General features: G+C 59.7%; 62 protein-coding genes, 4 tRNA genes and 2 pseudogenes (1 of these 68 running past the window's edge). 29 read left to right on the forward strand and 39 right to left on the reverse strand.

Translation table 11 applies throughout. The features are described from left to right. From ABRA89_RS07905 to ABRA89_RS07915, 3 genes and pseudogenes are all read left to right on the forward strand, one after another. Positions 1-123: pseudogene (locus ABRA89_RS07905) on the forward strand (integrase core domain-containing protein); the annotation flags it as partial. Positions 124-192: 69 nt separating this feature from the next. Further along, positions 193-612 (forward strand): hypothetical protein, encoded by a 420-nt coding sequence (locus ABRA89_RS07910; protein WP_349940924.1) that lies wholly within the window; start codon positions 193-195, stop codon positions 610-612. A 100-nt stretch (positions 613-712) separates the two neighbouring features. After that, positions 713-1183: a Panacea domain-containing protein gene (locus tag ABRA89_RS07915; RefSeq protein WP_349940925.1), complete on the forward strand. Its 471-nt coding sequence runs from the start codon at positions 713-715 to the stop codon at positions 1181-1183. A gap of 412 nt (positions 1184-1595) precedes the next feature. On the opposite strand, the gene ABRA89_RS07920 is transcribed toward ABRA89_RS07915, so the two are convergent. Beyond that, positions 1596-2552: an IS1595 family transposase gene (locus ABRA89_RS07920; protein WP_349940926.1), complete on the reverse strand. Its 957-nt coding sequence runs from the start codon at positions 2550-2552 to the stop codon at positions 1596-1598. A 105-nt stretch (positions 2553-2657) separates the two neighbouring features. Between ABRA89_RS07920 and ABRA89_RS07925 the strand changes: the two genes are divergently transcribed. Further along, positions 2658-2882 (forward strand): DUF6471 domain-containing protein, encoded by a 225-nt coding sequence (locus ABRA89_RS07925; protein WP_349940927.1) that lies wholly within the window; start codon positions 2658-2660, stop codon positions 2880-2882. Here the strand turns inward: ABRA89_RS07925 and ABRA89_RS07930 are convergent. Beyond that, on the reverse strand, positions 2879-3712 hold the full coding sequence (locus ABRA89_RS07930) for a hypothetical protein (RefSeq protein ID WP_349940928.1): 834 nt from the start codon (positions 3710-3712) through the stop codon (positions 2879-2881). The genes ABRA89_RS07925 and ABRA89_RS07930 overlap by 4 nt on opposite strands. A gap of 94 nt (positions 3713-3806) precedes the next feature. Here ABRA89_RS07930 and ABRA89_RS07935 point away from each other — a divergent pair. Further along, positions 3807-4064 (forward strand): annotated as a pseudogene (locus ABRA89_RS07935) (integrase core domain-containing protein); the annotation flags it as partial. Between the two features lie 4 nt (positions 4065-4068). Here the strand turns inward: ABRA89_RS07935 and ABRA89_RS07940 are convergent. The 4 genes from ABRA89_RS07940 to ABRA89_RS07955 all read right to left on the reverse strand — a co-directional run bounded on the left by ABRA89_RS07940 (position 4069) and on the right by ABRA89_RS07955 (position 7303). Continuing rightward, complete coding sequence (locus ABRA89_RS07940; RefSeq protein ID WP_349940929.1) at positions 4069-4269, reverse strand: hypothetical protein; 201 nt, start codon at positions 4267-4269, stop codon at positions 4069-4071. Beyond that, positions 4266-4655, reverse strand: a complete 390-nt coding sequence (locus tag ABRA89_RS07945) for an IS5 family transposase (protein WP_349940930.1) — start codon at positions 4653-4655, stop codon at positions 4266-4268. Before ABRA89_RS07945 ends, ABRA89_RS07940 begins: the two co-directional genes overlap by 4 nt. A gap of 506 nt (positions 4656-5161) precedes the next feature. Beyond that, positions 5162-5238, reverse strand: a tRNA-Met gene (locus ABRA89_RS07950). Positions 5239-5476: 238 nt separating this feature from the next. Beyond that, positions 5477-7303 (reverse strand): extracellular solute-binding protein, encoded by a 1827-nt coding sequence (locus ABRA89_RS07955; RefSeq protein ID WP_463671266.1) that lies wholly within the window; start codon positions 7301-7303, stop codon positions 5477-5479. Between the two features lie 198 nt (positions 7304-7501). Here ABRA89_RS07955 and ABRA89_RS07960 point away from each other — a divergent pair, with 198 nt between their 5' ends. Next, complete coding sequence (locus ABRA89_RS07960; protein WP_349940931.1) at positions 7502-8164, forward strand: invasion associated locus B family protein; 663 nt, start codon at positions 7502-7504, stop codon at positions 8162-8164. Positions 8165-8272: 108 nt separating this feature from the next. On the opposite strand, the gene ABRA89_RS07965 is transcribed toward ABRA89_RS07960, so the two are convergent. Further along, positions 8273-8797, reverse strand: a complete 525-nt coding sequence (locus ABRA89_RS07965) for a hypothetical protein (protein WP_349940932.1) — start codon at positions 8795-8797, stop codon at positions 8273-8275. 248 nt (positions 8798-9045) lie between these two features. Between ABRA89_RS07965 and ABRA89_RS07970 the strand changes: the two genes are divergently transcribed. From ABRA89_RS07970 to ABRA89_RS07995, 6 genes are all read left to right on the forward strand, one after another. Next, the gene (locus ABRA89_RS07970) at positions 9046-9204 is read left to right on the forward strand and encodes a YqaE/Pmp3 family membrane protein (RefSeq protein ID WP_349940933.1); all 159 of its coding nucleotides are present in this window, start codon (positions 9046-9048) and stop codon (positions 9202-9204) included. An 89-nt stretch (positions 9205-9293) separates the two neighbouring features. Beyond that, the gene (locus ABRA89_RS07975) at positions 9294-10046 is read left to right on the forward strand and encodes an alpha/beta fold hydrolase (protein ID WP_349940934.1); all 753 of its coding nucleotides are present in this window, start codon (positions 9294-9296) and stop codon (positions 10044-10046) included. A 138-nt stretch (positions 10047-10184) separates the two neighbouring features. Further along, entirely contained in the window at positions 10185-10685 is a 501-nt protein-coding gene (locus ABRA89_RS07980) for a DUF3429 domain-containing protein (protein WP_349940935.1), read from the forward strand. Between the two features lie 507 nt (positions 10686-11192). Continuing rightward, complete coding sequence (locus tag ABRA89_RS07985; RefSeq protein ID WP_349940936.1) at positions 11193-12413, forward strand: porin; 1221 nt, start codon at positions 11193-11195, stop codon at positions 12411-12413. Positions 12414-12668: 255 nt separating this feature from the next. After that, positions 12669-13433 carry a hypothetical protein gene (locus tag ABRA89_RS07990; protein WP_349940937.1) on the forward strand — a complete coding sequence of 255 codons (765 nt, stop codon included), beginning with the start codon at positions 12669-12671 and terminating at the stop codon, positions 13431-13433. 59 nt (positions 13434-13492) lie between these two features. Further along, positions 13493-13639: a hypothetical protein gene (locus ABRA89_RS07995; RefSeq protein WP_349940938.1), complete on the forward strand. Its 147-nt coding sequence runs from the start codon at positions 13493-13495 to the stop codon at positions 13637-13639. Here ABRA89_RS07995 and ABRA89_RS08000 read toward each other — a convergent pair. Beyond that, a tRNA-Thr gene (locus ABRA89_RS08000) sits at positions 13618-13692 on the reverse strand. The two genes, ABRA89_RS07995 and ABRA89_RS08000, sit on opposite strands and share 22 nt — an antisense overlap. 409 nt (positions 13693-14101) lie before the next feature. Between ABRA89_RS08000 and infC the strand changes: the two genes are divergently transcribed. After that, positions 14102-14641: a translation initiation factor IF-3 gene (gene infC / locus ABRA89_RS08005; RefSeq protein ID WP_349941207.1), complete on the forward strand. Its 540-nt coding sequence runs from the start codon at positions 14102-14104 to the stop codon at positions 14639-14641. Between the two features lie 275 nt (positions 14642-14916). Here the strand turns inward: infC and ABRA89_RS08010 are convergent, their stop codons facing one another. After that, positions 14917-15741, reverse strand: coding sequence for a hypothetical protein (locus ABRA89_RS08010; protein ID WP_349940939.1), 825 nt, complete (start codon positions 15739-15741; stop codon positions 14917-14919). A gap of 466 nt (positions 15742-16207) precedes the next feature. Between ABRA89_RS08010 and panC the strand changes: the two genes are divergently transcribed. Together panC and panB are read left to right on the forward strand one after the other, a co-directional pair. Beyond that, positions 16208-17086 carry a pantoate--beta-alanine ligase gene (gene panC, locus ABRA89_RS08015; protein WP_349940940.1) on the forward strand — a complete coding sequence of 293 codons (879 nt, stop codon included), beginning with the start codon at positions 16208-16210 and terminating at the stop codon, positions 17084-17086. Beyond that, a complete protein-coding gene (gene panB / locus ABRA89_RS08020) occupies positions 17086-17904 on the forward strand; it encodes a 3-methyl-2-oxobutanoate hydroxymethyltransferase (protein ID WP_349940941.1) in 819 nt (272 codons plus the stop codon). Before panC ends, panB begins: the two co-directional genes overlap by 1 nt. 21 nt (positions 17905-17925) lie before the next feature. On the opposite strand, the gene ABRA89_RS08025 is transcribed toward panB, so the two are convergent. Genes ABRA89_RS08025 through ygfZ form a run of 3 tightly spaced genes read right to left on the reverse strand, consistent with a single transcriptional unit; the run spans position 17926 to position 19949 of the window. Then, positions 17926-18441: a tyrosine phosphatase family protein gene (locus tag ABRA89_RS08025; RefSeq protein WP_349940942.1), complete on the reverse strand. Its 516-nt coding sequence runs from the start codon at positions 18439-18441 to the stop codon at positions 17926-17928. Beyond that, on the reverse strand, positions 18438-19055 hold the full coding sequence (locus tag ABRA89_RS08030; protein WP_349941208.1) for an HD family hydrolase: 618 nt from the start codon (positions 19053-19055) through the stop codon (positions 18438-18440). Before ABRA89_RS08030 ends, ABRA89_RS08025 begins: the two co-directional genes overlap by 4 nt. Positions 19056-19103: 48 nt before the next feature. Beyond that, positions 19104-19949 carry a CAF17-like 4Fe-4S cluster assembly/insertion protein YgfZ gene (ygfZ, locus tag ABRA89_RS08035; protein WP_349940943.1) on the reverse strand — a complete coding sequence of 282 codons (846 nt, stop codon included), beginning with the start codon at positions 19947-19949 and terminating at the stop codon, positions 19104-19106. Between the two features lie 112 nt (positions 19950-20061). On the opposite strand from ygfZ, the gene ABRA89_RS08040 reads away from it, so the two are divergent. Both ABRA89_RS08040 and ABRA89_RS08045 read left to right on the forward strand, forming a co-directional pair. Next, positions 20062-21399, forward strand: coding sequence for a dihydroorotase (locus tag ABRA89_RS08040; RefSeq protein ID WP_349940944.1), 1338 nt, complete (start codon positions 20062-20064; stop codon positions 21397-21399). A gap of 110 nt (positions 21400-21509) precedes the next feature. After that, positions 21510-22058: a DUF421 domain-containing protein gene (locus tag ABRA89_RS08045; protein WP_349940945.1), complete on the forward strand. Its 549-nt coding sequence runs from the start codon at positions 21510-21512 to the stop codon at positions 22056-22058. Positions 22059-22080: 22 nt separating this feature from the next. On the opposite strand, the gene ABRA89_RS08050 is transcribed toward ABRA89_RS08045, so the two are convergent. The 3 genes from ABRA89_RS08050 to ABRA89_RS08060 are packed head-to-tail and all read right to left on the reverse strand — an operon-like array spanning position 22081 to position 24478. Further along, the gene (locus tag ABRA89_RS08050; RefSeq protein WP_349940946.1) at positions 22081-23223 is read right to left on the reverse strand and encodes an HWE histidine kinase domain-containing protein; all 1143 of its coding nucleotides are present in this window, start codon (positions 23221-23223) and stop codon (positions 22081-22083) included. Next, positions 23220-23435: a hypothetical protein gene (locus ABRA89_RS08055; protein WP_349940947.1), complete on the reverse strand. Its 216-nt coding sequence runs from the start codon at positions 23433-23435 to the stop codon at positions 23220-23222. The genes ABRA89_RS08050 and ABRA89_RS08055 overlap by 4 nt, the downstream gene beginning before the upstream one ends. 44 nt (positions 23436-23479) lie before the next feature. After that, positions 23480-24478, reverse strand: a complete 999-nt coding sequence (locus tag ABRA89_RS08060) for an OmpA family protein (RefSeq protein ID WP_349940948.1) — start codon at positions 24476-24478, stop codon at positions 23480-23482. A gap of 241 nt (positions 24479-24719) precedes the next feature. On the opposite strand from ABRA89_RS08060, the gene ndk reads away from it, so the two are divergent. Further along, positions 24720-25142: a nucleoside-diphosphate kinase gene (gene ndk / locus ABRA89_RS08065; RefSeq protein WP_349940949.1), complete on the forward strand. Its 423-nt coding sequence runs from the start codon at positions 24720-24722 to the stop codon at positions 25140-25142. An 83-nt stretch (positions 25143-25225) separates the two neighbouring features. On the opposite strand, the gene phbB is transcribed toward ndk, so the two are convergent. Beyond that, complete coding sequence (phbB, locus tag ABRA89_RS08070; protein WP_349940950.1) at positions 25226-25951, reverse strand: acetoacetyl-CoA reductase; 726 nt, start codon at positions 25949-25951, stop codon at positions 25226-25228. Positions 25952-26225: 274 nt separating this feature from the next. On the opposite strand from phbB, the gene ABRA89_RS08075 reads away from it, so the two are divergent. Next, a complete protein-coding gene (locus tag ABRA89_RS08075; RefSeq protein ID WP_349940951.1) occupies positions 26226-27587 on the forward strand; it encodes a DUF2252 family protein in 1362 nt (453 codons plus the stop codon). A gap of 21 nt (positions 27588-27608) precedes the next feature. Here the strand turns inward: ABRA89_RS08075 and ABRA89_RS08080 are convergent, their stop codons facing one another. The 7 genes from ABRA89_RS08080 to ABRA89_RS08110 form a co-directional block, all read right to left on the reverse strand. Next, a complete protein-coding gene (locus ABRA89_RS08080) occupies positions 27609-28565 on the reverse strand; it encodes a ring-cleaving dioxygenase (protein ID WP_349940952.1) in 957 nt (318 codons plus the stop codon). 253 nt (positions 28566-28818) lie between these two features. Continuing rightward, entirely contained in the window at positions 28819-30009 is a 1191-nt protein-coding gene (locus ABRA89_RS08085) for an NADH-quinone oxidoreductase subunit D (RefSeq protein ID WP_349940953.1), read from the reverse strand. 5 nt (positions 30010-30014) lie between these two features. Beyond that, positions 30015-30440 (reverse strand): GFA family protein, encoded by a 426-nt coding sequence (locus tag ABRA89_RS08090; RefSeq protein ID WP_349940954.1) that lies wholly within the window; start codon positions 30438-30440, stop codon positions 30015-30017. Positions 30441-30454: 14 nt separating this feature from the next. Further along, a complete protein-coding gene (locus ABRA89_RS08095) occupies positions 30455-31063 on the reverse strand; it encodes an NADH-quinone oxidoreductase subunit C (RefSeq protein ID WP_349940955.1) in 609 nt (202 codons plus the stop codon). A 10-nt stretch (positions 31064-31073) separates the two neighbouring features. After that, the gene (locus ABRA89_RS08100; RefSeq protein WP_349940956.1) at positions 31074-31661 is read right to left on the reverse strand and encodes a NuoB/complex I 20 kDa subunit family protein; all 588 of its coding nucleotides are present in this window, start codon (positions 31659-31661) and stop codon (positions 31074-31076) included. Beyond that, complete coding sequence (locus ABRA89_RS08105) at positions 31652-32017, reverse strand: NADH-quinone oxidoreductase subunit A (RefSeq protein ID WP_349940957.1); 366 nt, start codon at positions 32015-32017, stop codon at positions 31652-31654. Before ABRA89_RS08105 ends, ABRA89_RS08100 begins: the two co-directional genes overlap by 10 nt. Positions 32018-32343: 326 nt before the next feature. Next, positions 32344-32420, reverse strand: a tRNA-Asp gene (locus tag ABRA89_RS08110). Between the two features lie 333 nt (positions 32421-32753). On the opposite strand from ABRA89_RS08110, the gene ABRA89_RS08115 reads away from it, so the two are divergent. Continuing rightward, positions 32754-32829, forward strand: a tRNA-Val gene (locus ABRA89_RS08115). Between the two features lie 239 nt (positions 32830-33068). Then, on the forward strand, positions 33069-34547 hold the full coding sequence (locus tag ABRA89_RS08120; RefSeq protein ID WP_349940958.1) for a cryptochrome/photolyase family protein: 1479 nt from the start codon (positions 33069-33071) through the stop codon (positions 34545-34547). 26 nt (positions 34548-34573) lie between these two features. Here ABRA89_RS08120 and ABRA89_RS08125 read toward each other — a convergent pair whose 3' ends face one another. From ABRA89_RS08125 to ABRA89_RS08150, 6 genes are all read right to left on the reverse strand, one after another. Beyond that, entirely contained in the window at positions 34574-35149 is a 576-nt protein-coding gene (locus tag ABRA89_RS08125) for a Uma2 family endonuclease (RefSeq protein WP_349940959.1), read from the reverse strand. Positions 35150-35241: 92 nt separating this feature from the next. Then, on the reverse strand, positions 35242-35397 hold the full coding sequence (locus tag ABRA89_RS08130) for a hypothetical protein (RefSeq protein ID WP_349940960.1): 156 nt from the start codon (positions 35395-35397) through the stop codon (positions 35242-35244). Continuing rightward, complete coding sequence (locus ABRA89_RS08135; protein WP_349940961.1) at positions 35397-36662, reverse strand: amidase family protein; 1266 nt, start codon at positions 36660-36662, stop codon at positions 35397-35399. Before ABRA89_RS08135 ends, ABRA89_RS08130 begins: the two co-directional genes overlap by 1 nt. A 24-nt stretch (positions 36663-36686) precedes the next feature. Next, positions 36687-38105 carry a TRAP transporter large permease gene (locus ABRA89_RS08140; protein ID WP_349940962.1) on the reverse strand — a complete coding sequence of 473 codons (1419 nt, stop codon included), beginning with the start codon at positions 38103-38105 and terminating at the stop codon, positions 36687-36689. Further along, positions 38102-38686 (reverse strand): TRAP transporter small permease subunit, encoded by a 585-nt coding sequence (locus ABRA89_RS08145; RefSeq protein ID WP_349940963.1) that lies wholly within the window; start codon positions 38684-38686, stop codon positions 38102-38104. Before ABRA89_RS08145 ends, ABRA89_RS08140 begins: the two co-directional genes overlap by 4 nt. Positions 38687-38761: 75 nt before the next feature. Further along, positions 38762-39904, reverse strand: a complete 1143-nt coding sequence (locus ABRA89_RS08150) for a TRAP transporter substrate-binding protein (protein WP_349940964.1) — start codon at positions 39902-39904, stop codon at positions 38762-38764. A gap of 580 nt (positions 39905-40484) precedes the next feature. Between ABRA89_RS08150 and ABRA89_RS08155 the strand changes: the two genes are divergently transcribed. Together ABRA89_RS08155 and ABRA89_RS08160 are read left to right on the forward strand one after the other, a co-directional pair. Beyond that, positions 40485-41336, forward strand: coding sequence for a cytochrome b/b6 domain-containing protein (locus ABRA89_RS08155; RefSeq protein ID WP_349940965.1), 852 nt, complete (start codon positions 40485-40487; stop codon positions 41334-41336). Next, positions 41336-42151, forward strand: coding sequence for a molybdopterin-dependent oxidoreductase (locus ABRA89_RS08160; RefSeq protein WP_349940966.1), 816 nt, complete (start codon positions 41336-41338; stop codon positions 42149-42151). Before ABRA89_RS08155 ends, ABRA89_RS08160 begins: the two co-directional genes overlap by 1 nt. Positions 42152-42164: 13 nt before the next feature. On the opposite strand, the gene ABRA89_RS08165 is transcribed toward ABRA89_RS08160, so the two are convergent. The 7 genes from ABRA89_RS08165 to ABRA89_RS08195 form a co-directional block, all read right to left on the reverse strand. Then, on the reverse strand, positions 42165-42851 hold the full coding sequence (locus ABRA89_RS08165; RefSeq protein ID WP_349940967.1) for a DUF998 domain-containing protein: 687 nt from the start codon (positions 42849-42851) through the stop codon (positions 42165-42167). A gap of 155 nt (positions 42852-43006) precedes the next feature. Further along, complete coding sequence (locus ABRA89_RS08170) at positions 43007-43243, reverse strand: hypothetical protein (protein ID WP_349940968.1); 237 nt, start codon at positions 43241-43243, stop codon at positions 43007-43009. A 279-nt stretch (positions 43244-43522) separates the two neighbouring features. Further along, complete coding sequence (locus ABRA89_RS08175; RefSeq protein ID WP_349940969.1) at positions 43523-43801, reverse strand: chorismate mutase family protein; 279 nt, start codon at positions 43799-43801, stop codon at positions 43523-43525. A 52-nt stretch (positions 43802-43853) separates the two neighbouring features. Beyond that, entirely contained in the window at positions 43854-45335 is a 1482-nt protein-coding gene (gatA, locus tag ABRA89_RS08180) for an Asp-tRNA(Asn)/Glu-tRNA(Gln) amidotransferase subunit GatA (RefSeq protein ID WP_349940970.1), read from the reverse strand. Then, positions 45332-45802, reverse strand: coding sequence for a GNAT family N-acetyltransferase (locus ABRA89_RS08185; protein ID WP_349940971.1), 471 nt, complete (start codon positions 45800-45802; stop codon positions 45332-45334). Before ABRA89_RS08185 ends, gatA begins: the two co-directional genes overlap by 4 nt. A gap of 5 nt (positions 45803-45807) precedes the next feature. Further along, positions 45808-46095, reverse strand: a complete 288-nt coding sequence (gatC, locus tag ABRA89_RS08190) for an Asp-tRNA(Asn)/Glu-tRNA(Gln) amidotransferase subunit GatC (RefSeq protein WP_349940972.1) — start codon at positions 46093-46095, stop codon at positions 45808-45810. Between the two features lie 125 nt (positions 46096-46220). Beyond that, positions 46221-46922, reverse strand: coding sequence for a metal-dependent hydrolase (locus ABRA89_RS08195; protein WP_349940973.1), 702 nt, complete (start codon positions 46920-46922; stop codon positions 46221-46223). A 175-nt stretch (positions 46923-47097) separates the two neighbouring features. Here ABRA89_RS08195 and ruvX point away from each other — a divergent pair, with 175 nt between their 5' ends. Further along, complete coding sequence (gene ruvX / locus ABRA89_RS08200; RefSeq protein WP_349940974.1) at positions 47098-47580, forward strand: Holliday junction resolvase RuvX; 483 nt, start codon at positions 47098-47100, stop codon at positions 47578-47580. Here ruvX and ABRA89_RS08205 read toward each other — a convergent pair. Together ABRA89_RS08205 and ABRA89_RS08210 are read right to left on the reverse strand one after the other, a co-directional pair. After that, positions 47539-47892: a DUF6105 family protein gene (locus tag ABRA89_RS08205; protein ID WP_349940975.1), complete on the reverse strand. Its 354-nt coding sequence runs from the start codon at positions 47890-47892 to the stop codon at positions 47539-47541. The two genes, ruvX and ABRA89_RS08205, sit on opposite strands and share 42 nt — an antisense overlap. A gap of 5 nt (positions 47893-47897) precedes the next feature. Then, positions 47898-48422: a hypothetical protein gene (locus ABRA89_RS08210; RefSeq protein ID WP_349940976.1), complete on the reverse strand. Its 525-nt coding sequence runs from the start codon at positions 48420-48422 to the stop codon at positions 47898-47900. A gap of 144 nt (positions 48423-48566) precedes the next feature. On the opposite strand from ABRA89_RS08210, the gene ABRA89_RS08215 reads away from it, so the two are divergent. Genes ABRA89_RS08215 through ABRA89_RS08230 form a run of 4 tightly spaced genes read left to right on the forward strand, consistent with a single transcriptional unit; the run spans position 48567 to position 52605 of the window. Further along, positions 48567-49517 (forward strand): aspartate carbamoyltransferase catalytic subunit, encoded by a 951-nt coding sequence (locus tag ABRA89_RS08215; RefSeq protein WP_349940977.1) that lies wholly within the window; start codon positions 48567-48569, stop codon positions 49515-49517. After that, on the forward strand, positions 49514-50863 hold the full coding sequence (locus tag ABRA89_RS08220) for a dihydroorotase (protein WP_349940978.1): 1350 nt from the start codon (positions 49514-49516) through the stop codon (positions 50861-50863). Before ABRA89_RS08215 ends, ABRA89_RS08220 begins: the two co-directional genes overlap by 4 nt. Before the next feature lie 9 nt (positions 50864-50872). Beyond that, positions 50873-51475 carry a glycerol-3-phosphate 1-O-acyltransferase PlsY gene (plsY, locus tag ABRA89_RS08225; RefSeq protein ID WP_349940979.1) on the forward strand — a complete coding sequence of 201 codons (603 nt, stop codon included), beginning with the start codon at positions 50873-50875 and terminating at the stop codon, positions 51473-51475. Then, positions 51472-52605, forward strand: a complete 1134-nt coding sequence (locus ABRA89_RS08230) for a DNA-processing protein DprA (protein ID WP_349940980.1) — start codon at positions 51472-51474, stop codon at positions 52603-52605. Before plsY ends, ABRA89_RS08230 begins: the two co-directional genes overlap by 4 nt. On the opposite strand, the gene ABRA89_RS08235 is transcribed toward ABRA89_RS08230, so the two are convergent. Beyond that, the gene (locus tag ABRA89_RS08235; RefSeq protein WP_349940981.1) at positions 52597-52791 is read right to left on the reverse strand and encodes a hypothetical protein; all 195 of its coding nucleotides are present in this window, start codon (positions 52789-52791) and stop codon (positions 52597-52599) included. The two genes, ABRA89_RS08230 and ABRA89_RS08235, sit on opposite strands and share 9 nt — an antisense overlap. Before the next feature lie 254 nt (positions 52792-53045). Here ABRA89_RS08235 and topA point away from each other — a divergent pair, with 254 nt between their 5' ends. Then, positions 53046-53600, forward strand: the beginning of a protein-coding gene (gene topA, locus ABRA89_RS08240) for a type I DNA topoisomerase (protein WP_349940982.1). The gene runs 2190 nt beyond the window's last position; only the first 555 of its 2745 coding nucleotides appear in the window; it begins with the start codon at positions 53046-53048; the stop codon falls past the right edge of the window.

Genomic DNA, 53600 nt, shown 5'->3' on the forward strand with positions numbered 1-53600 from the left:
TCGAATGCGATCCTAGCCTGGTCGAAGGATCACAAGGTGGAATGGCACTACATCACTCCCGGCAAGCCGATGCAGAATGGCTTTGTGGAGAGCTTCAACGGCCGCATGCGCGACGAGCTTCTGCGCCCTTATGTAGCAGATGCACCAACCTTCCTGTAGCTAAGAAGGCGGGTGATCCACGATAATGCGGGGATGACCGATAACACCATCGTCCTCGCCGGCCTCAAGCGCAAGCAGCGTGAAATCCTCGGTGCAATCCGGGCATACGAAGCGCAGATCGTTCAGGCCAAGCACGACCTCGCCCATATCAACGCCACCATCGGCCTGATGGACAAGGCCACGGCAAAGCAACGGGCCTACATCGCCGGACGCGGGTTCTTCGACAAGGGCGAGATCGCTGGCATTGCCGCTCGCATTCTCTCTGATGGACCAATGACGACGAGAGAGATTGCTGAGAGCGTCATGATCGAAAAGGACATGGACCCGTCCGATTCTGCGCTGCGAAATTCGGTGGTCTACAAGACGGTGCAAGCGCTACGGCATGCGAAGCGGCGCAAGGCAGTCGTGATGCTAGAAAAGCGCGGTGGGCAGTGCGTGTGGGCAACGACTTAAGCGCCGGTTTCTCATCAAGGCTACGCGCGGAGGGCAATTTTGAACCGCCTGATGCATAGCGATCACTCGTCAAACACAATTCAGCATTATATGGTTGGCTATGAGCGACGGTGATCAACAGCGTTTTCCAGAAACTTTTAAACTTGCCGACGCCTTAATTTTTGAGTCGCGCGAGCGTGGTGAGCTATTGACGCCACTAAAGCTGCAGAAACTCGTTTTTTATGCAGACGCGTGGCATTTGGCGCTGTACGATTCGGAAATCACGTCAGAGGGCTTCCAAGCGTGGGTCCACGGGCCGGTGGCACTCAGCCAATACCATCGATTCAAAGACCTTAAATGGCGACCGATTGACGACGAGTCCATTGAATACCCGGAAATCTCGGAATCTCTTAAAGCGCACGTGGATGAGATTATCGATGTCTTCGGTTCAGAAACGGCGGTAGCGCTTGAAATTATGACGCATCATGAGCGCCCTTGGCTTGATGCTAGGGGTGACATTCCTGAAGATGCGCCTTGCAACAATTATATTTCAAAACAAGTTACTAAGGATTATTATCGGTCCCTTGCCTAAAGTCAAAAAGGGAACAATTCCGAAACAATCTGCTTCCGGTGTAAGACAGTCTGCGCCGGATGACGACATTCTTCGTTTTTCATTTAAACTTTTCACTACAGACGACGAGGTGAGCCCTACGGCATTTCGTGATGGGTACACCCGATCGCTTATGGAAAGGTTGAGGGATCTTTCATCATGGAAAGTTTCGGAATTTACTGGGAAAACTAAAAGCGCAATTCGAAATCACCGTATAGATTGGGCCCGTACAAGCCGGCCTGACGGATTCGAGCACTTGAATGAGCAATACCAACTATATGAGCCATGGCAGTTTTCCGTTTCGGTAAACGAACACGGAAGGGTACATGGCATTATTATTGGCAATTGCTTCTATGTTATATGGCTAGATTGCAACCATGTGGTCTATTCATAACTACCGCTGCCAATACCCGCACCACGACCGGCTAATCGGCGAAAGCACCGCATTGCCGACCAGCGCGAAAGCGTTGGCGCCATTGTCGCGACGGCGGTTATCCTCGCACCAAGCGGCGTTGGCAGCGTACTGGTGAAGGTAGCGGTGCGACACACCGTGATGCTGGTCGCGCACCATGCGGCGCAGGCGCGAGAAGTAGCTTTCCACCCAGTTCGTGTGCTTGCCGTTGAAGTCGGAATAGGCTTCCGAGTGATTGATGCGCTCGGTCGGGAAGAAGGCGTTGAGCACGTCCCAATGGGTGGCCTCGTCGGCATACATCTTGGCGCCATCGGCAACCATCTGCTTGGCCAACTCGACACCCTCATGCTCGAAGTTGCGAACGAAGGTAAGGGTGCGGCCATCGCGCTCGCGAAGGGCAATGACAACGCGGCGGGTGCCGGTCTGGTTTTCCTTGAGGCGGCGGTCCTTGCGGTCTTCCTTGCGGTTCTCAGGCTTCACGTGACCGCCGAAGTAGGCACCGTCGATTTCGACTTCGCCGTCAAGCGTGAAGCCAGCGGTTTCGTTCGCCATGGCCTCGCGCAGCTTGTGGCACATCACCCAAGCCGTTTTGTACTGGCAGTCGAGGTCGCGGCTCATCTGGAGAGCCGAAACGCCTTTGACGGCGTTCACGAACAGAGCGATTGCAGCGAGAAGGTCAACGAAACCCATCTTGCGGGAATGGAAGATCGTGCCGCTCGTCACCGAAAACTGGTGATGACAGGCCGCGCACTTGAAGCGGCGGCGGGTGGTGATCTCGTAGGTATCGACGCAGCCACAGCGCGGGCAAACAGCCTTGCCGCCAGTCTCAGCCCAACGGATCGCCTTGAACGTCTCATAAGCCTTTTCCTCGCCAGCCTTGTAGATGGCGCGGAGAGAAAGGGTGCGGGCTGCTGATGAGAGAAGGAAGTGCTGGGCCATTGTCATCGTTTCCATTACATATGTAATGTATATAGTACGTTGACGTACTGGAGACAAGGGCATACGTATCGCTAACGATACATTTATCGCTAGGTGGATACGGATATGGCAGAGCGCACGGACTATGAGGCCCGCGTGGCAAACATCCTCAAGGCTGAATTAAAGCGAAAGGGCGTGACCTACGCCCAGCTTGTCGACAAGCTGGAAGAGATCGGAGTGGAAGAGAAGGAGGTAAACGTGCGCAATAAGCTATCGCGCGGGAAGTTCACGGCGGCGTTTATGGCCGCGTGCTATGCGGCTATCGGGTCAACCGAAATTAGACTGGATTAGTCGTCATCCGGCAGGTCAATTATTTCATGAAATTCGGTGACAGCGTACAAAACGGGTTTACCATTGGCGTTGTGACGAACATTAACATCAACCACAAACGCCTTTTTATATACGTTGTCGGCAGCTTCTCTTATTTCGTGTTTAATTCTCTCTCCTGCCAAAACCGAACTGTACATAATAGCTAAATCTTTGTCAGAAATCTCTTCGATCCGAACGCGTTCTCCAGATCTTTTATCAAGTTGGGCATCGTGAATATCTGATCTCGTGAATATCATCATTACGCGATTGTGCGAGGCTCCATCTGTTTTTTCCAATTCGCGTTTTCTATCTTCAATCGTAATTAGGGCGGCATTCGCATCACTATTGGTAAATTTAAATGCCGCCCGAACCGTCCTTTCTCCGTGCTCTTCGTAAGTCGCTGCCTCTAGCGAATGTGTCGCAGCGGGGTCTGTTGCGATGGCTTTTACAGCGTTGGAGAAGTCTTTAAAGTCGGCCCTTGTTTTAGGTTCATCCTCTCGCTTGCGGCTCGCCAATCCAGTTATTCGGGAGCCCCACCGACGAACGAAGTCTTCCAGGAAGACGATCTGGTCAATGTAGTTCACAGCGTGCCCGGCCGCGAATGCGATTACGGCGCTCAAATCAGCCTCAATACAGCCAGACCTGACCTCTCGGACATAGGTAATCGCTTCTACGGTCGCGTCGGGATAGCGCTCTTTGGCGTAGCGCTCCAGTTGATTACCGATTGCCGTAAACGACCCAACGAACTCGGATAGCTCGATCGGTTGTTCAGTGTCCAATTTCAATCGAAGGTGCGCAGGGTTCTCAGCCATGCGCTCACTGTACGAATGCCACCTCATTTGTCACCACCTATCGTCGCAACACTGGCGGTTTCGCAGCCCGGCACCGTTGGTGCATCTGCTACATAAGGGCGAGCTTCTGAACGAAAGCCTCTTCCTTGGCCTCGATCATGCTCGTGAGCTGATTGCGGCCTGGGTCAGCGATTTCAATACCCAGCGACCACACTCGTCCCTCGGCTACCAGACCCCGGCGGACTTCGCCCGCACCATCACCGCAACCGGCTCCGGCGCTCCGCTATCGGATGGCTCCGCACCTACGCCGGTTGCTCAACCAGCGCCCAACGGCGTATCTGAAACGGACGAGACTCTAATCGCTGTTGGATGAAGATTCAGTGGCAGGTCAGCTGGGAGATGACGACCTTCGTGCCGCGCTCGTCCATTTCCTCCACGATCCAGTTGGCGTCGAAGGCCTTGTCGGCCAGAAGAGCTTTGAACGTCACCCCCTCGATCAAAGGGGCCACGCCGATCGTGTCGTAACGATTGCCGGGCAGGAGTTCGAAACGGACGAAATTGCCCAAAGCGTCGGTCAATGCCAGGATCTTGGTGGTCCAGCCGCCCTTCGATGCGCCGATGGCCTGATTTCGAGTCCCCCTTTTGCGCCGTGTCCGTGGCGATGGACCGGAACGATGGTGGCGTCGATCATGGCGTATTCCATATCTGGATCGTCCGACACCGCTTCGAACATTCTCTCGAACACGCCCCGTTCAGCCCAGTAATCAAAGCGCTTGTAGATCGTGTTCCATTCGCCGAATTCTTCAGGCAGGTCGCGCCACTGGCTGCCTGTCCGAGCCTTCCACAGCACGGCCTCGACGAACAGGCGATTGTTGTCGCCGCTGCGGCCGGGATCGCTCTTCTTGCCCAGACAGTGCGGCTTCATCTTCGCCCACTGATCGTCTCGAAGCATCAATCTCGCCATGGTCGTCACTCCTCGCATTCCAGATCGGGCGAGAAATGAATCAAATCTATAGCCTTGATGGAACCACCTGATTCTCAACAGGCCCTAATCCAACGTGGAGGAAAAACTCAGTGGCAGGTCACAGGCGCTCGCAAGGCGAGTCCAATTTTTATCGGAGTTCTGGTTGTTCAGAGGGTGTATACGACACTTGGCGTTACAGTCGCTGACGTTCGCGCCTACGCTCAGCCGTTAGATGAAGGCTAATCGTGCCGCCGGTCTAACGTCCACCCCAAAAAATCTGTCCGAAGTGCCACGCCGATCTGTCCGAAGTTTCGCGCCGCGCCACAACTACGAGATATCAGATTCCGTGACGGAGAGTCATATGTTCGGCCATTGTTCTTGCGAACGCCGACCTCGGCCGCACTGTGCAACAACGATGGGAACATCGATGAAGCCTCCACACCCCTTTCGAGGCTAGGATGTTGAAACCAATGGCTTTTTTATAGTTCGGGAAACGTGCCGAGAGATGGTAGCGGGAGAGGGACTTGAACCCCCGACACGCGGATTATGATTCCGCTGCTCTAACCAACTGAGCTACCCCGCCAAACCAGAAGGCCGCAGGCGTCACCTGTACGCCGCGGGTGCAGCGGTCCTATAAGCGGGGACGCGCGGGCATGTCAACGGTTTGTGTGTCAGGCGGCGTGGGGAATGTCGCGATCGTGCAAAACGGGCTCGGAGAACGGCTCCCGAGCCCGTACAGGGGGAGAGAGACGGAAGCCCCCTCCCCGCGACCAGGGAATGCCTGGCAGGCACTCAGAATCAGAAATTGTGGCGCGGCAAGTCTATTCCGCCGCGCGCCAGAAAGACGGAAGCTGGTAGCCGTAGAGCGGCGTTTCATCGGGGTGCTTGATGAAATTCCAGCGCGCAAGCCGCTGTTCGGGGAGATGGAAGAGCGGGATCACATAGTGGCCTGAGACGAGGACGCGGTCGTAGGCGCGCACCGCGGTGACGAAATCCTCGCGCGAGCGGGCGGAGACCATCGCCTTGATCAGCGCGTCGATCGCGGGATCGGCGGCCCCAGCATAGTTGTAGAAGCCTTCGATATTGCGGGAATCGGATCCCCAGCGATTCACCTGTTCGGCTCCCGGCGAGAGTGAGGCGCTGTAGGTGGTGACGATCATGTCGTAGTCATAGGCGGTCTTGCGCGCCTGATATTGCGAGTCGTCGACCGTCCGGATGGAGGCTTCGATACCGAGGCGTCCCAGGGTTCGCTTGAAGGCAAGCGCCATGCGCTCCTGCTCCGGCGATTGCGTGAGAATCTCGAAGCTCAGCGGCTGGCCATCGGTCCCCACCAGTGTCCGGCCCTGAAAATCGTAGCCCGCCTCCTTCAAGAGCTGTAGCGCATCACGCAGAACAGCGCGGTCGGCGCCCGATCCGTCGGAGACGGTCGGCTTGTAAGTGCCGTCCATCACATCGGGCGAGACAGCATCTGGATAGGGCTGGAGCAGCGCCTTTTCCGCCTCGCTTGCCGGAATGCCTGCTGAAGAAAGTTCGGAGTTCTGGAAGAAGGACGCGGTCCGCCGATAGGCGCCGTAATAGAGGTTCTGGTTCGCCCATTCGAAGTCGAACAGCATAGACAGAGCCCGGCGTACCTTCAGATCAGCGAACTTTTCGCGGCGGGTGTTGAAGACAAACCCGAGCATGTTCGAAGGCGCGCCGGTTTCGAACGTCTCCTTGAGGACACGTCCATCGCTGGCGGCTGGAAAATCGTAGGCCGTGCGCCAATGCGCCGGATCGCCCTCCAGGTAGACGAAGCTGTTGCCCTTCTTGAAGGCTTCGAATTGTGCGTTCGAGTCCCGGTAATAATCGATGACGATCGTCTCGTAATTGTCGTAGCCCTGCTTGATCGGCAGGTCGGCGCCCCAGTAATCCGGGTTCTTCTTATATGTGATCTGCTGGCCGGGTCGCACATCCTCGATCGTGTAGGGACCCGATCCTGTCACGGGCTCAAGGGTCGTGCGTTCGAACGTGTCCCGATCGAAGGCGTGTTCGGGAAGCACCGGCAGGCCCGAGATCAGAAGCGGCGTCTCGCGGTCGGCCGTCTCGTCGAAGGTGAAGCGGACGCCATGCTCGCCGACCTTCTCGATCTTGGTCGCCGGGCGCAGCCAGTTGGCATAGAACGGTCGGCCGTGTTCGCGAAGCATCTCGATAGTGAAGAGAACGTCTTCGGCGCGGACCGGCTTGCCGTCTGAAAAGCGTGCGTCGGGGTTGAGCTGAAACTCGACGAATGTTCGTTCCGCATCGGTTTCGACTGTCTCGGCCAACAGGCCGTACATGGTGAAGGGCTCGTCAGGCGAGCGCTGCATCAAGGGCTCGAAGACGAGATTTCCGAATTCCCGGTCGAACCAGATGCCGCGCGCGGTCGTTAGCGCCCCACGCACGATGACGGGATTAAGATTGTCGAAACTGCCATAGACACCGTAACGCATCGTTCCCCCCTGGGGTGCGTCCGGATTGACGAAGGGAAGATGCTCGAAATCCGCCGGCAGCGCTGGCTCGCCCTGCATGGCGATCGCGTGGGATGGCTCTGCCCGTGCTATGGACGAACCCAAACTCGAGGCTACAAAAGCAACCGCCGCGATGAGTCCGGCAGTGAGAGGCATGCGCATTCAGTCAGTCTCCATCAACTGTCGGGCGCAGGGTTCCGAAAGGTCTCGACCCTTGCACCGTCGGTTCCGACGGTGAGCTCGTAAGTCTTCAATTGGCCTTATTTGCGTCAGACGGAGCGGCCCGTTAAGGAATTCGGCGAGCGCGATCCGTTCGCAGCCCGATCTGCCCAAGCTTGAAGGAATAGAGGCCTCGTATTGATGCAACGCCATTTTAAGTCTCTCACGATTGCCGCCGCTTTCATTGGCGCCGCAACACTCGCCGGCGGAGCACAGGCACAACAGCAGCGCGCGCCCGGCGGTGGTGGCGGTCAAGGCATCCAGACGGTTCCGGGTGAGTGGTTCAAGGTCTGCTCGAAGCAGGGCGAGAACGACATCTGCAACACCCAGTTCACGCTGGTTGCCGACACCCGTCAGCTGATCACCGCGATGAATCTCATCGAGGTTTCGGGCAAGGTCAATCAGAAGGTGGTTCAGGCGGTCGTTCCGACCGGGCGTGTGATTCCAGCGGGCGTCCAGGTGAAGATCGACGATGGGAGCCCCGTGACATTGAACTATTCGGTGTGCTTCCAGGACCGCTGCATCGCTGAAGCCGAACTGACCGACCAGCTGGTCAGCCGCATGAAGCGCGGCCAGGAGATGAACGTCACCTCGATCAACTTCCAGCGCCAGCCCAACCCGGTGCCGATCACTCTCTCCGGCTTTACGGCTGCCTATGAAGGCGACCCGACCGACGCCTCAGAGATCGCTTCGCGCCAGCGCGAACTCAACGATGCGCTTCAGAAGCAGGCGGAGGATCGTCGCAAGAAGTTCGAAGATGCTCAGAACGCTGCAAAGAGTGGCGGCTCCGAGACGGCCCAGTAAGATTCTGCCCGTCGGCACAAAGACAATTTTTCAAAGGCGTTCCACCACGGTGGAGCGCCTTCTTTTTATACGCATGACGAGCAGCAGCCAGCGCCGTTGCGCCGAAGCCTACTCACGTCCCTGCTGTTCGAAGGTGAGATCCGATACAACCACGTCCTCCCCCTCGATCTGTTCGGTCACTTCCATCAGGAATGATCCGTTTCCTTCGTTCGTGATCGTCATCCGGGCGGTGTCGTCGTCATAGATGACCTTGTTCCAGGTCACTTCGAGATCGAGCCGGTCACCGTTGCGCGTGCCGACCAGTTTGGCAGGTCCGCTTTCAGAACCCGTATAGACGCCGGTATATTGTCCCGTCTGCGTGTCGAGCACCAATTCTGCACCGATATCATTGCTGAGAACCAGCATTGCGGAGCAGGTTCCCCCGAGCTTGAACTGCGTCTCGCTTTCAACGGTGCCTTCCGCCTCGCAGGAAACGTTGACCGGCTTCGGCAACTTCTCCACCTGCACACGGCCTCCGCCTTCCCAATCACCGCCATACCGTTCGAAGTAATTGTCGCCTTGCGCGAATGCTGCGACCGGGGCCGCCAGAGCGAAGAGGATCGATCCGGCAACCGCGAAATTGGTGAAGCTCATTCTCTGTTCCTGTCCATGGTGGTCGCTCGTCGATTGTCACACGATAGGAACGGAACTTAGGCAGCCGACGGGAGAAAGAAGCCTGCCTATCGGCGAAAGGCACACCTCTCCCAATCACTCGCTGCCATCCCGAGACCTGTAACCAGACACCGACTTGATGAAATACGCGGCTCTCCGACACGGAACGTCGCAGCCCAGGCCACGTTGCCTCGATCAATAGGTCAATCTTCTAAAGGAGCAGGCTCACCATGGATATTATCAGGATCATCTGCGCGATCATCCTTCCCCCGCTCGGCGTCTTTCTACAGGTCGGACTCGGCAAGCATTTCTGGATCAACATTATTCTGACATTCCTGGGCTTCATCCCCGGCATCATCCACGCGATCTGGGTCATCGGAAAATACTGAGGACAGCAGAGGTACAGTCTGCATCCGAGCGGATGAACGTGCTAAGCCCGGCGAGACGAGCCGGGCTTTTTCGATAGGGGGTTGATCGCTTGCCAACATTTCATCGCGACGGTCTCGCATTGAACTTCGTCGACGAGGGTCCTTCGGATGGGCAGGCTGTTCTGCTGATTCATGGCTTTGCCTCGTCGATCAAATTCAACTGGACCGATCCGGGTTGGATAGAAACTCTTACCAAGGCCGGATATCGGGCGATTGCCTTCGACCATCGTGGCCATGGAGGGAGCGACAAGCCGACCGATGAGGCGGCCTACACGCCTACGAAGATGGCTGAAGACGCTTTTGGCCTTCTCGACCACCTTGAGATTAGATCGGCCGTTTTCTTTGGCTATTCGATGGGCGCACGGGTCAGCGCGTTTGCTGCGCTCGGCCGACCCGGCGTCATCGAAAAATTGATTCTCGGCGGACTGGGCTACGGATTGGTTTCCGGCGTTGGAGATTGGGACCCGATCGCGAAAGCTTTGCGGGCTCCGTCGATCGACGATGTGAAAGATGCGCGCGGACAGATGTTTCGAGCATTTGCTGACCGGACGAACAGCGATAGGGAAGCGCTTGCGGCCTGCATCGCCCATTCGCGCGAGGAACTCACAGAAGAAGACGTTCGGGCAATCGACATCCCCACGCTCATCGGCGTCGGATCAAGGGACGATATCGCCGGGTCGCCGGACAAACTGGCCGAACTCATGCCCCGGGCGCGGGCGCTGAGTATTCCGAACCGCGATCACATGCTCGCCGTCGGAGACAAGGTGTTCAAATCGGCGGTTCTAGATTTTCTGGCATCCTGACGAGCCAGTGAACCACCATCCATCGAGATTGAAGCCGGTCCCTCGGCGCGGCGGGTTCACGTTTTTATCCGTCGACCGACATTTCGATCGTGAAATGAAGCCTTGAAACTGAAGGATACGGGACGAATTTATCCGACCATGTCTCGATCACCGACAACGACCGAGGACACGCAGGTCCGGACCACGGGTCAAGCACAGGCCGATCCACCCGTGCGGACGGCATGGATTCTCGGTCTGGGCGGTCTCCTCCCTTTCGTATTTCTGGCTGGCCTTCTCGCCTATGGTGGAACTTCGACGATCGCCTTCGGCACAGTTACGCTAGCGTTTACGGCCTACTCCGCAGCAATCCTCTCTTTTCTCGGAGGCATCAGATGGGGGCTGGGCATGCGGCCGGCTTCACACCATCAAAAGCGGGAGCTGATTCTCTCGGTCGTTCCCTCGCTCGCCGGTTGGGTGCTCGTCCTCATTCCCTCCCCTTATGTTTTTGCGGGCTTTGCGATCTGCTTCGCGGCGCACGGCGGCTGGGATCTCAATTCGGTTCGCCGTCGCAAGCTTCCGCAGTGGTTCGGGCGTCTGCGGCTCGTCCTGACCGTGGTGGTCGTTCTGTGCCAAGTGCTCGTTTTTTTCCGGACCTTCTGACTCTTCAGAGATGATCGGGGCAATTTCGGCCCGAAGTTGCGTGATCAACGGAGAGGATACGCACCGACAGGATGGGTCCTCCGCTTGATCGCGATTTCAGAGCAGGCGCTAAAAGCCATTCCCGGATGCAACCGCAAAAAACACGCAAATTGCTCCGCTGGACGTTCCTTCATCAATCGAAACATCCGCGTTGTCGGGCTTGTAAAAAACGTCTGCAGCCCCGATTGACCGGCTTCGATTGAAATTTCGACGTCTTTTCAGCGCTTTGTTGCCACAAGAGTTAACAAGTCGTTTCATTTTTCGTGTTTTCCCTGCAACAGGGTGTGTCCCCACAGCCGGTTTGGGCTTGGTGTGGCATTTCTGTAATTGCGCCGATGGTCTGGATGGATATTGTCGTCATCAGAAAGACCGCGGGGACAAATCGCGCCGGCTTTCGCAGGGACGGGTAGAGAGAAAACTCTCAAGGATATGCCCCAACCCATCAAAAATATGACTGGAGGTCAGGACATGAACATCAAGAGCCTTCTTCTCGGCTCCGCTGCGGCCCTCGTCGCAGTTTCCGGCGCCCGCGCTGCGGACGTTATCGTACCGATGGCTGAGCCCACCGAATACGTTCGCATCTGCGACGTCTACGGCACCGGCTTCCATTACATCCCGGGCACCGAGACGTGCCTCAAGATCGGCGGCTTCGTTCGCTTCGAGTATGGCGTCCAGGGCCCGGTTGAAAACAGCTTCGGCCAAGACTTCAACTTCAACAACGAAGGTGACGACTACACCGCTGGTTCGTACACCGAGGTAACCATCACCATCGATGCGCGTGAAGAGACCGAGCTTGGCACGCTCCGTGCAACCGCAGCGCTCGAAAACAATTCCATCGGTAACGGTGGTTACGGTGATGACGGCGCATTCGACGCTGATTACGCCTACATCCAGCTCGGCGGCCTCACCATGGGTTACCTTGACACGCTCTGGACTGAGGGCGATGCCCTTCTGACGGACACGGATCACGCGCTCGGCGATTTCGAAGTCAACCGCGTGTCCTACACCTTCGCTGCGGGCGGCCTTGCTGCTACGATCTCGCTCGAAGACGATCAGAGCGGTGACTTCGGTCCGAACGTTGTCGGTAAGTTGGGTTATTCTGGTGGCTTCGGCTCCTTCAACCTTTATGGCGTTTATGAAGAATCCGTACCGTTTGCTAACGGAACCGCTTTCCCGCTTTTCCCATTCGCCGGACCGCAGCTTAGCGAAGACGCGTTTGCTATCAAGGCGAATGCTTCCTTCAAAGACCTCATCGCTGCCGACTCTGAGTTGAAGTTCGAAGGCGGCTATGCTTTTGATCCGACGACCTATATGTCGCAGGGTCTGTTCTCCAACTCGGCGACCCAGATCAACCGTCTGAACAACGGCTTCGGTGGTATTCCGGTTGAGTGGCAGGTCGGTGCAGCATACGCACAGAGCTTCGGTAAGCTCGGCGTTGCGGTTTCGGGTTCCTTCGGTGAAACCTTCGACACGGTAGAGTCCCCGAACACTGTTTTTGCAGTCAATCGCGGAGAAGCCGACTACTACAAGCTCGTCGGTAACGTTGGCTACGAGATCACGAACAACTTCGACATGCTCGCCGAAGTGTCGTACTCGAACTACGATTTCGACGGCAACGGTCAGAATGGCTTCGTCGACGACGAAATCGACCAGACTGCCGGCTTCCTCCGCTTCCAGCGGAACTTCTAATCTCTCGATTAGAGAAGCAATCGGAAAAGGGCTCGGCTTCGGCCGGGCCCTTTTTCTTTGCGTTGGTTCATTGACGGTCGCCCGACCACTGTATGCACCTCGATACGCCGGTTCGACAGGCTGGCAGTGCGTCGTTTGCCGTCGCGCCTGACGGAAGCTATAACTGAATTCGAAGATGCTGCACCGCACGCAAATCCTCAATCAACCGAACTTGCGGCGGACACATCAGGAACCGGATCTTCAGCGAGGGCTCCCATGGCGAATTCCGACGACGGCAACACACCAAAGACGGGTCGAATCGGAGCAGCTCCCGCTTCGAATGACTGGGATCCAGGGCCGGTAGCGGATCAGAAGCTCATCAATTCCCTCAAGTCCAAGGTGACGAGCGGCGAGGTCGTCCAGGACGACCCTCTCGAAAACAAGCACAAGGCCCATGCCTACCGCCACGATTTCCGCACCTTGGACTATCGGCAACTCTCAAAATCCGAGGCCGAACGCGAGGCAGAGCGTCAGCGCATCAAGGCCATGCACTCGACCTGGACGCCGAAAATCAAGCCGGGCAAGAGCGCTCCGCCAACCGGCAAGGCGAAGTTCGCAAGTTTTGGCGGAAGCACGATCAGCGTCGATGTAATTCGCCTCGAGAAGGGCAATCGCTCCGCACCCGGCGAACTCGACCAGTCGGCGATCTCCATGCCAATGCCTGACAGCCAACGCGATACATCGGCGAAAGCCCAGTTCGACGATGCCCAGCTGAGTGGAACGGTAGCGGTGGGCGAAGAGCCGCAATTGCTGGCCAATCCACGCGAAGGCATGTCCCCCGACTCGCTGACACGAATCGACGGAATCGGTCCTTCGCTTGAGCGTCTCCTCTACGATCTCGGTGTGTTCCATCTCGAACAGATTGCTGGCTGGACAGCGCCTCAAGCCCTTTGGGTAGAGAATGCGCTGGGCTGCGAACGCGGCCGAATCGAGCAGGATGGCTGGGTTCGCCAAGCGATCGCACTTCGCACAGAACAGTAAGCCGCTAAGCTGCTGCGCCCTTGAGGCGCGGTCATGTGCGAAGGGACACTGGTTCCTGAATGTCACAGCTCAAGCCGACTGCCAGCGTTGCTCGGCTTAGCTGCGCCAATGACGAAAGCGACAATCGATACAGCGCAAAATCGCTCGAACTGGGGCCACTCGCCGAAATAAATGTTGCTGGAAATGGTGCTGCCGGAGAGATTTGAACTCTCGGCCTCTCCCTTACCAAGGGAGTGCTCTACCCCTGAGCTACGGCAGCGTCTGGTCTGGTTGACCATCGGGCCTGGAACATTTTGAAATTCCGTCACAGCTGACCATCCGCGTCGCGGAACCGTCTACGCTCAGTCACGAAATCATGCGCTCGACCGATGGCGCGTGTCTCGACATTTTAGGCTTCGCAGTCAAGAGTAAAATTGCACTGCGCAGCCGAAGAACTGCAAGTTCGTGGGCGAAGCCCATTTTCGGGACAGTTTCACGCCTTTCCGTCGTCTATCCAGCGCGAGGACAGGGTGCAAACGAACTCGTTCCATGTTAAGTTGATGGATAACCGCGCATGATCTTGGTGGGTCACGCCGGAGACATCTGCGCTTTCACGGGGAACTTTCGCGTCTTCGGACCACTTTGACCCGGTAACGCACGCTTTCGACAACGATACGGAGACAACGACCATTCGCAGACCATTCCGTGCACCGCCGGCCCAGAAGGAAGGGCCACGCTCGAACCGGGAAATCCGTGTTCCCGCGGTTCAGCTTATCGATTCCGAAGGGGAAAATCGCGGACAGACTCCGACTGAGGAGGCACTGGCGCTTGCAGAAGAAGCCGGGCTCGACCTCGTGGAGATCGTTCCGAACGCGAACCCGCCCGTTTGCAAAATTCTCGATCTCGGTAAGCTGAAATACGAAAACCAGAAGAAGGCCGCTGAGGCGCGCAAGCGCCAGAAGACCATTGAGGTCAAGGAAGTTAAGATGCGGCCGAACATCGACGACCACGATTACGAGACGAAGATGAAAGCCGTCCGGCGCTTCTTCGACGATGGCGACAAGGTCAAGGTGACGCTGCGCTTCCGGGGACGTGAGATGGCTCACCAAGAACTTGGAATGCGACTGCTCAATCGCGTTCGCGAAGAGACCAACGAGATTTCGAAAGTCGAGGCCGAGCCCAAGCTTGAGGGCCGCCAGATGATGATGGTTCTCGCACCGCGAGGTTGAGTGCGGCGAACGGGCTGATCGCGGAAATTTATATCGGCGTTTTCGCGCGAATTCTGGTGATCAAAATGATTGCCGACTGATGTCGAAAGCACGCGGCAATGCGCTTGCCGCGTGCTTTTTCATAATAACTGCAGCAAGCACGAACAGCGCGAATTCGCCTGATTTCGCCTGAGGACTTTCAAATTCGCAGCCGCCGCTGGCTCACCACAGACGCCTGATGACCGCACTCCCCGCAGCGACCGAAGTTCCAGCGGCAAAAAGCGCTGAGCCACTATCTACACCCGAAGCAGGAGCTCCGGTCGTTGTTCCTGGGCGGTCAACACGAATAGCGACGTCTGATCGTCGGTGTCACGGTCGGCACCCCCATTGACCCTTCGCAGTGCAAATCGCGTCTCGCCCACCGCGAAAGAAGCCGGCTGACGTACTTCACCCAAGCCGGTGCCGAGAGCACATTCGATCGCATCATCGAGGTGCCGGCGAGACCGCCTTCCCAAAGCGGATGCAAAATCTCCACCGCAGAGCGGCAAAAAGCTGCCTCGGTGGCAGAGCGTCTCGTCCATTTCGAGATTCATCGCCAATAGCTTTCCGCGATCAGTCATCAGGGCGACGCCGAAAGGGAGATTGCTCCACAAGCTCTCCAATCGCGCCTTGGCGCCATCCGACATGCTGAACATGTCGTCTTTTGCGCGAAGAGCGTCCTCGACCTCGCCCCGGATCCTCGTGAAGAGCGCGGTCAGCGGCGGGCGGTGGGTGTCTCTAAGTCGCGGCTGGAAGAAAAGAGAAAGCCTGTGAAGCCGTCCGTCAGCACCATCGCATTCGAGTTCGATCCTGCATTCGTGCGGATTTTCTTCGTCGAAACGAAATAGCGACAGAGATTCGCCTGCCGGTGCACAGTTCGGCCCGTGCGAAGAATTTGCCTCGGCAACCACTGAATTTAAAAGATAACCCGCCGGCAGCGGTAGGGACTCGATGACGACTTGAAGCCCCTCGAAGCGAGACTGCAGATCATCAATGAATGTCTGCCATCCCCATTGATCGAAAGAAGAATATGCTAAAAGACCCCGAAAATAATCGGGCGATCCCGGAAATGGTACTCGCATGAGAACTCACCACTTTCCGCCCCGTCACAATAGAACCACAAATCTGAGAATGGGACAAGCCGTTATTCGGTATTGCTACTCAGAAGAACCTTCAAGGCACAACCGAAAATAAGCAAGTTGCATCGCGGATGAGTCTCATAAAAATTTTCAGGGCAAGTTTTTGCCAGGGATATTGCGTTCGGTCAGCCATTGCAGACAGACCGCGCAGTGGTCGTTTCCACGTCCGGCAAGACACCAACCTGTCCGGCAAGGCACCAACCTTGGGCATATCGGCAAAACTCCCATTCTATGCCGCGCAAAACTTTCGCCCCCACCAATTTCTGAGTGCGCGGTGGAATTCCCGTGTCGATGGGTTATACGGCACTCAAAGCCGGGCAAACCGAATGAGCGATCAAGCCTCCTAGGCGCAAATCCCTCATGAGAGAGCAGAGACCTGGCGGGTGAGGAACTGCAGGCCAGGCAAGCCGTGAAGATTTGCGAGCATATAGAGGACCTACGGGCAGCTCTTAAGGGAAGCCGCGCAGGTAACGATTCCATCGGACTTGTTCCGACGATGGGGGCGCTTCACGCCGGTCATGAAGCCTTGATCCATAAAGCTCGCACATCCGACGCCACCGTCGTCGTCTCGATTTTCATCAACCCCACTCAATTCGGCGAAAGCGAGGACTTCGAACGCTATCCTCGCACGCTGGACGCAGACCTCGCACTCTGCCGTGAAGCGGGTGTCGACGTTGTCTTCCTGCCGAGCGCGGAAGAGATGTATCCCAAACCGCTTCAGACCCATGTCGCCGTAGAACCGCTGGGTAACGATCTCATAGGCGCGGTGCGGCCCGGCCATTTTCGTGGGGTCGCGACGGTCGTCTGCAAACTCTTCAACATCGTTCAGCCGGATCGCGCCTATTTCGGCCGCAAGGATTATCAGCAGCTAGCCATCATAGGCCGCATGGTCTCCGATCTCTCTTTCCCGATCGAGATCGTCGGTGTGTCGACCGTTCGGGAGGCCGATGGTCTCGCCCTCTCCTCGCGCAACAGCCGCCTCGATCCGGAGCATCGGACAGCTTCGAGCGTCCTGTCACGAGCACTGAACCATGGTGGCGAAATGATCGAAGCTGGGGAGAGCGAGCCGGAGGCGGTTCTCTCAGCCATGCGGGCGATGATCAAAGCCGAGCCGCTCGCCGAACTTCGATCTTTGGATATTCGCACCGCGCGCCTTCTGGAGCCGATCGAACGCTTCGGCGCGGAGCTGGTTGTCATTCTGGTCACCGCGCAATTCGGCCCTGTGCTCTTGATCGATCAGCACGAGGCGCTACCCCCAACGGGAAGAACGGAGCGGAAGGAGCAGTAATGAGTGCCGAAGTCAGAACCAAGAGACGGACGGCGCCAGATATCAAAGCCATGAAGGGCCTCGACCCCATCGTAAGCTTGACCGCCTACAGTGCCGTGACAGCGCGTCTCGTCGACCCTCATGCGGATTTCGTTCTCGTCGGCGATAGCCTCGGCATGGTCGAGCACGGTATGGCGTCGACGCTCTCCGTGACGCTCGACATGATGATCATGCATGGTGCATCCGTCGTGCGCAGCACGGATGAGGCTCTGGTAATCGTCGATATGCCCTTTGGCTCATACGAGGCGAGCAAGGAGAAGGCGTATGAAAGCGCCGCACGTATCATGGCAGAAACAGGCTGTGGTGCGGTGAAACTCGAAGGCGGCGTCGCCATGGGACCGACGATCCGGCATCTTACCGAGCGCGGCATTCCTGTCTGCGCGCATATCGGTCTCACGCCGCAGGCGATGAACAGCCTTGGCGGCTTTCGAAGCCAAGGCCATGACGAAGCGAGCCGGAAGAAGATCGTCGGCGATGCCAAGGCTGTCGAGGAAGCGGGCGCGTTTGCGGTCGTCGTCGAAGGTGTGGTGGAGCCGCTCGCCATCGAAATTACGCAAGCGCTTTCGATCCCGACGATCGGCATAGGCGCCTCGAGCGCCTGTGACGGACAGGTCCTCGTCCTGGAGGACATGCTCGGACTGACCCCGCGCGTGCCGCGTTTCGTCAAACGCTTCGGCGATATCGCAACGGCGATCGACGAAGCCGTCGCAAGCTACGCGCGGGATGTTCGCAGCCGCGCGTTCCCCGGACAGGACAACGTCTACAAACCACGCGACTGAGCGTGCGGGCGCCGGGCGAGATCAAAGTTTCAGCGGCAACATGAACGGGGTTCCGGCAAACGCCTCGGCACCACGCCCGATCGACTGAATCGCCTCGACCATGCGCCCGTCGCGGTTCAGGATCGCATCCGCAAAGCGTACGAGCCGCGCATTCGGTGTCGCGGTCGGCGCACGTTCGCGCAGCTCCTTCGCAAGCGCGACCTCATCGAGATCTGGGTTGATCGACATGGCGAGGATATAGGCAGCCGCTGTCGAACGGCTGATCCCGGCAAAGCAGTGGACGACCAAGGGCTTCTCGCGGCTCCACCGGCTGCCAAACGCGATGAGATCGTGCACATGGCTTTCCTGCGGCGGTGTCATGCCATCCATTGGCTCGACGATGTCGTTGAAGCCGAGAAACAGGTGACGATCAGAGGGTATATGCGCAGGCCGCGCGACCGGCGTGTCCGCGTTGATCAGCGTCACGAGATCGCTCGCGCCATGAGTATCCACGGTGTTGCCCATTTCGGCCAGCGAGGAAACGACGAGATAGCTCATGGTAGATTGGCTCCAGCCCGGCTGTGTGGATTGGCCCTAGTCTCCGCGCCCCCGGCGCGAAGCTTCTGGTCGATGGTTTCGAAGCGGGAGAGAAAAGCGAGTTCCATCTCCTTTGCGGGAGCTGGCGAAAAACGATCATCGAACGCTTCGCTCACAGTCGTGCGCCCGAAAAGCATGTCGGCCTCGCTCACGGAAAAGCCCGCAAGGCGTACTGCTTCTTCGCGGGCCGAGACTTTGTCGGCTGCCTTGATCTGCTTTTCGACGGCAGAGGGAAGTCCGGACGGCAGACCGAAGCGGATATGGATCGCCGCCTGTAGGCGCGCCTCCACCGCCTTGTAGTCGATCCCGAGAACGGCCTTGAAGGGCGAGATCATGTCGCCGATCACGTATTCCGGCGCATCGTGGAGAAGCGCCGCCAGGCGCCACCGGGGCTCCGATAGGTGCGCCGCGACGATCTCTTCGACGACGAGAGAATGCTGGGCCACGGAAAAGGCATGATCGCCAAGCGTCTGCCCATTCCAGCGAGCGACACGGGCGAGACCATGGGCGATGTCGGCGATTTCGATATCGAGCGGCGATGGATCGAGGAGATCGAGCCGGCGGCCCGACAGCATACGCTGCCAGACGCGGCTCGGCTTGCCGGAAGGCCGAGACGCCACGCCTCAAGCCTCGCCGGTTTCGGCTTCGATCGGCAGGGCATAGCCCGCCCAGGACGGGATTGTCAGCTCAACCGGCACGCCATCGATCGCGAGCGGAGCGCCACTCGTCAGGCCAGATGCCAGTTTGTCCGTCCGCACGATGGCGATGCCGAATCGCTCGCTTGCGGCGAGAAGCGTGCCGATCTTGGCCTCTCCGCTTGTCACATTCGCGCCTTCCGTGAGATGGCGCTCGCCACTTGCGAGCATCAGGCGTCGGCGGGCGGTGCCGCGATGCTGCGTGCGCGAGACAACCTCCTGCCCGACATAGCAACCTTTCTTAAAGGAGACGCCGCCGTTCTGGTCGAGCAGAACATCGTGCGGGAACATGTCGGCCTGCGGAAAGTCTGTCTCGGCTTCGGCAACGCCGGAGCGCAGGCGCAGCTCACGAAAAGCCCCTGACTCGATTGGCTCCATGCCAGCTTGCACGGCGTCATAGACGCGATAAACCTCCGCGCCCCCGAACCGCTCGTCTCTCACCGCTCCATTCGGCGTCTCGTCGGCGTTCCAGACCGCGAATACGAGCTCATCGGCAGCTTCCACGGCGACCTTCGCCCGGAGCTTGTAGAGCGTCAGGCGTTTTGTGAGCGCGTCGCGTACCGCTGCCGCGCATTCGATGCGATAGCCATCCTCTGTCTTCGAGACGAGGAAATCAAACAGGATCTTGCCCTGCGGCGTGAGCAGTGCGGAGGGCCGCGCGACGCCGTCCGGCATCGCCTCAATCTCGGCGGTAACGAGGTTCTGGAGAAACGTTCCCGCATCGCTTCCGCTCAAGCGGAGGACGGCTCTGTCTTCGAGCTGAGCAAAGGGCATTGTTCGTCCCAAATCTTTCGAGTCACGAACAGGCTTCGGTGCCGGTTCTTGTTTGCGAACTGGCACCTAGGTATCCCCGACACAGGCTGGAAACAAGCGAGGGCACTCACCGATGACTGCAATCTACGACGTGATCTTGAAGGGCGGCAGCGTCGTCAATCAGGACGGCATCGGCGCGCGCGACATCGGAGTGCTCGATGGCAGCATCGCCGCAATCGGAAGCCTGGACGAGACGACAGCGGACGAAGTGATAGACTGCACCGGCCTGACGGTGTTGCCGGGCGTAATCGACAGCCAGGTGCATTTTCGCGAGCCGGGCAACGAGCACAAGGAAGATCTGGAGAGTGGTTCCATGGCCGCCGTGCTCGGTGGCGTCACCTGCGTCTTCGAAATGCCGAACACGAACCCGCTGACGACGAGCGAAGAAGCGCTTGCCGACAAGGTACGTCGCGGGCGGCACCGGATGCATTGCGATTTCGCCTTCTGGGTTGGCGGCACGCACGAAAACGCCGCTGACGTCGCTGAACTCGAACGCCTCCCGGGCGCGGCCGGTATCAAGGTCTTCATGGGCTCGTCGACTGGCAAGCTGCTGGTGGAGGACGATGAGGGCGTACGCGCGATCCTCAAGAACACCCGCCGCCGCGCGGCCTTCCACTCGGAGGATGAATACCGCCTGCGCGAACGCATGGGCCTGCGCGTGGACAACGACCCCTCCTCCCACCCGGTCTGGCGCGACGTCCATGCGGCGATGCAATGCACGGATCGCCTGGTCGCGATCGCCGAAGAGACGGGCGCGCGGATTCATGTCCTGCACATTTCAACGGGCGAGGAGATAGCTTATCTATCAAACCGCAAGCGCAACGTGACCTGCGAAGCGACCCCGCATCATCTCACACTGACCGCCGACGACTACGCGACGCTCGGCGCGAAAATCCAGATGAACCCGCCGGTCCGCGAAACCCGTCACCGCGAAGCGATCTGGGGCGGCATCCAGTCGGGCATCGTCGACGTTCTCGGCTCGGACCACGCACCCCATACACTCGACGAGAAGGCAAAGGCCTATCCGGAATCGCCCTCGGGTATGACGGGCGTCCAAACCCTTGTGCCCATCATGCTCGATCACGTCGCGAATGGGCGTCTCTCCATCAACCGTTTTGTGGATCTAACCTCAGCCGGGCCTCAGCGCATCTTCGGCCTGGCAAAGAAGGGCCGGATTGCGCTCGGCTACGATGCCGACTTCACCGTGGTCGATCTCAACCGCCGTACCACCATCACGAATGACTGGATCGGCTCGAAGTCCCAATGGACCCCATATGATGGCAAGCGTGTCACCGGATGGCCTGTCGGCACGGTGGTCCGTGGCAAACGCGTGATGTGGGAAGGCGAGATCGTTCAAGCCTCCATCGGCGAGCCGGCGGAATTCGTGGAAACCTTGAGGCCCCTTTCCTGATTAGGCCTACGGCTTCGGACATCTTCGATCCGGGGCCACTCATCGCCGGCCGATAGAGGCAGCGATCATCTCATTCGCCTTGAAGCCCCCTCGCCCACCGGAGAATGCCCATGTTCGTCTCGCCCGATCTCCTGGACGGCATCCTCAAAGGCACCATCCTGGCCTCTCTTGGCCTCGCCCTTGTAATCATCGTCGTGCGGGTTGTGGGCCTCCGATCCTTTTCGAAGATGACGTCGTTCGACTTCGTCATCACGCTGGCGACCGGCTCGCTTCTGGCGACCGTTGCGACCGTCTCATCGTGGGGCAGCTTTCTACAGGGCTGTTTCGCGATCATCGTTCTCATGGCACTGCAGGTGCTGATCGCGGCCCCCCGCGATCGCAGCAACCGGATCAGCGGCTATCTGATGAACGAACCGGTTCTTCTGATGAAGGACGGCGAATTCTTCGACGACGTGATGAACTCGCGCCGCGTTTCCCGAGACGACGTCCTCGGCAAGCTACGTCAGGCCAATGTCGCGGACTTCGACTCGGTCAAGGCCGTGATCATGGAAACGACAGGCGATATCAGCGTGCTCCACGGCGTCGACGAATTGGATCCGCGCCTTCTCGATGACGTGAGAGGGCGCCGACACTTCGAGGCATTCGAGGAGGATCGCTGAGGACGAACGCCCCTCGCTCCGGTCAGGCCATCGAATCGGGCAGCTTTCTCTCGCTGTTCAGCCGAAAGACCAGGCCGGCGGGTTCGAAGTCGAGATAGGCCTTGCCGTTAAAGTAGGATGCGACGACCCGTTGCATCAGCTTCGAACCGAATCCCGACCGTTTTGGCGCCTCGACTTCGGGTCCACCCTTCTCCCGCCAGCTGAACTCGAAGCGCCCCTTGTTCTGTGTCCAGGCAACATCGATGCGGCCATGTGCGTTCGAAAGCGCCCCGTATTTCGCGGCATTGGTCGCCAGTTCGTGCAGCCCGAGCGAAAGGCCGAGGGTTTCCTGCGCGTCCAGCATGATCGGCGGCCCGGAAATATCGAACCGTCCCTCGCCTGGCCGATGCGGTCCAAGCGCGGTCTCGACGGCATTGCGGATATCGACGTTGTCCGATCCCTCTACGAGTAGGACTTCCTGCGCCCGGGCGAGCGCCGAAAGGCGGGTCGTGATGGCCTCCTGCAAGGTTCCGATATCGTCCGATTGGCGAAGCGTCTGGGAAACGATCGCCTGCACCATCGCGAGCGAATTCTTCATGCGATGCGACATCTCGCGGGCGATCTCGCTCTGCCGCCTGATCGCAAGCCTGTGCTTTTCCTCGAGCTTGAATGCGTCCGAAAGGGCCTGCTCGCGTTCGATCAGTGACCGTCGCAATTCAAGCTGCGTACGCGCCTGCCGCGCCAAAAGCATCAGCGTCCTGCTCTGATGCGCATCAAGGTTTCTCGGCTTGACGTCGAAAACGCAAACCGTTCCGATCGGAACACCCTCCGCCGTCTTGATCGCTGCGCCCGCGTAGAAGCGCAGCTTCGGATCTTCGACGACAAGAGGATTGTTGCAAAATCGCGGATCCTCACTCGTATCGGGTATTATGGTGAGCTTCTCCTGGAGCACCGCATGGCGACAGAACGACATTTCAGATGGGGACTCACGAAAGCCTGCGCCGACCTCAGCCTTGAAGTAATCGCGATGCTCGTCCAGAAAATTGACGAGCGCGATCGGCACCTCGCAGACCTCAGAAGCGATCTGAGCGAGGTCGTCGAACTCTTCCTCTCTGGGCGTATCCAGAATGTGATAGCGCGCAAGCGCAGCGGCTCGCGTGGTTTCGGACTGGGTTGTGTCGGTCACTTGCGGCACTCTTGGAATCCGGCAGCTGAAGCAGGCGCTGAATAGCAGGTCGCAGAGCCGTGGAACAGCGTCTGCAAAGCCAGCCGGGCTGGATTGCGCCCGGTACGGAACCCGCAAATTCCTTCCCTGACCAGCAGGAACTGAACGTTGGCGAACGAATGCACCTTTTCGAAGATGTGAGACGGCACCGGCACTTCGAAGCGTTCGACCAAGGATCGCTGAGCAGGCGAAGCCAAGCAGTCCAACCGCTCGGCATTCACTCCGGCCGATAATTCTCCACGACCTCGACGCGCCGATTGCGTGCCCGTCCCGTTTCGGTGCGATTGGTCGCGACGGGAGACACCATGCCGGCGCCGGCCGGCGTCAATCTCTCCGCCGAGACCTGGTAGCCGGAGACGACCGCATCCACCACGGCCTGCGCGCGGTTCTGCGAAAGCGTGAGATTATATTCAAATGAGCCTTCGCTGTCGGTGTGGCCGACAATGATGACGTCGAGATCGGGATTGTCTGTCAGGGCGGCACCCAGTTGCGCGATCTGTTCCTCCGACTCTGGCTTCAGATCGGCCTTTCCGGTATCGAAATAGATGCCATAGATCGCAAGCTTGCCGTCCTTCTCGAGCGCCTGCTCGATTTCACTCGCCTCGAATACCTCGATCTTGTCCGCCTCCATCGGGCGGCCCTCGACCACGCGCACCGCGAACTGCGGAACGGTCTGCCCTGTTTCGCGCTCCTCGCGTTCGATCCCGGTGATCGCCACGCTGACGAGGCCGTCTGGTCCATCCTTTTCCGCAAGAAGGTAGTGAACGGTGGTATATCGAACATCGAAAATCGGAACGTTGCCGCGACCTGCATTATAAAAGTCGAGCGCGGTGTTGCCTCCGCACTCCCCGCCGCCGCGGCAGAAGAATTCGATCTCGAAGCCATCGGCCTCAAGCTTCGACTCGTAGTTACGCATGACTTCGAGCAGAGAGCGACCGGCAGGTCCCATGTAGCCGATCCCAGTGACCTTGCCGCTTCGCTCGGCCTGCCAGAGGTCGAGATTTTCGCGGTCTGCCCACTTCACGCTAGTGGTGGGAAGGCGCACCTCGTCATATTCCCGGCTTTGATAGTGATAGATCACCGCGCCCTCATAACGGCCGACATCGGGATGGTCGCTGGCCCCCTCGATATCACTCTCTTGGGAGACGGCCATCGCTGGAACAAGACAGGTCAAGAAGACGACCGCCTTCGTAATGCGCAGAATCGAATTTCTCATGGGAACCACAAATTTCCTTGCAGCTTGAGCAGGCGCTCAAGGGCCTCTGTCCCTAGGGAAAGAATATCACGCGCTCTTCGCTTTGGAAGAGGTTGAGGCTTCGGGCCCCGTCGCAGCGCGAACGCGTCTGTCTCAAATGAAAAGGAACATCACCATCTCGGCACCGGCAAAGCCTTGCCGTGCAAGCAGTGGCCCGATATAGGACCGGCCACTTCCCTCCCTAAGCAGCAAGGAATGAACGATGGCGATCGAACGCACCTTTTCGATGATCAAGCCGGACGCAACCCGCCGCAACCTGACGGGTGCTATTACAAAAATGCTCGAAGAAGGCGGCCTCACCGTCATCGCCTCCAAGCGCGTCTGGATGAGCCGTCGCGAGGCCGAGGGATTCTATGCCGTCCACAAGGAGCGTCCGTTCTTCGGCGAGCTCGTGGACTTCATGTCCTCCGGCCCGACGGTCGTTCAGGTCCTCCAGGGCGAAAACGCGATCGCGCGCAACCGCGAGATCATGGGCGCGACCAACCCGGCGGACGCGGCCGAAGGCACGATCCGCAAGGAGCATGCACAGTCGATCGGCGAAAACTCCGTCCACGGCTCCGATTCTCCGGAGACGGCCGCCGAGGAGATCAAGTACTGGTTCTCCGAGACCGAAATCGTCGGCTGAATAAGCTGACGTTTCATTGAATTGAAAAGGGCAGCGCGACCACCGCGCTGCCCTTTTTTCATGTCCGAAGAAATCAACGGATATCAGTCGAGATACTGACCACCGTTCGCGGTGATGGTCGATCCGGTAATAAAGGCCGCGTCGTCCGAGGCGAGGAAAGCGACGCAACGCGCAATCTCCTCGGGTTCACCGAGACGGCCGACCGGGATCTGCGGCAGAATCTGCTCGTTCATCACCTTTTCCGGGATCGTCGCCATCATCTGGGTGTTGATGTAGCCCGGCGCGACGACATTGACGGTGATTCCCTTCTTCGCGCCCTCCTGAGCCAGCGCCTTGGTAAAGCCGATATCGCCGGCTTTGGCGGCTGAATAATTCGCCTGCGCGAACTGGCCCTTTTGACCGTTCACCGAAGAAATCGTGATGATGCGGCCGAAACCGCGATCACGCATGCCCGGCCAGACCGGATGGGTCATGTTGAAGACACCGCTGAGATTGGTGTCGATCACCTGCTGCCACTGCTCCGGTTTCATCTTATGAAACGGCGCATCACGCGTGATGCCGGCATTGTTGACGAGGATTTCGACCGGGCCGAGCTCGGCCTCGACCTTCTTGATCCCTTCGACGCATTCCTCGTAGGACCCGACGTTCCACTTGTAGACCTCGATACCGGTCTCATCCTTGAACGCCTTGGCCTTTTCGTCGTCACCTCCATAGGTCGCCGCGACCTTATTGCCGGCTTCCTTCAGCGCTTTTGCGATCGCGGCGCCGATGCCCCGCGTTCCGCCGGTCACGATAGCAACTCGACCCATGTCATTTCCTCCCGATAGTATTCGTTTGCAGCCGGATGCCTTCACCTCCAAGCCCCGGCTCCGTTAGCAATTTAGCGAAGCTTCATTGGCTGGCTACCCCATGATGAGCGGATCGGTATCGGGCGAGGAGGTATTTCCGGGACTCCGGGCGGTTCCAAAGCTTCAGAAAGCTGAGCCATGAAATCCATCGCGGCTAAGCACGACGGTAGTTCTCGGACGCTGACCACCTAGATGACTGCTATGAGGTTCGTCCTTGAAACGGAGCGCATGAGCCATGGATGGCGAGAGTCCTGATCGCAAGCAGCTGATCGCAGACGAGATCAAGCGGATCGACGGCGATTATCCCTCGCCCGACGATCCGTCGAACAAGCATGCGAAGATGTCAGCCAATCCCTATCGCTTTCTGCGGGGCTCGGTACAGCTCTTCTACAACGACCTCGCAAGCGGCCTCCTGACACTCCCCGCCCCCTTCACCGAGACGGTGAAGTTGACCGGCATCATGGGCGATTGCCACGCCTCCAATTTCGGCTTCGTCACTGAAAAAGGCTCCGGCGGTGGGTTGATCATCTTCGCGCCGGACGATTTCGACGACGCCTGCATGGGCCATGCGGGCTGGGATATCTGCCGCTTTCTCGTCAGCCTCTATCTCTCGGTCGAGCTCGCCCAGGGCATACTCGATCGGCGCTACGAGACCGAGGAATTCGACAATCTGGAAGGGTTGCAGGCGCCCGACGCGGAGGCGACCCATGCTGCGGTGAAGGCTTTTCTCAAAGCCTATCGCAAGACGCTGGTGAAGATCATGGACAACCCGCTCCACCGGCGGAAGGTGCTCAGCCATTTCAAGAAGGGCCACGTCCTGCGCAAGGCGCTGAAAAAGGCCGAGAAGCGCTCGATCGGCGGCAAGAAGTTCGAGACGAAGTCGAAGCTCGGCAAGGCCGTGGTGGCCGATGGCGCCGACCTGAAGTTCCGCGACAAGCCCGGCCGGCTGAAGCGGCTCAACAAAACCGAAGAGGCCGAGGTTCGCGCAAACTTCCGAAAATTCGTGGGTGACGAGATTCTAGATGTCGTCGAGCGGATCGGCCAGGGCACCGGATCGCTGAACGTCAAACGCTATTACCTTCTGATCGGGCCGCACGGTGCCTCGACCACATCGGAACTTCCGCTCTGCCATCTGGTCGAAATCAAACAGCAGCGCCAATCAGCGCCGCTGCATTTCTTTCCGAAACTCGACCCACGCAACGATCTTGACCCGGCCCATCTGACGGTGGCCGTCCAGCGCCTGATGCAGCGCGAACCCGATCTTCTGCTCGACGATGCCGAATGGTTCACCGAACACTGGCTGATCCGCTCGCGCCACCACGCGTCGGTGAGCCTTGACCCGGAGGAGATCTGTCTCGACGAAGACGATCCGGGCAAGCGCCTGAAGCAGTATGCCAAGGCGTGCGCGAAGGCCCTTGCCCACGCGCACTCGCGAACCGATCACCGGTCGATCCGGTTCGAGACGATGCTCGCTTCGGCGATCGAGGAGGCGGGTGACGCCTTGATAGAGACCGCCGAGGCCTATTCGCGCCAGGTGATCTCCGATTGGGCAATCATGAAAGAGATGACGAGGATCGATCCGACCCCCGATCACTGATCTCTCATCGCCCTCCCTCGGTCAGGAAGCGTTTTCGAGCGGCTTCAACCCTGCCTCAATCTCGTCCCGACGCGGTTCGAGGAAGGGCGGGAGGGAGAGGCTTTCGCCCATGGTTTCCATCGGCTCATCTGCATCGAAGCCGGGCCCGTCTGTCGCGATCTCGAAGAGAACGCCCGCTGGGATCCTGAAGTAGAGAGAGCGGAAATAGAAGCGCTCGACCTCTCCACTGGACGGAACCCGAAACTCGCGCAGACGCTCGGTCCAGGCCGTCAGTCCTTCGCGATCGGGCGTGCGGAAGGCGACATGGTGAACACCGCCCCTGCCCGGACGAACCGGTGGCAGATCGGGCTCGACTGCAACGTGAAGTTCCGTTTCCGAGCCACCACCGCTCATGACGAAGACATGGATCGTACGACCATCATCTTCGTAGCTGCGTGCCTTCTCCATATTCATGACGCGGGTCAGAACGACCTCGGTCGGCTCGAGTTCGGCAACTGAGAGCGAAATCGTTCCGAGCCCTTGAATCTGATGCTCGGCGGGAATGCCGCTTGCTGGACGAGGCGCGCCTTTCGGACCCTTGCTGTCGGCAATCAGCCTGAGACGCTGACCTTCGGGATCTTCGAAGTCGAGGACGGTCCGGCCATCGAGCTCACGTGGCTCGGTAAGGACGACGGCGGCGCCGGAAAGACGTTCTTGCCAGTATGTAATCGAATCTTCGCTCGGCACGCGAAATCCAGTCCGGCACACCGATCCGCTACCACGTTTTTCCGGCGCGGCCGGCCAGTCGAAGAAAGTGATGTCGGTGCCGGCCGAGCCCTCTTCATCGGCATAGAAGAGGTGATAGGCGCTGGTATCGTCCTGATTCACCGTCTTCTTGACGAGGCGCAGGCCGAGCGTATCACGATAGAAACTGAGATTCTGGGGCGCATTGGCAGTGATGGCTGTGAGGTGATGAAAGCCGGTCAGCTTGAGTGTCATGGAAAGCCCTCCTCTGGACGTTTCCCTCAAGATGGCGTGAACCGGACTTCAATGACAGTCGAGCAATCGGTGACGGCCCGTCACCGGATACGAACGGATCGGTCTGAAAACGCCACCCGCCGCCCCTGTCGGCAAGCCGTGCCGGATGACTGAGCCGGCACAGAAACGCCGATCTTTTCCGACGCTGGTGGGAAAAGATCGGCGCCTTTGATAGCCTTACGAGTTCCGCGCGAGACCGGATGCTCCCGCGGTATTATCGGTCGACTTCACCAAACACGATGTCGAGCGTGCCGAGGATGGCCGAGACGTCCGCCAGAAGGTGACCCTTGCACATCACGTCCATCGCCTGAAGATGCGCGAAGCCCGGAGCCTTGATCTTGCAACGGTGCGGCTTGTTCGTCCCGTCAGCGACCAGATAGACACCGAATTCGCCCTTCGGCGCTTCGACCGCGGCATAGACCTCGCCTTCCGGCAGGTGGAAGCCTTCGGTGTAGAGCTTGAAGTGATGGATCAGCGCTTCCATCGACCGCTTCATCTGCGGCCGCTTGGGCGGAACAACCTTACCCATCGGCGCGGAGACCGGGCCGATCTTTTCCTTGCCAGAGAGCCGCTCGACGCACTGTTTCATGATGCGAACCGATTCGCGCATCTCGACCATGCGGATCAGGTAGCGATCGTAGCAATCGCCGTTCTTGCCGATGGGAATATCGAATTCCATCTCATCGTAGCACTCGTAGGGCTGCGATTTGCGCAGGTCCCAAGCCGCGCCCGAGCCGCGCACCATGACCCCCGAAAAGCCCATCGCCCAGGCATCGTCGAGATTGACGACGCCGATATCGACATTGCGCTGCTTGAAGATGCGGTTGTCGGTGAGGAGACCTTCGAGATCGTCGCAGACCTTGAGGAAGGGATCGCACCACTCGCCGATATCGTCGATGAGCTTCTGCTCGATGTCCTGATGGACGCCACCGGGACGGAAATAGCTGGAATGGAGACGAGCGCCCGATGCGCGCTCGTAGAACACCATCAGTTTCTCGCGCTCTTCGAATCCCCAGAGCGGCGGCGTGAGCGCGCCGACGTCCATGGCCTGGGTCGTCACGTTGAGAAGATGCGACAGGATGCGGCCGATCTCGCAGTAGAGCACGCGAATCAGCTGTCCGCGTATGGGCACATCGACATCAGCCAGACGCTCGATCGCAAGGCAGAACGCGTGCTCCTGGTTCATCGGCGAAACATAATCGAGCCGGTCGAAATAGGGGATCGCCTGAAGATAGGTCTTGTGCTCGATCAGCTTCTCGGTGCCGCGATGGAGCAGGCCGATATGTGGGTCGACGCGTTCGACGATCTCGCCGTCGAGTTCCAGAACGAGTCGCAGCACGCCGTGCGCGGCAGGATGCTGCGGTCCGAAATTGATATTGAAATTACGGACGTCGATTTCAGCCATCGGGCTTATCCTTCGTCGGAAGCGAACTGCGCGAGGAATTCCACGCCGGTCAGCTTCTTCGTATCGTTTGCGAGATCGTACCAGCCGGGCTTGGAATCGACGAAGATTTCTTCGGTGAGCGTGGCATCGTCGATATCCGTGCAGGCCATCGCCGAAAGAGCATACATCGAGGCGTCCTTCGTGCGGAAGAACAGGGCCGTTCCGCATTTCTTGCAGAAACCGCGCTCACCCCATCCGGAAGATTCGTAGATCCCGAGTTGATCCGTTCCGGCGATCGTCACCTCGCTTGCGCCCTCGATCGCCATGTAAGGTCCGGCAGACCAACGGCGGCAAATATCGCAGTGGCAAACTCCCACATGGAGCGCATCGACTTCGGCGGAAATCTTCACACCGCCGCAGACACAATGGGCATCGAGTCGTCTCTTGGCCATGATCGCCGTCTCGCTCAGTTCGGCGCCTTCTCGTCTCCCGGCAGCACGTATTCAGTGCCTTCCCAGGGCGAGAGAAAGTCGAAGTTGCGGAACTCCTGGCGAAGATCGACCGGCTCGTAGATCACCTGCTTGCGCTCTTCGTCGTAGCGAACCTCGACGAAACCGGTCAGCGGGAAATCCTTGCGCAGCGGATAGCCCTCGAAGCCGTAATCGGTGAGGATGCGCCGAAGGTCCGGATGGCCGGTGAACAGGATACCGTAAAGGTCGTACGCCTCGCGCTCGAACCAGTCGGCCGCAGGGAAAACGTCTGAGATCGAAGGTACCGGATCGTCTTCGGTCGTCATCGTCTTGACGCGGATGCGGCAATTCTGACGCGGCGAGAGGAGATGATAGACGACCTCGAAGCGCTTTTCCCGCTGGGGGAAGTCGACGCCGCAAAGATCGACGAAATTGATGAACTGCATCTTCGGATCGTCGCGCAGGGTCGACATGACCTTCACGACGTTTTCCGGCGTCACGACGAGGGTCAGTTCGCCGAAACGGAAGAAGTGATCCTCGAGCCGGTCCTCGAGCGATTCGAGAACCGCATCGCGAACGTCCGAGCTGATCTGCTCGTGAGCCATTTGCGTCTCCTCAGCGCTCGATCGTTCCGGTGCGGCGGATCTTCTTTTGAAGAAGCATCACGCCGTAAAGCAGCGCTTCTGCGCTCGGCGGGCAGCCGGGTACGTAGATGTCGACGGGGATCACGCGGTCGCAGCCGCGAACCACTGAATAGGAATAGTGGTAATAGCCACCACCGTTCGCGCAGGAGCCCATGGAGATCACGTAGCGCGGCTCGGGCATCTGGTCGTAGACCTTGCGCAGGGCCGGCGCCATCTTGTTGGTCAGCGTGCCCGCGACGATCATTACGTCCGACTGGCGCGGCGAAGCACGCGGGGCAAAGCCGAAGCGCTCGGCGTCATAGCGCGGCATCGACATCTGCATCATTTCGACCGCGCAGCAGGCGAGGCCGAAGGTCATCCACATCAGCGAGCCATTGCGCGCCCACTGGATGAGATCGTCGGTCGAGGTGACGAGAAAGCCTTTATCGGCGAGTTCGTCATTGATCGCCGTGACGAACGGGTCAGGCGCAGCCGTCACCGAACCCGGCGCACCGGCGCTCGCGACATCCGTCTGCGGCGCAAAAAGCGGCTTGTCGTTCATTCCGTGGATCACTCCCATTCGAGTGCTCCCTTCTTCCATTCGTAGATGAAGCCGATGGTGAGGACGCCGAGGAAGAACATCATCGACCAAAGGCCGAACCAGCCGACTTCGCCAAAGCTCGCGGCCCAGGGAAACAGGAACGCGACTTCGAGATCGAAGATAATGAACAGGATCGACACCAGGTAGAATCGCACATCGAACTTCATGCGCGAATCGTCAAATGCGTCGAAACCGCACTCATAGGCGGACAGCTTTTCGTCGTCCGGAGATTTGTAGGCGAGTAGGAAGGGCGCAGCCAGCAAGGCGAGCCCGATCACCAGACAGATGCCGACGAAGATCACGATCGGCAGATATGAAGTCAGAAGCTCTTCCATCGAAAAGATAGGCCCTCGCTCGTCGACGGTTGGACACGTCAGAGAATTTCGGTGTCCAGAGAAATTGCCCACGTTCGGACTTCGGTGTCTTTACCTGCCGACCCATTTAGGTGCCGGCAATTCAGACCGAAGCCACGCAGGCCAGTCTCGCCACACCTAGCTCCTTGGCAGTAAAGGCGCAAGCAGTTGCGGCATTGTCAGAAGGACGCGCTGGCAGGCGAAAAGCGGAGCATCCGCCTCAGTGTGCGATGCCAAACACGACGATTTTCGAAGAGATTAATCCGAAGCGCCATTTCCAGAGATCATCGACTGATCCTCAAAGGAAATGGCGCGAGTGACGGGGCTCGAACCCGCGACCTCCGGCGTGACAGGCCGGCACTCTAACCAACTGAGCTACACCCGCGTTTTTCTCGCCGCCCGAAGCAGCGATGGCGGTCATTTACGGGCTCACCTGATTCAAGTCAAGCGGGCTTGGAGAAACAATCTTCGGAGCTGAATCGTATGCCGGACAGGCCACTGAATCCGTTGTTCGCCAGGCCATCTGACAACTCCGACGAAGAGCGCTCGGGTCATCTTCGCGAACGAATCGAACCTAGCCCTAGGGAGCATAATTCACGTCGATTGCCCCCATCCCAACCAAAGGCGTCAGCATACCCTCAAAATTGGGACGCCGAGCTGAATCATGGCCTTGAACGAACCGTGAGAAGGGAATAGAGAAGCGGCTCTGATACGATCAGGGCGGTTAGCTCAGTTGGTAGAGCGCCTCGTTTACACCGAGGATGTCGGGAGTTCGAGTCTCTCACCGCCCACCAGTCCCTTCAATCAATTCGCCAGAATACCGGAAAGCGTTTTCTCTTCGAAGATTGCGTCGGCCACCCGAATTGCGGGTTCAGTTCTCGGGCGGCGCGCTTTTATCTCCGTTTTTGCATGTCAGCAGCGTATCGATTCGCGTCGGTTCAACTTGCGGCATTCCGTCCGCATCCCGCTTCCAACTCATGCCGAGCGTTACAGATAGTGCGGCGATATTGAACCTGAGACGGACGGAAACGGAATGGCGCGCACCCGAACCCCGAACAGTGAAACAGCCGATCAGGAAAGTGGGCCGATCGTTGTCTGGTTGCGGGATGATCTGAGGCTCGACGACAATCCGGCATTGGCACTTGCGGCCGAAACCGACCGGCCGATCGTTCCTCTTGTCGTGCTCGACGAAGAATCGGACGCTATCCGCGAACTCGGTGGTGCGCACAAATGGTGGCTGCACCATTCGCTGGAGAGTTTCGCCACTTCATTGCGCGGCAAAGGCTCCAAGCTGACGCTTAGGCGCGGCAAGGCGAAGGATCACGTGCTCGACGTGATCGAAGAAACCGGCGCGACCGCCCTCTTCTTCAATCGGCGCTACGACAAGGCCTCGCGGGCTGTGGACGACGCGATTGAAGAGGCGGTCGGCGACGACGTCTCCGTCGAGCGCTTCACGGCCAACCTTCTGCACGATCCGGAAAATGTCGAGACGACCACCGGCGGCTATTACAAGGTCTATACGCCATTCTGGCGCAAGGTCTCGGAGAGCGGACCGCGCGATCCGATCGATGCACCCAAGGGCCTCAAACAGCCGGACTCCTTTCCCAAGTCGGACGACTTGAAGGACTGGGATCTCCTGCCGACCAAGCCGGACTGGTCCGGAGACATCGCCAATTTCTGGACGCCGGGCGAAAAGGCCGCGAACGAGCGATTCGAGACCTTCTGCGACGAACTTCTCCCCGACTATCATCAGGGCCGGGAACGCCCCTTCGCCGACGACACCTCACGCATGTCGCCCTATCTGAGATGGGGCGAAATCTCGCCCTACCGCCTCTGGCATACGGCGCAGGCCTATGCGAGCCGGCGCAAGACAGTGCCGGAAGAGGCAATCAAGACCTTTCTGCAGGAGCTGATCTGGCGCGATTTCAACTATCACCTCCTTTTCCATTTCGGAGCGCTCGCCACCGAAAACTTCAATGACCGCTTCGACAAATTCCCATGGCGCTCGTCGAAGAAGGATCTGAAAGCCTGGCAGAAGGGGCTGACCGGGTATCCGATCGTCGATGCCGGCATGCGCCAGCTGTGGCAGACGGGGTGGATGCACAACCGGGTGCGCATGATCGTCGGCTCCTTTCTGACGAAAGATCTCCTCATCGACTGGCGCGACGGCGAGCGCTGGTTCTGGGATACGCTGGTCGACGGCGACATCGCCTCCAACACCGCGCAGTGGCAGTGGATCGGCGGCGCCGGGGCCGACGCCCAACCCTTCTTCCGCATCTTCAATCCGATCACCCAGAGCGAGCGGTTCGACAAGAAAGGCGCCTATATTCGTCAGTTCGTGCCCGAACTGAAGGATATGCCGGACAAGCACATTCATGCGCCATGGAAAGCCGGTAAGGAGGTTCTGGAAAAGGCGGGGGTAAAGCTCGGCGAAACCTATCCAGAGCCACTCGTCGACCATTCGGAGGCACGGGATCGGGCGCTGTCGGCCTATGACGAGGTGAAGGGCTGATAGATTGGGAGGCAGCCGCGATTGGCTCAAGCCCTCGGATGAGCCGTTGAAGCCTCCGAGAACGGGCGCGGCGACAGCGTGTCGTAGATCGCGCTCAGCGCCACGGTTGCACCGATGACGGGAAAAGCAATCTTCTGCGAAAGCTCGACATACATTTCCGGCAACCAGTTCTCCGGGCTGGCACGGCGGTAGACTTTCACACTGACGAAGTCCGGATCGACGAACACGATCATCTCCACTGAAGGAATAGATCTATATTCGTCCAGCTTGTTGGTGAGGTCGATCTGCGACGTGCTCTTGGAAAGAACCTCAACGAGAATCACTGGGTTCCTAGCTGCCAACGTATCTGGGTCGACAGGAGAACAATCAACGACCACATCAGGGTAGCGAACCTGATACTCGCGGCAAATGACGCCCATGTCACTCGTCATCGTGCTGCAGCCATGCCCTTTCGATGCAGCTCGAAGAGCATCGCTCAGATTACCGACGACGATATTGTGCGCCATTTTCGCGCCGGTCATCATCTCGATCGGCACGCCATCAAGAAGCTCATACCGAGACTTCTGATGCGTCGCCCATTCGACGAAGTCCTCGGCGCTCATCCGATCGTCTTTCGGCGCAAGCATTTGCTATGCCCTCTGTTGCGAGAGCAGATCATAGCACGATCTTGACACGGGCGTAGCCTGCCCCTGCGTCAGTGCGGCTTGTGGACGAAGAGGTCGTAGGCTGTCAGCACAATCGTAAAGCCGAGCACGACGGCCAGATCGATCCGGGGCACATTCCAGATAAGGATGCCGAGGAACACGCAGAGAATGACGAAGGCGATAAGGGACAGCAGTTTCTCGAGCATCAGACGTCTTGCCCTTCGAGTCGTTTCACAATCCAGCCGGCCGTTCGCATCAGTCGTGCATCCTCGCCTTGCCTTGCAGCCAGCGTCAATCCAAGCGGCGCTCCATCCGGCGTTTCCAGCAACGGAAGCGTCAGGACAGGAAGGCCGAGGAAAGCCAAAAGCGTTTCGTTCAGAGAAGCGGTTGTTTCAGTCTCGATCGGTCCGATCGCGGCGACAACATCGCATCGGGAGAGGATCTCGTTGAGACCGGATTTCAGGACAGGACGCCAATCGAGCGCGCGAAGGTAATCGACCGCTGAAATTGCCTGGCCGTCTTCGACGACCTTTTTCAGCGTCTCGGGCGCGGCGTCGGGATAACGCCGGCGATAGACCGCCAGCGACTTGGCAGCCTCCACCGCAAATATCCGCTCCGACTGAGGTGCCGCCTCGGCAAAGAGATTGGGCAAAGGCGTCTGAAACGCTTCGCGACCCAACACGTCGATCAACTCGTCGAGTGGCGCTCTGGCGGTCTCGCGGTCATCTGAAATGAAACCGATGGTCGGCGCAACGGGCGGAGACGACTTCAGCGACGACGCCAGCTGTGGATGCGGCTTCGGCTCGCTCGCCGGATCGGATGTATCGTGCCCGGCCAGCGCGTCAGCAAGGAGCAAGAGCCCTTCCAGGTCTGACGCCATCATCGTGACGCCATCGAGGCTCGGCGCGAGCCTGAACAGGCCGGATTGCGGGATCAAGCCGGCACTCGGACGGTAGGCGAAGAGGCTGGAGAGTGCGGCGGCCCGCAAGGATTCGCCACGGGCCTCGACCGTGGCGGCAAGCGGAAAACATCTCTTGGCGAGTAGGGTTGCAGCCCCGGAAACAGGCTCACCGACGCGAAGCGCTGGAATAGCGGATTTTGCGAAAAGGAGTGAACCCGCCGAACGCAGCAGCGCCGCAATCGCTGAGTCCCGTTCGCCGAGCGCGGCGTCGAGCGCTTCAAACCCGCGCTTCGATGGAACGCGCTCCATATCGCACGCGTCGTCGAGGAGAACCGGCAGTCCGTGCAGCGCGCCGAGCGGTTTGCCACGTCCACGAAATGCATCACGGCTCTCGGCGATACGCCTCGCATGGGCGTCGTCGATCCAGGCAAGAGCATCGCGGGCGCCTTCGGCCCGCTCGATGCGCTTCAGGACATTCTCACAGACCTGATGGCACCGTGCCGCGCCCGTGACGAGCCGCTCGCGTAGAACGCCGACGGGCAGATCAAGTGGCTCAGGCATGCGGCTCATGAAGCGCCCCCGACGCCGCTTCTCCTATCGGCCATAGAAATACTCCGGCAGATAGAAGACCGACTGCGGAACGATGTAGACGACCGCCATCGCGATAAACACCATCGCCAGGAAGGGCAGGATGCCGGCGAAGATGTGCGTAAGCTTCACCTGCGGCGGCGCAATGCCTTTCAGGTAGTAGGCCGACATCGCCATGGGCGGCGTCAGGAACGAAGTCTGGAGGTTCAAAGCAACGAGGACACCGAAGAACAGCGGGTCGATGTCGAAGATCGCCAGAAGCGGCAGGAAGATCGGCACGAAAATGATGATGATCTCAGACCATTCCAGCGGCCAGCCTAGGAAGAAAATGATCAGCTGAGCGAGGATCAGGAACTGCAGCGGCGTGATGTCGAGGCTCTCGACGAAGTTCGAGATCAGCTGCTCGCCTCCGAGATAAGAGAAGACGGCTGAAAACACATAGGAGCCAACGAACAGCCAGCAGACCATCGCCGTCGTGCGGACGGTCAGGTAGACCGATTCCCGCAGACGCTGGAACGTCAGCGCCCGGTAGCCGATGGCGAGGATAAGTCCGCCGAGAGCGCCGATCGCAGCCGCTTCGGTCGGCGTCGCGTAGCCTCCCAGGATCGAGCCGAGGACGGCTAGGATCAGGAAGGCCAGCGGCAGGAACGAAGTCAGGATCATGACGATGAGCTTGCCCATCGGCACGTCCGGCACCTCCTCTTTGGTCGGTCGCGGAGCGACCGATGGCTGCAGAATGGACCGCCCAATCACGTATGTGATGTAGAGTGCAACGAGTATGAGACCGGGGATCATGGCGCCGGCATAGAGCTGGACGATCGAGACGCCGGAAGCCGCAGCATAGACGATCAGCATGATCGACGGAGGAATGAGAATGCCCAGGGTGCCACCTGCGCAAATAATGCCCGACGCGAATGACGAGTCGTAACGGGCGTTCAGCATCGCAGGCAGCGCAAGAAGGCCCATGAGCGTCACGACCGCGCCGACGATGCCGGTCGCCGTCGCGAAGAGCGCGCAGGTGATGAGAGCTGCGACGCCCATCGAGCCGGGCACGTTCTTTGAAGCGATGTTGAGCGTGTTGAACAGCCGGTCGACGATATTAGCACGCTCGACGATGTAGCCCATGAACAGGAACAGCGGCACGGCGGTCAAAACCTCGTTCGCCATCACTGTGTATGTCTGGTTCACGAAGAGGTCGAAGACGCGGTTATTCAAGAACCCCTCTATCCAGGTCGACCAACTGTCCCAGGTAGTCGCAGTCTCATCGAGGCGGTTGAAGCTGCGCCACATGCGCGGGCCTTCGAAATAGGCGTAGTAACCGAACCCGATGCCCATCGCCATCAGCGTAAAGGCGATCGGAAAGCCAAGAAACACCAGGATGATGAAGAGGCCCAACATCATCAGTGCGATTTGCGGTTCAGTCATGGATGCGGGTCTTTCTCGGCCTTCGTCGCCTCGTTCATGAGGCTGTCTTCGGTTTCCTGGACGTCTTCTTCGGCCGTAGTCCAGTATCCATCACGAATGCATTTGATCGCGCGGCAAACTTCCGCGATGCCCTGAATCAAGAGCAGAACTCCCGCGGCGACGATCACTGCCTTGAACTGATAGACTGGGATGCCCGCCGGGCTGAACACGCTGACTTCGCCGTAGCGCCATGCCCGTTCGGCATACTTCCAGCCCGCGATGATCAGCGCGATCACGCCGGGAAAGAAGAAGATGAAGTAAAGAACCAAATCGATGGAGGCTTGGCCTCGTGGGCTCCAGAGCCGGTAGAGGAAGTCGCCTCTCACATGGCCGCCGCGTGAAAGCGTGTAGGCACCGCCCATCATGAACAGCGTTCCGTACATGATGTAGGAGAGGTCGTAGGCCCAGGGCGTCGGAGCGTTCAGAGCGTAGCGGACGAAAACTTCGTAGCTCGTGCCGAACGTCATGAGGATGATGAGCCAAGCGAAGGCCTTGCCGAACGCTGCCGAGAGCGCGTCCGCGAAACGAATGAATGCTGTCATGAAAGTCGTCCGGTCCCCCGTCGGTATACACCCGGCGAGCTAAATCCCGCCGGGTGTAAAGTTTATGCGAGGCTATCAGGCCTTCTCAGGAAGCTTGCCCGGGAAGAAGTGCTCGTAGGCCGCCCGGTAGCTTGGCGTGTTCACCAGCTCGTAATAGCTGACGCGCTCGACGAAGGAGCGTTGGCTGTCCAGCACCTTCTTCATGAACGGATCTTTTTCGAGCTCGGTGATCATCGTCGACCACGCCTCGAGCTGCTGCTCGAGAATTTCCGGCGGGGTCTCCTGAATGTTCACGCCATCTTCGTCGCGAAGCTTCACGAGGTCGGCCGAATAGTTGTCCAGCGCGAAGGTCGTGTTCTTCGTCGCCGAAGCCTCGACCGCGTATTCGACGATCGCCCGGAGGTCGTCGTCGAGATCGTCCATGAAGTCGCGGTTGAAGAGGAACTCGAACGCTTCCGACGCCTGGTGGTAGGAGCCGAGATAGTAGTTCTTGGCGACGTCCTGGGCGCCGAAGCGACGGTCAGACGACGGGTTGTTGAACTCGAATGCGTCGATGACGCCGCGCTCCATGGCCGGAACGATTTCACCGCCCGGAAGCTGGGTGACGCTCATGCCCATGGACTGCATCAGATCGGCAGCGAGGCCGACCGTCCGGTACTTCAGACCGTTGACATCCTCGACACTGCTCACCGGCTCGGTGAACCAGCCGAAGGGCTGTGGCGGCATGGGCATGCCGAGCATACCGATGACGTTGAGGCCCATATTGTCCTGAGTGAGCTCGCGGTAGAATTCGCGGCCGCCCCCTTCGTAGAACCAGGCGAGCATGGTCGTGGGATTGCCGCCGAAGACCGGTCCCGTGCCGAACAGCGAGGCGGCTTTGTTCTTGCCGTACCAATAAGCCGAAACCGAGTGAGCGGCGTCGAGAACGCCATCCGAGACGGCGTCGATGACCTGAAAGGCCGCCACGACGGCACCAGCCGGCAGCACGTCCACCGCAAGGCGTCCGCCCGACATCGCTTCGACGCGATCGGCATATTGCTGGGCCATGGTCTGCCAGATGTCGGAAGCCGGCCAGGACGTCTGCATTCTGATGGTCAGCGGAGCCTGCGCGAGCACGGCCGGAGCCGCAAGCGACGATGCAGCGACAGCCGAGCCGCCGATCACACCTTTCTTGAGGAACGAACGCCGATCGACGGATTTCGTCTTGGTCTCTGTCATGAACTTGGATCCTCCCTTGGGTTCAAGAACGAACGAACCAGATCTTTTAGGCAAGTGGCCGCATCCGCTTCCAAAATCCCAAGCGTTCGCAATCGTGGCAAGGTACATTCTTGCGGCGACTACGGACGGTTCGGGGAGATGAATGCCAATGCGATCAACGACGAGCCTCCCAATTCGTCATCGTTCCTGAGCGTATGCGAGCACAGGCGTCCCGGCAAGCCCGGTCCAGGAATTGGTCTGGTTGCCGGTCTTGCTTCATACCCACGGTGAGAATCTTCGCCATGAGAGTATCGCTACGATAGCGGATACTCAGGGAAGGCATATCACCCGGTCCCTTTCGGAGCCGCATGGTCCGATTCTCCAAGCGGCTCTCGGGCGCCTTGATCCTCGTAATAGGCGAGGCCGACCACTCGCCGAATTCGTTTGCGTGAAACAATTCGATTTAGCGCATCGAAAGGCCGATCATGAAAAACCTGACACTCGACAATCAGCTGCGGCAATCTGAAAGCGGGAATTCGCCCGTGGGTGCGTCCGCAAGAACCGCCCACGGCTCTGTTTCACTCAAAGGAATTGGCAGACCATGATTGGTTCGCGGAAACGCAAAGGCGCGCTGATCTATCGTCAGACGCTGGTGACCCGGCTGACCCACTGGGTCTGGGTCATCTGCCTGTTCTTCCTGCTTCTCTCGGGCTTGCAGATCTTCCAGGCCCGGCCGGATCTCTATATCGGCAAGCAGTCGGGCTTCGACTTCGACAACACGATCTTGTCGATCGGCGCCTATATGGATGAAGGCGCGATGAAGGGTCGCACCCTGCTCTTCGGCGAGGCCTACGATACGACGGGCTGGCTTGGCGCCGTCCCGGGCGGCTCGGGACTGACAGCCCAGAGCTTTCCCGGTTGGCTGACGATCCCGAGTTATCGCGATCTCGCGACCGGCCGCGTCGTCCATTTCTTTTTCGCCTGGACGCTCGTCTTCACGCTGACCCTTTGGTTCATCGGCGGCCTCTTCAGCGGCCATGTCAGAAATCTTCTGCCGAAGATCGGCGATCTCAAGGGCCTGCCCCGCGATATTCTCAACCATCTGCGCTTCCGCTTCCACAAGAGCGAAAACTACAACACGCTGCAAAAGCTCAGCTATGCTGGGGTCCTGTTCGTGGCGCTGCCGGTGATGATCCTGACTGGCCTCACCATGTCGCCCGGCATGGATGCCTTCGCACCGATCCTGCTCGACATCTTCGGCGGCCGTCAGACAGCGCGGACGATCCATTTCGGCGTGATGCTGGCGCTGATTCTGTTCTTCGCGATCCACATCCTGATGGTGCTGCTCGCCGGGCCGCTTAATGAACTCAGATCGATGACAACCGGCTGGTACCGATTGTCTGGCCCCAAGAACAAAGCCGATCTCGACACCCCCTTTGAGGAGGGCAACTGATGCCAATCAATCGGTCGAATACTCCCAGCAGAGCCCCATCAACAAACCTCACGCGCCGGCGTATCCTGACGGCCTCGGTGGTCACGGCCGCGACAGCGCCGTTGTCAGGATGCTTTGACGAACTCGGTAATCGCGACAACTGGGCGCGTGGCTGGATGGAGGCGGCCAATGGTCTCACCTATCGGGCGCAGCGTCTGATCTTGGGCAGCGATTCACTGGCGCGGGAATACTCCGAGAGTGAAATCCGCCAACCGATGCGGCCCAACGGCTCGACCAGTCCCGGCGGCGAAGATTATATCAGGCTCGCCGATGGCCGCTTCGCGGATTACCGGCTGGTCGTCAGCGGTCTCGTCGACAAGCCACTCGTTCTGTCACTCGATGAAATCCGCAACATGCCCGCGCGCACCCAGATCACGCGGCACGATTGCGTCGAGGGCTGGAGCTGTATCGCAAAGTGGACGGGCACGCCACTCGCCCATATCCTCGGCGCGGCTGGTGTGAAGGAAGAAGCTCGATTTGTCGTCTTCGAGTGCTTCGACCGTCTTGGCCGAGGCGCGAGAGCCGCGCGGTACTACGAGTCGATCGACCTGCTTGACGCACGCCACCCGCAGACGATCCTCGCCTATGGCCTCAACGACGAAACGCTTCCCGTCTCGAACGGGGCGCCGCTGCGTGTCCGGGTCGAGCGGCAACTCGGCTACAAGATGGCCAAGTATATCCGCGCGATCACGCTGACCAGCGACCTGTCGCGCTTCGGTCAGGGCAAAGGCGGCTATTGGGAAGATCGCGGCTACGAGTGGTTTGCCGGGATCTGATAGGACGGTGCGCTCAGAACGGCAGCGTCCGCTTCACACCTCGCGATCGGTCGATCAAGAGCTTCGACAGGGCAAACAGCCAGACGACGCAGACGAGACCGACGCCGCGTTCGATGAAGCCGTCGATCGAAGTCGGAGAGAACCAGAAGATCGCGGCACCGCCAACCCAGAGCACGGCGCAGGCGACGTTGAACCAGAACCAGCGACGTTCGTAGTGATAGAAACCGTAGGCTGTGAGAAGTGCCGTCGCGGTGAACGTCAGCGCCATCGCTAGAACCAGCGGCAGGTGGATCACCAAGCCACCGACATCGTTGTCGCCGTATTCGCCGTAGGCTCCAATCACGACGATCATGATCGCGACCAGCGTCAGCAGCCATGAGCCGATGCTCCAGCCAATATGTCCAAAATGCAGCCTTCGAAGGCCGATCGATCCCGCTATCATGCCGACAGCGAACGCGTAGAGCCCATAGTCCATGATCCAGGCCATCCGGCCGGCGGCCGTATCGCTGATGGTTCCCTCGAAAAGCCCGACATTCGGCAAAGCGGCAAGTGCGGCAAAATTTGCGACGACCACGGCGATGCAGCCGAAAATACCAACGACCCCGCACCAGAAGAAGAGTTTTGGGTGACTTGGATCGTCGCCCGCATCCTTGCCTTGCGAGGCGGTGTCGCTGGCCGATGACGACGGCTTGGCTTTCATAGGCTCGCGCTTCTGGTTACGCTTCAAGACGGCTCCGAACGACGGCCATCGTGCCGCCGTCCCGGTTCTCAAGCTTCACCTAGCGCTTCGAGGACTTGTAGCGAGGACTGGTCGTTGGTTGTCCGGCGCTTGCAGCGGATAATGTCGCGCTGGGCCTAATGCGACAATTCCCGCTTGATTTCGGCGCGCTCCTCTTCGAGCGTCCCGAAATTCTTCGGTCGGTTTGCACGGTTATACCAGTAGTCGGCGTTGCCTCTGTCACCTTCGATTCGGTGAAGATGCGCATGAATCCAGGCCGCTTCGCGCGAGGCATCGTTCTGGACGATGCTGTGAGCCCGGTCCCATTCGCCGGCTTCAAGCGCCTCGATTGCGGTCTTCAGGTCGTTTGCCATCTCTTTTCCTCCCGAGATTGTTCGGGAGCGCTCACGTCCTCGTTTCCTGACCTGCCGGGTGACGAACTTCCCCGCCCGCCGCCGCGTGCCAGCCGGTCCGGCCGAGCAAGCGCCCCTCGATAGAATGTCGATGGCCGGCCCGCGGTTTCAAGGTGAAACAGGTAAAGCTCGACGACTTATGCGAACAATTTCGTGAGCTACGGATCGCTGCTGGTCGATGCCTTCGGCCGACGACAATCGAACCGCCGAGCGTCTCAAACCGGTTCCTGACCCGACAAATCAGTCTCGGCGGCGAGGGTTGAGCATGTCTTCTTCGGTCGCGATCGCCTGGGCGACCATCCGTTCCCAGAACGCACCGTAGAGATCGGGATCGAGGCCCCTCGCCTCCGCATGCCGTCGTGCGTTGTCGACCACGGCACGCACGCGCTCCGGAACGTCGGCGGGAATGCCGCTCGGCGCCTTGATCGCCGGCGCGCGACGAATATAGCCCATCCGCTCGGCGAAGAGGTCGAACAGAGCGGAATCCACCCGGTCGATCTCCTTCCGGAGTTCGTCCATGGTCTCGCAGTCCTGTGGTGCTCGCGGCTCCGATGCCATCAGAAGCCTGACCTCACCACCATTTGTCGGGCGTGAAACGCCCCGCAGCCTGCTCGATAACCGTGCCCGCGGCGAAAAGCGTCTCTTCGTCGAAAGGACGGCCGATCAGCTGCAGGCCAAGCGGCAGCCCTTCCGCGGAAAGGCCGGCGGGAACGGCGATGCCTGGCAGGCCCGCCATGTTCACCGTCACCGTGAAAATGTCGTTGAGATACATCTTCACTGGGTCGGCAGCCATGTCCTGATCGCCGATGCCGAAGGCGGCGGACGGTGTCGCCGGTGTAAGCAATGCGTCCACGCCGTCGGCATAGACCGTCTCGAAGTCGCGCTTGATCAGCGTGCGCACCTTCTGGGCCTGCAGGTAATAGGCGTCATAATAGCCGGCCGACAGCACATAGGTGCCGATCATGATGCGGCGCTTCACTTCGCGGCCGAAGCCCTCGGCACGAGTGTTCTCGTACATCTCGGCGATGTTGCTGCCTGGAACGCGCAAACCGTAGCGCACGCCGTCATAGCGAGCGAGGTTGGACGAAGCCTCGGCCGGAGCGACGATGTAATAGGCCGGAAGGGCATATTTCGTATGCGGCAGCGAGACATCGACGATCTCGGCGCCGGCATCCTTCAGCCAGGCAATGCCCTGCTGCCAGAGTGCCTCGATCTCCTCCGGCATGCCGTCCATGCGGTACTCTTTCGGAATACCGATCTTCAGGCCCTTTACTGAACGGCCGACCGCAGCCTCGAAGTCGGGAACCTCACGGTCGACGGAGGTCGTGTCCTTGGCATCGCTCGACGCCATGGATTTGAGGAGGATCGCCGAGTCGCGGACGTCCCGCGCGATGGGCCCGGCCTGATCCAGCGAGGAGGCGAAGGCTACGATGCCCCAGCGCGAGCAGCGGCCGTAGGTCGGCTTGATGCCGACCGTACCCGTGAGCGCCGCCGGCTGACGGATCGAACCGCCCGTATCGGTCGCGGTCGCGCCAGCGCAGAGATGCGCCGCAACGGCTGCGGCGGAACCACCCGAGGAGCCGCCCGGCACCATATCGGCATTCGTACCGGCCTTGCGCCAAGGGTTTTTCACCGGACCATAATAGGAGGTCTCGTTCGATGAGCCCATGGCGAATTCGTCCATGTTGAGCTTGCCGAGCATCACGGCACCATCGGCCCAGAGATTGGCCGTGACGGTCGATTCGTAGCGCGGCTCGAAACCGTCGAGGATGTGGGAGCAGGCTTGGGTGTGGACGCCTTCGGTGGAAAACAGGTCCTTGATGCCGAGGGGAATGCCCTCCAGCGCCCCAGCCTCGCCTTTTCCGATCTTCTCGTCGGACGCCTTCGCCATGGAGCGGGCCTTGTCCGGCGTCACGGTGATATAGGCGTTGAGCATGCCGTTGGCCTGATCGATCGCGCCGAGATAGGCGTCGGTCAGCTCGATAGAGCTGATCTCCTTCTTGGTCAGCTTGTCACGCGCTTCGGCGATGGTGAGGCCGGTAAGATCGGTCATTCGCTCAGTGTCTTCTCGTAGAAACGGCTGTATTCGGACGCAGGATAATCGAGCACCGCGTCGCATTCTGAAAAGCCCAGGCTCTCATAAAGTGCCCAGGCGGGCCGGTATTCGTGTTGTGCGCCGGTCTCGAGGACGACGCGCTTCATATTCTTCGTCCGGGCCCGCTCGATGATGGCGGACAAGATCGCGTGTCCAAGGCCCTTACCCCGCAGATCGGGATCGGTGTACATGCGCTTGACCTCGCCGACGCCATCCTCATGGGACTTCAAAGTCCCCATCGCGACGGCCTCGCCGGCCTTATTGCGGCAGACGAAGACGGTCGCGTCCGCGCGCGTCATCTCGTCGAAGTCCAGACCGAAATGGTATTCGGCGGGCGCAAGCGGGAGCAATGCCTCGTCGAGCTTCATGACGAGGCTCCGCACATCATCCCCAAGAAAGCGTTCGGCCCGGACTGCATAGGTCACGCGGCCTACTCCACCACTTTCGGAACCATGAAGAAATTGTCTTCGGAGACTGGCGCGTTGGCGACGATATCATCAGCCTTGTCGCCGTCGGTCACGCCGTCCTTGCGCTTTTTCATCTCCATCGGCGTCACGGAAGTCATCGGCTCGACGCCGGAGACGTCGACCTCGGACAGCTGCTCGACGAAGCCGAGGATGGCATTCAGCTCATCCTGCATCGCAGGAACGTCGTCATCGGACAGGGCGATGCGGGACAGCTTGGCTACGCGGCGAACGGTATCGGCATCGACGGACATGCCTGACCTTTTTGTCTCATGGCAGTTTCAATGATTTCGGCGAGCTATAACCATGGCCGCCGAAACGCGCAACGGCGGCGCAACATCACGTTGACCGCCGTCGAATATAGTCGGACCTACCGACCTCAGACCTCGAAGGCTTCGCCGATCGGCGGTGTCTTCACCTTCTCGCCCTCGCCTTCCATGGCTTCGACGAACTTGCTCGGATTTTCGTCGATGATGGGCAGCGTGCCATAATGGACGGGGATGATGGTGTCGAAGTTGAAGTAGCGACGGCACGCGATCGCCGCGACGGCGCCGCCCATCGTCAACCGATCGCCGACCGGAACGATACCGATTTTCGGCTGATGGAGCTCCTCGATCAGCGCCATATCGCCAAAGATATCCGTGTCGCCCATGTGATAGAGCGTCGGACCATTGTCGAAGTGAAGGACGATGCCGTTCGGCTGGCCGAGATAGGTGATCGTGCCGTTCTCTTCGACATGGCCTGAGGAATGGAAGGCCTGCACGAAAGTGACCGAGAAATCGTCAAAGGTCGCTGTGCCACCGGTATTCGCCGGCTGGGCATTTTCGACGCCCTTCTTGCCGAGCCACTGGGAGAGCTCGAAGGTCGCCAGAACCTGAGCGCCGGTCCGTTTCGCGATCTCGACCGTATCGCCCACATGGTCGAAGTGGCCATGGGTGAGGACAATGTGAGTCGTACCTTCCGTGGCCGTCTTCGCATCACCCTCGAAATGCGGATTATCGCTGATGAACGGGTCGAGCAGGATGACGGACTTGCCGGTCTCGATCTTGAAGGCCGAATGGCCGAAATACGTGATCTTCATGAGGATCGCCCTTTCATGGATCGATAAGAGAACACACCCGGCGTCTTTGCGGTATGCAGGACAGCCGGGCCTTGCCGGGCTAAGTGCGGACCGCTAGCGAAGCGTCAAGGCGCTGGCATGTGTGAATAGCGGCAGGCCCGGCGACAAATGAGCAAGCACTGAAGCAGGTTGAGATATGGCGATCGTCGAGATCGAGGAATTTGCCGAAACGCTGGCGCTTGGCAGACCGCTGGCCGGGCTTGATCTCGGCACCAAGACGATCGGCGTCGCAGTTTCGGACCGCTCCTTCCGCTTCGCCAATCCGCGCCCTGTTCTGAAGCGCAAGAAGTTCACGCTGGACGCCGAAGCGCTGAAGAGGGTGCTCGATGCCGACGAGGTCGCGGCCGTGGTGCTCGGCCTACCGCTCAACATGGACGGGTCCTCCGGCCCCCGGGCGCAGGCAACACGAGCTTTTGCGCGCAACTATGCCGCGATCGACGACCGGCCGATCCTCTTTTGGGACGAGCGACTCTCGACCGTCGCAGCGGAACGCAATCTGCTCGATGTCGACATGTCACGAAAAAAGCGGGGCGAACGGATCGATTCCGCCGCCGCCGCGATCATTCTTCAAGGTGCGTTAGACCGCCTCGCGAACCTCACGCGATCCATGGGCGATTGATTCGTAGCGCTCCTGGAAGCGATCCGAGGGAGCGGCGGCCGGATTGCGCCATCCTCGTATGAAGGCGACAATCTTCTTGCGACGACGGAAAGCGAGGATCGCGAGAATGATGAACGTATCGAGCAGGATCGCGTCGGCGATCAACCACGCGATGGCGTCGGCATCGAGCCCGAGAAGCGCCTCGTAGACGGCGAAGGTCTTGTCGAAGACCTCACGGGAAAACACGACGTAACCGACATCGGCGCGGGCGGAAAAGAACCAGCCCCAGAAGGCCGAAAGCGGGAGAAGCCAGAAGAGGAAAAAGGCGCGCATCGGGTCTACTCGCTACGATCGTTGCGGTCAGAACCGGTCTGGTTTTCAATCTGGCGCAAGATAGCCTCGAACGCTTCGTCGCTCTCGCTTTCATCCGCCTGCATCATATGATCGAAGAGCAGCGCTCCGAGCGTGAAAGCGAGCGCCAGGCAGACACCGGTACCGCTGCCGAAGAGCTCCGCGACGGGCGAGCCGGCAAGGGTCGCCGATAGCCAGAAGGCGAAGATCGCGACGAGACCCGCGACAGCTACCTGTTCGCCGCTTGCTGCGAGATGTCGATCGCACGAATTGAGCCGCAGGATCGAGATGCCAAAGACAACTCCGATCGCAACGAGCAGAGCCGCGAAAGGCTCGGCTCCCGAAACGCCCACACCGAGCGCTTCGCCCTGACGGATCATGCCGAGCAGTTCTTCGAGGGCCGGCTGCACGCCGGCGGGAAAGACCTGGGCTTCGATCAAAAGCCTTGTCGTGCCGAGGGCTAAAAAGGCCGTCCAGGCCGATAGACAGACTGTCGAGGCCGTTCGCAGCATGAGATGCCTCCCCGTTCGAATTCGTTACCGAAGTGTTAACGGAGTTGTCGCGCTTCGGGTCCGTCCAGCGCAAGCGCAAGCTTCTGTTAACCCTAACGGCGACGGCTTGCCTCGCGAACGCCCCTCGCCTATTCACCGCTCTCGATGATGAGTTCCGCAAGCCTTTTCGACCGCCGTCACCTGCTCGGCATCAACGGTCTCCAGCCGTCGGAGATCGTTCATCTCCTCGATCGGGCTGAAGAGGCTGTGGCCATCAGCCGGCGGCCGGACAAGAAGAACTCGGTCCTGAAGGGCCGCACGCAGATCAACCTCTTCTTCGAAGCTTCGACGCGAACCCAGGCCTCCTTTGAGATAGCCGGCAAACGCCTCGGCGCCGACGTCATGAACATGTCGGTCGCCAATTCCTCGGTGAAGAAGGGTGAGACGCTCATCGACACGGCGATGACGCTGAATGCCATGCAGCCGGACATTCTCATCGTCAGGCACCATTCGGCTGGCGCTGTCGCGCTTCTTTCTCAAAAGGTCGCCTGCTCCGTCGTGAACGCCGGCGACGGCCAGCACGAACATCCGACGCAGGCTCTGCTCGACGCACTGACGATCCGCCGTCACAAGGGCTCCGAATTCCAGCATCTGACGGTGGTCATCTGCGGCGACGTCCTGCATAGCCGCGTCGCGCGCTCGAACATTCTCCTTCTAAACGCGCTTGGCGCGCGCGTCCGGGTGGTCGCCCCCTCGACGCTTTTGCCGCGTGGCATCGAGCAGATGGGTGTCGAGATCGTCCACGACATGCGCGAGGGCCTGAAGGACGCCGACGTCGTCATGATGCTGCGGCTCCAGCGCGAGCGCATGGAGGGCGCATTCGTGCCCTCGGTCCGCGAATATTTTCGCTATTTCGGTCTCGATGCCGAGAAGCTCGCCCATGCAAAGCCGGATGCGCTCGTCATGCATCCCGGCCCGATGAATCGCGGCGTCGAAATCGCCTCCGATATCGCCGACGGACCGCAAAGCGTCATTGAGGAGCAGGTCGAGATGGGCGTCGCCGTACGCATGGCGGTCATCGAGACATTGATCGGCCATAACGGAGGTCCGCGATGATCGCTTTCGCGAACCAGAATGCGCCCCACGAAAACGGCCGGCCGCTGCTGATCGAGAATGTCCGCGTCGTCGATCCCGCGCGCGATCTCGATTCGAAGGGCGCAGTCCTCGTCGAGAATGGCAAAATCCTCGCGGCCGGACCCGAAGCCATCAACCAGGGGGCGCCCGAGGGAAGCGAGCGGATCGACGGCAAAGGCATTGCCCTCATTCCCGGCCTCGTCGACGCTCGCGTCTTCATCGGCGAACCGGGCGGTGAACATCTTGAGACGATCCGCACCGCCTCTCTCGCAGCAGCGGCCGGAGGCGTAACATCCATCGTCACCATGCCGGACACCCATCCGGTGATCGACGATGTAGCGATCGCCGAATTCGTCATGCGCACGGCGCGCGAGACCGCGCTGGTCAACGTCTTCCCGGCAGCTGCGATGACGCGGGGCCTCGAAGGCAAGGAGATGACCGAGATCGGCCTCCTGAAGGACGCCGGCGTCGCGGCCTTCACCGATGGCCACCACACGATCTCAGATCCTGCACTCCTCCGCCGGATCATGACCTATGCCCGCGACCGCGACGCGCTGGTGATGCATTCGACGCAGGACGGGCGCCTCACCGGGCGCGGCGTGATGAACGAGGGGCTGCTCGCTTCCTGGCTGGGCCTCCCCGGCGCGCCGGCGGAAGCTGAGATCATCCCACTCGAACGCGACCTGCGCCTCGCCAGCCTTACCGCCTGCCGCTACCACGCCGCGGAGGTTTCGCTTGCCGAATCGGCCGAGGTCATCCGCGCCGCGAAAAAGCGCGGCGTCAGGGCGAGTGCAGGGGTCTCGATCAACCATCTCTCGCTCAACGAGAACGATATCGGGGAATATCGCACCTATTTCCGGCTCTCTCCGCCCCTCAGGCACGAGGACGACCGGATGGCGATCGTCGAGGCCCTGAAGGACGGAACGATCGATATTATCCATTCCGCGCACGATCCGCAGGATGCGGACGGCAAACGACGCCCCTTCGCCGAAGCCGAAAGCGGCGCGATCGGCCTCGAAACCCTGCTCGCAGCGGCGCTTCGCCTGCACTTCTCGAACGACGTCCCGCTCATGCGGCTGATCGAGACCATGACCTCCGCACCGGCACGGCTTCTCGGCCTCGATCGAGGCACGCTGATTGCCGGCCGCCCGGCAGACTTTACGCTGATCGATCTCGATGAGCCCTTCCTCTTCGACGAGACGATGATCCGGTCGAAATCGAAGAACACGGTCTTTGAGAATGCTCGCTTTCAGGGCCGTGTCATGCAAACCTTCGTCGCGGGGCAACGCGTCTACGACGCTGCCGCGACTGTCGGAGCGAAGGCCTAGGGGCGCGCGATGGAAAACCTTGCCGAACCGCTTCAATGGGCGATCGCCGCGATCCTCGGCTATCTGTCGGGCTCAGTGCCCTATGGCCTCATCTTCGCGAAGCTCTTCGGCCTCGGTGACATCCGCAAGATCGGCTCGGGTAATATCGGCGCCACCAACGCGTTGCGGACCGGCAACAAGGGCATGGCCTTCCTCACGCTGCTCGGCGACGTTCTGAAGGCTACGGTGCCCGTTCTCGTCTTCATGCCGCTCGGCATTCTATGTGCGGCTATCGCCGGCCTCGCAGCCTTTGTCGGGCACTGCTACCCGGTCTGGCTGCGCTTCGGCGGCGGCAAGGGCGTGGCAACCTATATCGGTGTCCTTCTCGGCCTCCTCCCCTGGCTTGCCCTCGTCTTCGCGGTCTTCTGGCTCTCGGTCGCAAAGCTTTCACGCTATTCATCGCTTGCCGCTCTCGTCGCAACCGTCGCAGTACCGATCGCCGCACTTCTGCTGGGTGCGCCGACGATCGCTTTCTTCACCGGTCTGATGACGGCGATCGTCTTCTGGCGCCACCGGACGAATATTCGCCGCCTGCTCGATGGTACCGAGGGCAAGATCGGAGCGAAGGGGTGAGCGCGGCGGGCGGCCGCAAGAAAGGCGTCGCCTTTACCCACGACATGCAGGTTTCCTGGCTTCGCCTCTACCGGAGCGAGAATGTCGGGCCGGTTACCTTTCGCCAGTTGATAAACCGCTATGGTGGCGCCGACGCCGCCCTCGAAGCCCTGCCAGAACTTGCGGAGCGCGGCGGACGGCGGGTGGAGGTCGCGGACCGCGGCGCGATCGAAGCGGAATTCGCACGGGCCCAGAAACTTGGCGCCGTCTTCTCCTGCATGGGCGAGCCGGGTTTCCCCGGGATGTTCGCCAGGGACGACCACGCACCGCCGGTGATTGCGCGCATGGGCGATCCGGCGCTCTTCGAACTGCCAGCCGTCGCCATCGTAGGCGCGCGCAACGCTTCCCTCTCAGGCATCAAGCTGACGAAGCGCTTTGCCGCCGATCTCGGCGCAGCCGGCTATGTCGTCGTCTCGGGGCTCGCGCGAGGGATCGACGCAGCGGCCCACGAGGCCGCAATTCCGACGGGAACGATCGGCGTCTTCGCCGGCGGGCTCGACATGCCCTACCCGCCCGAGAACCGGCCGCTGATGCGGCGCATGGTCGATGAAGGCGGTTGTCTGATCTCGGCGCGTCCCTTCGGCTGGGAGCCGCGCGCCAAGGACTTTCCCCGCCGCAACCGTCTCGTCGCCACGCTGGCCCATGGCCTGCTGGTGGTCGAAGCAGCGCAACGGTCCGGCTCGCTGATTTCGGCCCGCATCGCCAACGAACTTGGCCGCCTCGTCTTCGCCGTTCCGGGCTCACCGCTCGATCCGCGCGCTGGCGGCAGCAACAAGCTGCTGAAGGACGGAGCGATCCTGACGACCGAGGCAGCGGACGTGATCGACGCGCTTCGTCCCCTCGACGAAAGCAGAAGAATGTCAGCGGATGACAGTCTATCAGAACCGGAGGTTGTAGAAACAGCCGAAGAGCCGGCCCAAAACGAACGCGCCAAGATCATTGAAGCCCTCGGTCCGACACCGGTCTTCATCGATGACATCGTCGAACATACGGGTGCCTTACCCGGTGCGGTTCAGCTCGTGATCCTGGAACTTGAGCTCGCCGGCCGCTTGGAACGTCATCGCGACGGGACCGTCTCCCTTCTACTTTGACGCCCTGCCCGGCTTTCCGGCCGTCGTGCGCTTATCGATCTCCGATTGCGCCTCGAGACGAGCCATATCAAGGAGATAGGGCAGCATGGAGCCCTGCGGCAGACCGGCGATCTGCTTGAGTTGCGGCAGCATGTCCCGCACGTAGCGAAGCCCCGCGATCGCGTCGTCTTCATGCCCGCCCGTCATCCGTCGCCCGCCTCTCGATCTCACGTCTGCCTCTCGCAATCCCCGATTGGAGACGCGGCGAGCAAACTAGACGCAAGGGTTATACGAAAAATCTACTAATGGTTGCAACCGCCCTCTCATCCTTTTCGTCGCGCACTTGACCGTGAGAGACGCTATGTCCATGTGACGAGGCGGCCAAACCGGGAAACCGAGCCGGCAGACGTGCTGGATCGGCGCGATTTCATCGAACAATTCAATTGCGGGACAAGAACTATATGGACGTCGTCATCGTCGAATCACCCGCCAAAGCCAAGACGATCAACAAGTATCTGGGCAGCGGGTACAAGGTGCTCGCCTCCTACGGCCACGTGCGCGACCTGCCGCCGAAGGACGGTTCCGTTCGTCCGGACGAGGATTTCGAGATGAGCTGGGAGGTTGGAAAACCGTCCCAGAAGCGGCTCACGGAAATCGCCCAGGCTGTGCGTTCGGCCGATGGACTCGTCCTCGCCACTGACCCCGATCGGGAAGGTGAAGCGATTTCTTGGCACGTCCTCGAAGTCCTGCGTCAGAAGAAGGCCATCGGCAAGAAGCCGGTCAGCCGGGTGGTGTTCAACGCCATCACCAAGAAGGCGGTGCTCGATGCGATCGCCAATCCGCGCGAAATCGATGCGCCGTTGGTTGATGCCTATCTGGCGCGTCGCGCGCTCGACTATCTTGTCGGCTTCACGTTGTCGCCGGTTCTCTGGCGCAAACTGCCCGGTGCCCGTTCGGCCGGCCGGGTTCAATCGGTAGCATTACGCCTTGTCTGCGACCGCGAGTCGGAGATCGAG

This window comes from Fulvimarina thalattae, assembly GCF_040239565.1.
In the GTDB taxonomy this organism is placed as follows: Bacteria; Pseudomonadota; Alphaproteobacteria; order Rhizobiales; family Rhizobiaceae; genus Fulvimarina.

Bases quoted from the DNA above. Each gene is read 5' to 3' on its own strand.
- ABRA89_RS08030 (WP_349941208.1), bottom strand. From the start codon at position 19,055: ATGCTGTCGGGCCGCCGGCTCGATCTCCTCGATCCATCGCCGCTCGAT.
- ABRA89_RS07910 (WP_349940924.1), top strand. From the start codon at position 193: ATGACCGATAACACCATCGTCCTCGCCGGCCTCAAGCGCAAGCAGCGT.
- ABRA89_RS08045 (WP_349940945.1), top strand. From the start codon at position 21,510: ATGTTCGTCTCGCCCGATCTCCTGGACGGCATCCTCAAAGGCACCATC.
- ndk (WP_349940949.1), top strand. From the start codon at position 24,720: ATGGCGATCGAACGCACCTTTTCGATGATCAAGCCGGACGCAACCCGC.
- ABRA89_RS07915 (WP_349940925.1), top strand. From the start codon at position 713: ATGAGCGACGGTGATCAACAGCGTTTTCCAGAAACTTTTAAACTTGCC.
- ABRA89_RS08135 (WP_349940961.1), bottom strand. From the start codon at position 36,662: ATGAGCCGCATGCCTGAGCCACTTGATCTGCCCGTCGGCGTTCTACGC.
- ABRA89_RS08095 (WP_349940955.1), bottom strand. From the start codon at position 31,063: ATGGCTCACGAGCAGATCAGCTCGGACGTTCGCGATGCGGTTCTCGAA.
- ABRA89_RS07980 (WP_349940935.1), top strand. From the start codon at position 10,185: ATGTCTCGATCACCGACAACGACCGAGGACACGCAGGTCCGGACCACG.
- ABRA89_RS07995 (WP_349940938.1), top strand. From the start codon at position 13,493: ATGTCACAGCTCAAGCCGACTGCCAGCGTTGCTCGGCTTAGCTGCGCC.
- ABRA89_RS08075 (WP_349940951.1), top strand. From the start codon at position 26,226: ATGGATGGCGAGAGTCCTGATCGCAAGCAGCTGATCGCAGACGAGATC.
- ABRA89_RS08090 (WP_349940954.1), bottom strand. From the start codon at position 30,440: ATGGCCAAGAGACGACTCGATGCCCATTGTGTCTGCGGCGGTGTGAAG.
- ABRA89_RS08085 (WP_349940953.1), bottom strand. From the start codon at position 30,009: ATGGCTGAAATCGACGTCCGTAATTTCAATATCAATTTCGGACCGCAG.
- ABRA89_RS07965 (WP_349940932.1), bottom strand. From the start codon at position 8,797: ATGAGCTTCACCAATTTCGCGGTTGCCGGATCGATCCTCTTCGCTCTG.
- ABRA89_RS07970 (WP_349940933.1), top strand. From the start codon at position 9,046: ATGGATATTATCAGGATCATCTGCGCGATCATCCTTCCCCCGCTCGGC.
- ABRA89_RS07985 (WP_349940936.1), top strand. From the start codon at position 11,193: ATGAACATCAAGAGCCTTCTTCTCGGCTCCGCTGCGGCCCTCGTCGCA.
- ABRA89_RS08150 (WP_349940964.1), bottom strand. From the start codon at position 39,904: ATGACAGAGACCAAGACGAAATCCGTCGATCGGCGTTCGTTCCTCAAG.
- phbB (WP_349940950.1), bottom strand. From the start codon at position 25,951: ATGGGTCGAGTTGCTATCGTGACCGGCGGAACGCGGGGCATCGGCGCC.
- ABRA89_RS08170 (WP_349940968.1), bottom strand. From the start codon at position 43,243: ATGGCAAACGACCTGAAGACCGCAATCGAGGCGCTTGAAGCCGGCGAA.
- gatC (WP_349940972.1), bottom strand. From the start codon at position 46,095: ATGTCCGTCGATGCCGATACCGTTCGCCGCGTAGCCAAGCTGTCCCGC.
- ABRA89_RS08025 (WP_349940942.1), bottom strand. From the start codon at position 18,441: ATGAGCTATCTCGTCGTTTCCTCGCTGGCCGAAATGGGCAACACCGTG.
- ABRA89_RS08175 (WP_349940969.1), bottom strand. From the start codon at position 43,801: ATGGACGAACTCCGGAAGGAGATCGACCGGGTGGATTCCGCTCTGTTC.
- ABRA89_RS08010 (WP_349940939.1), bottom strand. From the start codon at position 15,741: ATGCGAGTACCATTTCCGGGATCGCCCGATTATTTTCGGGGTCTTTTA.
- ABRA89_RS07930 (WP_349940928.1), bottom strand. From the start codon at position 3,712: ATGGCTGAGAACCCTGCGCACCTTCGATTGAAATTGGACACTGAACAA.
- panB (WP_349940941.1), top strand. From the start codon at position 17,086: ATGAGTGCCGAAGTCAGAACCAAGAGACGGACGGCGCCAGATATCAAA.
- ABRA89_RS07945 (WP_349940930.1), bottom strand. From the start codon at position 4,655: ATGGCGAGATTGATGCTTCGAGACGATCAGTGGGCGAAGATGAAGCCG.
- ABRA89_RS08165 (WP_349940967.1), bottom strand. From the start codon at position 42,851: ATGAAAGCCAAGCCGTCGTCATCGGCCAGCGACACCGCCTCGCAAGGC.
- ABRA89_RS08080 (WP_349940952.1), bottom strand. From the start codon at position 28,565: ATGACACTCAAGCTGACCGGCTTTCATCACCTCACAGCCATCACTGCC.
- ABRA89_RS07925 (WP_349940927.1), top strand. From the start codon at position 2,658: ATGGCAGAGCGCACGGACTATGAGGCCCGCGTGGCAAACATCCTCAAG.
- ABRA89_RS07960 (WP_349940931.1), top strand. From the start codon at position 7,502: ATGCAACGCCATTTTAAGTCTCTCACGATTGCCGCCGCTTTCATTGGC.
- ABRA89_RS07955 (WP_463671266.1), bottom strand. From the start codon at position 7,303: ATGCGCATGCCTCTCACTGCCGGACTCATCGCGGCGGTTGCTTTTGTA.
- ABRA89_RS07920 (WP_349940926.1), bottom strand. From the start codon at position 2,552: ATGGCCCAGCACTTCCTTCTCTCATCAGCAGCCCGCACCCTTTCTCTC.
- ABRA89_RS08210 (WP_349940976.1), bottom strand. From the start codon at position 48,422: ATGCTGCGAACGGCCTCGACAGTCTGTCTATCGGCCTGGACGGCCTTT.
- ABRA89_RS08215 (WP_349940977.1), top strand. From the start codon at position 48,567: ATGATGAGTTCCGCAAGCCTTTTCGACCGCCGTCACCTGCTCGGCATC.
- ABRA89_RS08205 (WP_349940975.1), bottom strand. From the start codon at position 47,892: ATGCGCGCCTTTTTCCTCTTCTGGCTTCTCCCGCTTTCGGCCTTCTGG.
- ABRA89_RS08060 (WP_349940948.1), bottom strand. From the start codon at position 24,478: ATGAGAAATTCGATTCTGCGCATTACGAAGGCGGTCGTCTTCTTGACC.
- ABRA89_RS07990 (WP_349940937.1), top strand. From the start codon at position 12,669: ATGGCGAATTCCGACGACGGCAACACACCAAAGACGGGTCGAATCGGA.
- ABRA89_RS08140 (WP_349940962.1), bottom strand. From the start codon at position 38,105: ATGACTGAACCGCAAATCGCACTGATGATGTTGGGCCTCTTCATCATC.
- ABRA89_RS08160 (WP_349940966.1), top strand. From the start codon at position 41,336: ATGCCAATCAATCGGTCGAATACTCCCAGCAGAGCCCCATCAACAAAC.
- ABRA89_RS08120 (WP_349940958.1), top strand. From the start codon at position 33,069: ATGGCGCGCACCCGAACCCCGAACAGTGAAACAGCCGATCAGGAAAGT.
- ABRA89_RS08220 (WP_349940978.1), top strand. From the start codon at position 49,514: ATGATCGCTTTCGCGAACCAGAATGCGCCCCACGAAAACGGCCGGCCG.
- ABRA89_RS08235 (WP_349940981.1), bottom strand. From the start codon at position 52,791: ATGACGGGCGGGCATGAAGACGACGCGATCGCGGGGCTTCGCTACGTG.
- ABRA89_RS08125 (WP_349940959.1), bottom strand. From the start codon at position 35,149: ATGAGCGCCGAGGACTTCGTCGAATGGGCGACGCATCAGAAGTCTCGG.
- ABRA89_RS08100 (WP_349940956.1), bottom strand. From the start codon at position 31,661: ATGGGAGTGATCCACGGAATGAACGACAAGCCGCTTTTTGCGCCGCAG.
- ABRA89_RS08130 (WP_349940960.1), bottom strand. From the start codon at position 35,397: ATGCTCGAGAAACTGCTGTCCCTTATCGCCTTCGTCATTCTCTGCGTG.
- ABRA89_RS08145 (WP_349940963.1), bottom strand. From the start codon at position 38,686: ATGACAGCATTCATTCGTTTCGCGGACGCGCTCTCGGCAGCGTTCGGC.
- ABRA89_RS08195 (WP_349940973.1), bottom strand. From the start codon at position 46,922: ATGAAGATCACGTATTTCGGCCATTCGGCCTTCAAGATCGAGACCGGC.
- ruvX (WP_349940974.1), top strand. From the start codon at position 47,098: ATGGCGATCGTCGAGATCGAGGAATTTGCCGAAACGCTGGCGCTTGGC.
- ABRA89_RS08105 (WP_349940957.1), bottom strand. From the start codon at position 32,017: ATGGAAGAGCTTCTGACTTCATATCTGCCGATCGTGATCTTCGTCGGC.
- plsY (WP_349940979.1), top strand. From the start codon at position 50,873: ATGGAAAACCTTGCCGAACCGCTTCAATGGGCGATCGCCGCGATCCTC.
- ygfZ (WP_349940943.1), bottom strand. From the start codon at position 19,949: ATGCCCTTTGCTCAGCTCGAAGACAGAGCCGTCCTCCGCTTGAGCGGA.
- ABRA89_RS08155 (WP_349940965.1), top strand. From the start codon at position 40,485: ATGATTGGTTCGCGGAAACGCAAAGGCGCGCTGATCTATCGTCAGACG.
- gatA (WP_349940970.1), bottom strand. From the start codon at position 45,335: ATGACCGATCTTACCGGCCTCACCATCGCCGAAGCGCGTGACAAGCTG.
- ABRA89_RS08040 (WP_349940944.1), top strand. From the start codon at position 20,062: ATGACTGCAATCTACGACGTGATCTTGAAGGGCGGCAGCGTCGTCAAT.